This window comes from Streptomyces sp. NPDC031365 (genome assembly GCF_055569765.1).
Map to the genome: position 1 here is coordinate 1 of NZ_JBVIIM010000025.1, position 54,868 is coordinate 54,868.

The window sequence follows — 54,868 nt, forward strand, 5'->3', positions numbered from 1 at the left end:
CCATGACGTCGACGAGGTCAGCGGACCCGCTGAGTCACCGGTGCCGTTCTTGGAACGGTCGAACACGACACCACCCACGGTGACGGAGACGGTGCCGTCGTCGCCGGTCTCGGCACGCTGGTCGGTGCCTTGCGTATCACCGCCCAAGGTGTCGTCAGCACGGGCCACGTCCGGCGGAACCAGGAAGGACACGAGCACACCGAGGGTCGCAAGCGTTAGTGCGGAACGTGTCACGGCTGGCACTTGGCACTCCCACTTTGCGAGACGATCTTCTGGATGACCCAGACGCCCTTACTGTTCTTCTTCAGGGAGGTGTGATAGATCACGTAGCTCTTGGCCGTGACCTCGGTCTTCTTGACCTTGTTGGTTTCGAGGTACTTCACGTACGCCTTGCCCTGGTCTTCGCAGTAACTCAGCGACGCGGAGCCGTCCTTGCCGACAGCAACCTCGGGGGCGTAGAAGCGATAGGCCCCGGTGACACCGGCCTTGTTGTCCACGTACTTCTGAATGAACTTCTGTGTCCCTGCGGCCGCTTCTCCCTCGTAGTAATAGAGGTAAGCCTTGTCCAGCGCGTCCTGATTGCGGATCGCCATGTCCACCGCCTTGATGGACTGCTCACTGTCCGCCAGAACAGCGTCCTTCTCCTTGTCGCCGGTCTTCGGCCAGTCAAAGGTGTAGGAGAGGTCGGGCGGCAGCTCGATCTTCGGGCGTCCTTCGGCGGCAGGCGTCGACGCACTCGGCGACGCCGACTTCTCACCGGCCGTGTCGGCGCCGGCGATCTTGTCGCTGTCCTTGGCGGGCTCGTCGTCGCTTCCGCACGCGGACAGCGTCAACGCCGCGGTGGCGGTCAGCGCGAGCGCTGCAAGCAAGGAGGGGCGGCGGTTCACGGTCGACTCCCGGTGGGGCGAGGCTTCTCTCGAGCGAACCCACGCTATCCAGCGCACGACTCACGACACCAGAGTGAGGGGGTTCAACTCCTGCTACAACACGGTCACATAAGTGTCAGCGGACGGTCGCTGATCAGTGCGGTGAGGATCATTGGTGCGTCGCCGTCGGACTGGTTGAGGGAGACGGCGATCCAGCGGCGTGCCGGGCCGGGCAGCGGGCCCCAGACGGTCAGGTCGCCGTTGCAGTCCTTGGCGAGGAGGGTACGGAAGGGCTCCGCCGTCGGGCGTTGGAGCAGAGGTTCACCCATGGTCACCGCCCGGTGCGGCCCCCAGCGGGCGTCCAGTTCCGCGACCAGCGTGGCCAGTTTCGCCTCCGCCGCCTCCTCCGCGTCGTTCCATGCACGGCCGTACACCCCCGTGAGGGCCTCGCTCTCCCAGAGGGGGAACAGCAGGAAACCCTCGCCCCGGGTCGACGTCCATTCCCCGGTGACCGGCTCGCCCTCGTCGATCGTGGGGCCCGAGTCCGGGAGGGGAACGGACAGGGCGGACTCGATGTCCGACACCGCCCGGCCCGCGTCGAAGGGCTCGCCCGCGCGGGCGGTCACAGCGCCGGCCGGTTCATCGGGCGGGGCAACGGCTCCAGCGCGCCGGACTTCTTCAGGGACTGGTACGCCTCGACGACGGCCGCGGTGTCCCCGGGAGTGGCGAGGACGAGGAGCAGGCCCCTGGTGGGAAGTTCGACGCGGTCGGCCGTCAGGTCGGCGGGGACCCGGGCGGCCCGGCCCGCCGACAGGTAGCCGGCCCAGCCGACCGACGGCGTGCCGACCCTGAAGCCGGCCTCCCTCTTCAGGGCGGAGGTGACGGCCCGGTCGCTGACGTCTCCGTAGTCCGGATGCCACGCCTCCGCCACGACGGTGAGCAGCGCGGCGTCGGGAAAGGATGCCTCGTCGGGTGACGTGATCGTGGCGACCAGTGACTGGAGCAGGGAGCCCGGCGTGCCACCGGCCAGCACGGCGATCTCCACCTTCCAGCCGGGGGCGGGGTCCGCGGCGAGCAGTCGCAGCGACGTGCCGTTCGCGGCCGCCCAGGGGTCCGCCTTCCGTGCCGTATGCAGCGCGCCGAGCAGCGATGCCTCGTCGGGCCCGACCGTCTCGGCGGGCCCGGAGGCGGGGACCGTACGCCACTCCCATGCCGTACGGCCGCCCGCCGCCGCCTCCGGCAACAGCAGCGCGAACCGCTCCAGCGTCGTGCTCCACCGTGCGGCGAGTTCGTCCGCCGACTCCTGCCGGGGGCCCCAGAAGCCCCGCACCACGCGTCGCATGTCCCGTCTCTCTTCTCTCGCCTCTCGCCCACGTCCGCTGCCGCGACCACCTTAGGACGCGATCCGCCCGCCGCCCCGTCAGTCGAACGCCTCGGGACGCCTGTCGCCGGCGATCCGGTCGGGCTGGGTGTGGACGACTTCGATGTCCAGTCCCGCGTCGTCGAAGGCGTCCCGGGCCGCGTCGGCGACCTCCTCGTTGGAGAAGTGCCACTCGATGCCGTTGCCGTTCGCCGCGCTCACCTGGCGGCGTGCCTCGGTCAGCAGCCGTTCCCTGCCGGACGGGGTGAGTTCCGTGCGGTCGGAGGCCAGGAAGCTGTCGTAGCCGTTCTTGGCCTCCAGGAAGGTGTCACGGGAGGAGTCCCAGCCGTCGAACTCGACGTCCGGCACGTCCGGGTCGGGGTGCGGGACGACGTACTCGTGTCCGCGCTGGGTACCGGTGACCTGTTCCTGGTAGCGCAGCCACGACTCGTTGCGCCAGTTGGGAGCGGGGTTGCGGTCGCGGCTCGCCCAGAAGCCGTCGCCGCCGTCCGGGTCGCCGTAGGTGCGGCTGTCCAGGTCGTCGGCCCAGTCCGGCGGGTTGTAGTTGCGCGGGTCGCCCGTGTCGCCGTGCTCGGGGTCGGGGTACTGCTTCTTGTTCGCCAGCGCTTCCCGGGCACGGTCCGGTTCCTCGGCGCGCTTGCGTTCCAGGTAGGCCTGGCGCTCCGCGGCGCGGGCCTCCTCGGCCTGCTCCTTGGCCTCCTCGTCGCAGGTGCCCTCGGCCAGGAGGACGTACGGGCGCTTCGCGGCGGGGCCGGCGGCGAGCACGGTGGTGCCGGTGCCGGGTCCGCCGTTCAGACCGGGGTGCGGGTCCTGGCCGTACGGGACCCCGGGGCCCGGTGCGGCGATGGTGCAGCCGGTGCGGCGGGCCGCGTCCTCGGCCTCGTCGGCCGCCTCGTCGGCGCGGCGGACGGCGTCGTCCAGCGCGTCGAGGTCGCCCACGTCAGCCGCTCGCCGTGCGTCCCCGGCGGCATCGACGGCGTCGTCGACGACCCTGCTCAGCCTGCCGAGCGAGCCGACCTTCTCGGCGACCTTCGCTTCGCCGTAGCCGGGGATGAAGAGGGAGCCGACGTTCCAGAGGACGGTGGTGACGGCCCGGGTCTCGTTGCCGCTGTCCCACTGGTCCACGACGTCGTCGCCGATGAACGTGTCGAACAGGACGGTTCCGCCGGTGCCGAGGGACGCTCCGCCCCAGTCCAGGACCGCCCCGAAGTAGTCGCCGTCGTCCCACTTCTCGCGGGCGTCCGCGGTGTTGTCCGTCCACTCGTCGCCCAGGGAACCGGCGTAGTCGCTCAGGCCGTTCCAGGTTTCGACGGGGTTGGTCACCACGTCCCAGATGCCGGTGAGGTCGCCCCAGATGCCGTCGACGAACAGGCCACCGCCGACCTGCCCCAGCTGGTCCCCGGCACAGCCGAAGAAGGCGCCGAAACCGGAGAAGCAGCCCTCGTCGCCCTCGTCGCCCTCGTCGCCGTTCTCCTCCTCCGTGGTGGGGTCCTCGTACGGCGGCTCGTCGATCTCGTCCTCGGCCGCCACGGGGTCCACGACGGAGGGGTCGTCCGCGCTTCCGGCGGGTGGGTTGCCGGTATCCGTACCGCCCGGATCGTCCGCGTCGCCCCCAGGATTGCCCGTACCGCCACCGGTCGTCGCGCCCCCGGTGCCGCCATCGGTGCTGTCTCCGGTGCCGCCATCGGTACTGCCATCGGTGCCGCCGCCGGTGTCGCCCTCGCCTCCGTCACCGTCCTCCGCCGTGACCTGGCCGTCCCCGCCGTTCCCGGGCGCGGGACAGGCCGCCCCGGTGACGCGGCACACCTGTGCCTGGACCTCGGTGAGGATCTGGCCGCCCAGGCCGGTGACGACGAGCGCGCCGATGATCGCCGCGACGACCGCGATCAGGCCCGCGTACTCCACCGCCGTCTGGCCGCCGTCCCGGCGCCAGCGGATCATCCGGGGCAGGGAGAAGGCGCGGCGTTCGCGCCGGTCGGGTTCGGCGAGGCGGTACCAGTCGCGGCTCTCCGGGCGGGTCAGGAGGAACAGGATGAGGAGGGGGAGGAGCAGTTGGGTGAGGCCGCGGGCCGACCCGTCGGCGATGTTGGACATCGAGCCGAGGACCAGCCATGCCTGTACGACGATCAGCCCGAGCCAGACCCCGGCCCCACCCCGCCAGGTGCGGCGGGCCAGCCACCAGCCGAGCACGCCGGGAGCGGCGGCGTAGGCCACGTGGGCGAGCAGGGTTGCGTCCACCGCGTCGAGCGACGCCGCGGTGAGGAGCAGCCCCAGGCCGCCGAGCGCGGTGAGTGCGAACAGCACGTGCACGAGCAGCAGTGCACGGGACAAGGGCCGGGGCATGCCCTGCCGCCCGCCCCCGCCGCCCGGCAGCCCGGCTGCCCCGGACTCCGCCCCTCCCCCGGTCCAGGCCATGCCCGCCCCCTCCGCAACTCCCCTGATTCGAACCGTGTTTGATTCACGGCACGGGCCCGAGGGTAGGGAGGGGCGGGTGTCAGAGCATGGGTCCGTGGGCCCAAAGCAGCACCCAAGGTTCGGCGGGTTGGGTAGGCCGTGATTCACGGCGGAGGGGGTCGGTCGGGGATGAGGCGCTGGCGGGACGGGCGTGGGAAGTTGGCCGTGCGGGGGAAAGGTGACGAGGGGCCCGCCGTGTGCGTTCCTCTGGAGATCGCCACCTCCTACCGGGCCCGTACGAGGGGACTGCTGGGGCGCGACTCCCTCGACGGGGCGCTGCTCCTCTCCCCCGCCAACAGCGTGCACACCTTCCGTATGCGTATGCCCATCGACGTCGCCTATCTCGACCGACGGCTCCGGGTCATCGCCGTACGCACCATGCCGCCGGGGCGGCTCGGGCTGCCCCGGCTCCGGGCACGGCATGTGCTCGAGGCCGAGGCGGGGGCGATGGAGGGGTGGGGGCTGCGGGTGGGGGCCTGTCTGTCGATCGACTTGGAGGGTCCGTGAGTCCGGGAGCGGTGCACATGAACCCGCTCACGCCCACGTCCGAGGGCCGCGCCGCTGCCGCTGCCGCTGCCGCTGCCGCCGGGATCGTCGAGGGAATCGCTCACCGGCCCGGCACCGACGTCGTATAGGTGCGTGCGCCCTCCCTCTGCAGGACGGCCCACATGCGGGTGCCGCCACCCGGCTCCCGCGCGTCCCCGAAACCCCAGTCGCCGGAGCAGGCCTTGACGACGCATGCCAGCAGCCTGAGCGCGGCTCGGCGGCGGGCGTCGCAGGCCGTGGCCAGTCGCGGATGGGTGTGGCGGGGGTGGGCGTCGTAGAGGGTGACGCGGAGGGCGTCGTCGCGGTAGCGGAGTGAGACGTACAGCTCCGTGGTGGGGGTCAGGCGGTAGGCGATTGCGGTGAGTTCGCCGACCACCTGGACCGTCGCGTCCGTCATGTCCTCCAGTCCGTGGGCCCGCAGGATGGTCCGGGCCGCGGTACGGGCGATCGCGGGGCTTTGCGGGGCTGCGGGGAGGGTGAAGCTGTAGGAGAGGGTGTCGGGAGTCGGCGGTGCGGGAGGGAGGTCGGCGGGGGCGGCGATCGGGCAGAGGCCGGCGGATACGGACATGGCAACTCCAGTGCTCGGCAGGTGATGTGCGGCCCGTCCGGTGGCTCGTCTCCCTGACGCGAGCACGCCTCTCCCAGGGCAGGAGAGTGCGGGCAGGCTCGCGCGATGCCCTTCCGGTTCGGTGCGGGTCGTAATTGACCTGTCACTGACGGTAGAGCACCGATGTGGCAATGTGCCACTTGCTATTCGAAATTTCCACCCATGTGGGTGGACCGCGAGCGTGAACAAAGGGCAGACTTGCGCCGCGACAACTGGAGGTAGTGACACATGCCGCCGAGGGCAACGCCCACCGAACGCCAGAAGCGACTGGGCGCGGAACTGCGCAAGATGCGCCTCGCAGCACAGGTGTCCACGGAGTACGCCGCCGGTCTGCTGGGCATCGACCGGACGAAGATCTCCAACATCGAGGCCGGCATCCGGACCATCACACCCGACCGCCTCCGGACTCTCGCGTGCAATTACGACTGCCGAGACGAGGCGTACGTCAACGCGCTCGCCCACATGGCGGGAGACCGCACGCGCGGCTGGTGGGAGGCGTACCGCGGACAACTCCCCGCCGGGCTCCTGGACATCGCGGAGATGGAGTGGAACGCCCGCAAGGTGCGCGCCGGACTGGCCATACACGTGCCCGGACTACTCCAGACCGATGCGTATGCCCGCACGCTGTTCACCGCGGCGTTGCCGGTGCTCTCGCCAGCCGAAGTCGAGCTACGCGTGGCGCATCGTATGCAGCGCCAGCAAGTGCTTTACCGAGAGGACCCGATCACGTACGTCGGATACGTGCATGAGGCCGCTCTGCGGGTCGAATTCGGTGGCACCAAGATCATGCGGGGGCAGCTCGAACGCCTCTGTGATCTGTCCGAACGCAGGAACATCGACGTTCGTGTGATTCCCTTCAAGGCGGGCGCCTTCCCCGGCGCCGGGCAGGCCTTGACATATGCGGAGGCAGTCGTGCCCCAGCTGGACACCGCAGAGCTCGACTCAGCGCACGGCCCGGAGTTCCTCCACGGAGGATCGCAGTTGGACAAGTACCGCGCACACCTGGACTGGATGGCGACCGCGTCACTCTCTTCGACCGAATCGCGGGACTTCATGCGCGGTCTCGCCAGCGACCTTTGAGGAGTACCCGATGACAAACATCACGTGGGAAGAGCCGTTCTGCGCCGAGGGCGCCAACTGCTTCCGCATAGGCACCGACACCGACGGCAACGCCTACATCGCCGTCGCCGGCCAGGAAGACACCCCCCTCACCGACAGCAGGGAGGCCCTGCGCTCCCTGATCCTGGAGATCAAGGCGGGCAAGGCCGATCACCTGCTGTAATCAGCCCTCGGTACGCGGGAAGGAGATTTCCACCCTCCGGTTCTTCTTGCGGCCGGCCTCCGTGGAGTTGTCGGCGATCGGATACTGCTCGCCGTACCCCCGGACCTCGTACGTGACGCCCGAGTCGCTCAGCTCCTGGACGAGGACGCCGTGTACGGCGTTGGCGCGCTTGCGGGACAGGACGTCTCCGTGGGCGGACGATCCCAGGTTGTCCGTGAAGCCGAAGACGCGGATCTTCGTGGCGTTCTGGGTCTTGATCTCGTCCGCGATGGCAGCGATACGAGACTTCGCCTCTCCGCCGAGCTTGGCACTGTCCTTGCCGAACAGCACCTCGGCCTGGAGCGCGAACTTGACGTCGGAGTTGGTGTCCTCGCGGCGTTCGTCGCCGCTCTGGTCTTCGACGACCTGCTTGATGTCCAGGACCTTGGCCTCCGCGAGGGTGGCGCCGTCCGGCAGCTTGAGGTCCGGGTCGTTGGGGTCGAGTTCGACGGGGGCCGAGGCGGTGGCTTCAGTGCCTGGGGGGACGCTGGGGCTGTCGTCGGCGAGGGCCACACCTGGGCATACGGCCAGGACAGTGGCGACGGTTCCAATGAGGATCAGGCGTGTGTGAGTCATCCTCTGCCTCACCCAGAGATCTGGATGGTGCCGCTGGCGAACGTCGGCAGTTGGAAGGTGACTTGGGAGGCGTCCGCGGGCGGTGCAGGGAACTGTATGAAGACGGCCAATGATTCACCCGGCTTGAGCGATGAGAACCCGGTCGTTGTCAGCGGTCGCCCATCCGTGTCGCGCAGGACGTAGTAACGCTTCTTGTCTTTACTATCGACCAGAGTCGCACCCCCGAGAGACATCCCGTGTCGGAGGATCTCCGTTTCATTTCCACGTACCGCGGCCGGCACGGTGATCCTTTCAGCACCGTCATTCTTCAGATTCCCACTTACAGTGACGAACCCCCCTGCGTCACGCTGGGCCGAGGTGACCTGGAGCAGCAGGCCATCTGTGCCCCTCAGCTCTGCCAGAGGCTCATCTGCCTGCCCCTCTTGAGCGCTCGGATGGGAACCGCCGCCCTTCGAGGCAGAGGCCGACGTCTTCGGCTTCTTGTCGTCGTTGCTACCGCCGCCGCACCCGGCCACACCGACGGCCAGTGCGGCCGCAGCGGTCAGCACGACCATCCCCCTACGGGCCTTCGAAGTGAACCGCATGCTCATGCCTCTGCTTCCTTCATCACTCGTCGTTCGCTCATCATTCGGCCAAGTGGACGTCGAAGAGATCTTCCGGCTTCGGGAGCAGTTCCGCAGGACCCTCCGGGTCCAACTCCCATTTCTCGCCCTCACAAGTGAGCTGGGCCAGGACGTCCTCTGTCGGTAGCTCGAAATCGCAGCGAGGCTCGATCACGGCAGTGGCCTCTGCACGCGACCGCTTGTTCTCCGTGCCCGGGACAATGGATTCGCCGACCGTCCCGTTCGTCACGGCCTCGACCGTGAACGACAGTGGTCCGCTGGGCGTACAGAAAGCGGTCGCATCATTCTGGGCGGCGAGCTGATAAGCACGCCAGCACGACGGTCCTATACCCGGCACGTAGCCGGTGAAAATCTCTGCCCACGCGGTGGGATCGTTGATGCTCTTCGTCAGAGCATCGGCGAGCTTTTCCCGCCTGTCCTGGGCCGCAGCGAGGGCCGCCGCGTCAGCGGCTGTCTGCGCGTCATTCCGGTTCGCCGCCGCCTGACCAACTGCAAAGTACGCGAACGCGAGAAAGAGCAGGCCCCCCACCACCGTGATGTAGATGGGGAAAGCCTGCCCCGCGTCGCCGCAGCGAAGACGCCGAATCAGCCGATGACCTCGTTCACCTTGTCCGTGATCGCGGTGTAGATCGTGTTGCCGATGTCCGTCCCCGTGATCGCCAGCACAATCGCCACGACCACCGCGATGATGCCCAGGTACTCCACCGCGGTCTGGCCCCTGTCGTTGCGGGCTGCGCGGGAGTGGAGGTAACTGACGGTCGTGTTGATCCAGTTGTTCATGGTGGTCCCCTCCGGCTGACGCGGTCGCGGCCTCTTCCGCAGGGCCGCTTTCGACACCAGCACCGTACGGCCGGGTGCGTCGCCCGTCAGAGGGCCCCAGGGCCCAATGCGAGGCCCAATCGCGGGCCCAGCGCCTCTTCCCCCATGCCGCCACCGGAGGTCACCCCACCCCTCGACCCGAACCGGGTGCCGTACCGAGCCACTTTGCCGCGGCCTCGGAACGGCTCGTGCTGTGGAGCTTCGCGAAGATGCGGTTGATGTGGTTCTTGACCGTCTTCTCGCTGATGAAGCACGTGGCGGCGATCTGCTGGTTGTTCATGCCGGAAGCGATGAGGTCCATGATCTCTGCCTCCCTCGCGCTCAGTTGGTACCTGGACCTGTCGGGAGCGGCCGGGCGGCCACTTGTCCACCCAGACGACGACTGTGCCATATCCGGTTGCAGTTGCGAAAGGTTTTCCGCAGAAGTAGGTGGCGGTGGTACATGGGGGAAGCCGAGTCCGGTTTGCTCATCGTTGGTTGTGTGCGTGGCACCCAGCCCCTCTGGTAACGGCTGACCCGTCCCCAGCCCCTGTCGCAGTTGCGACAGCAACGCTCCCGCCGCTGTGGGCGTGAAGTGGGGCCGGCCCTGCTTGATGTCGTGAACGGCCGACACCAGTTGGTCCGCCGTGAACTCGCCGTGGACCAGGTAGCCCCCCGCCCCCCTGCGCAGCGCCTCCTGCACGATCTCCGATTCCCTGCTGTACGTCAGCATCACGACCGGGGCGATGCCGACCAGATACGGAAGGGCCGAGATGCCGTCCACACCCGGCATGCGGACGTCCAGGAGGACCACGTCGGGGCGGTGGGCCCGGGCCGCCTCGTAGGCTTCCCTGCCGTCCGCCGCCTCCGCCACGACCGTGATGTCCTCGCGGCCGGTGAGGAGGGCGGTCAGGCCCGCGCGGACCACCGGGTTGTCGTCCGCCACCACCACGCGGAGGGAGGCGGGTGGAGGGACGTTCTCGAAGGGGTTCGGCGGTGTGTTCATGGGGTGGCCTCCGTCGGAGTTGTCGGCGTCACCGCCGCGAGCGGGAGTTCCAGGCGGACCTCCGTGCCCTGGGCCAGGTTCCCCCTGCCTATGCGGATGCGGGCGCCGACCGACGCCGCCCGTTCCACCATGCCCACGAGGCCGAAGTGTCCCGCCCGGCGGAGGTGTTCGAGGCTTGTGCCGGGTGGGAGTCCGGCGCCGTCGTCGTAGACGCTGATGCGGAGCAGGTCTCCGTGCACGCCCGCGCGGACGTCGATCCGGGTCGGTTTCGCGTGGCGGTGGGCGTTCTCCAGTGCCTCCTGGGCGATGGTGAGGAGCTGGCGGGCCACCGCCGGGGGGACCGGGGGGACGGTGTCCTCGCCGGTCGGGCCGTAGGACGCCGTCAGGCCGGTGCGGTTGCTGAAGTCCCGGGTGCGGGCCGCCAGTTCCACCAGGACGTCCGTCCCCTGGCCGGGGTCCGACTCCCGCCGGAGGTCGGCCAGGAGCTCGCGTGATTCGGCGGCTGCCCTGCGGGCGGAGCGGGCCACCAGTTCCGCCTGTTGTTTCACCAGGTCCGGGTTCATGCGCGGTGCTCCGGCCGTGGCGGTCAGGCTGTCCGCCGCCAGGGCCACTCCGTGCAGGGTCTTGGCCACCGAATCGTGCATCTCCCGGGCCAGGCGTGCTCGTTCCGCGCTGACGGCTTCCGTGACCGCCAGGCGGGCCTGGATCGCCGTCAGCGCCTGGGTCGCCCGGCCGAGGCTGAGCATCAGTTTGCGCAGGCTCGAGCCGACGGCTCCGGCGATCACACAGAGGCCGGGGAGGAGGAGTGTCTGTGCCAGGTCCGTCTTCGGGTCCTCCAGGGTCGCGTAGACGAGCAGGAGGATCAGGCCCTGGAGGGACGCGAAGACGGCGGCGCCGCGCCAGCCGTAGACGAGGCCGGCGAGGAGGGGGGTGCAGACGCTGACGTAGGCGAGCGTCGTGTCCGGGCCGGCGGAGACCAGGAGCAGGGCACCGAAGAGGGTGTCCACGGCCAGGAGGGTGGGGTGGCGCAGGAGGAGGGGGCCGAAGCGTTCCCAGTCCCTGAAGAGGACGTAGGACGCCATGAAGGTGACGATCACTGCTGTGGCGACCAGGCGGGTGCCCCAGCCGGGGCCGGCGTTCAGCAGTGCCGCGGGGGCCGCCAGCGCGATCATCGCCAGCCTGAAGCCGAATGCCTGCCGGCACAGGGCTTGGAGGGCGTTGGCCTGGATTTGTACGTCGGGTGCGGGTGCGGGTGCGGGTGCGGGTACGGGTGCGGGTTGTGGGGGGTGCGTCCTGTTTTCGGTCGGATTCGGGTTCCCGCCCGCACCATCCGTGCGGCTCTCGTCGTCGAGTGCGGGTGGCCCCTGTGGGGGCTCGGCGCCATCGGCGGCCGCGGCTCCGTGCGGCAGCGGGTACGCGCCCGTCACCGGTTCCCACCCGGGCGGCAGCATCGGCGTCGCCGACGTCACCGGGATGTCCGGGGCGCCCGTCCTCGCGTAGGGCGGGAGAACCGTGCCCGCCGGGGGTGTGGTGATCTCCGACGGCTTGGCGGCCGGGCGGCGGAGCAGCCGCGTGCGTTCCCTGGTCGTCGTCATCGCGCCCTGCCCCGTCCTACTCGCCCGTGATGGAGCCGAAGTCGGTGCCCGAGCCGAGGATCAGGCCGGCGCCGAGGAGGATCATCGTGGCCGGGACCATGAACGTGGTGATCATCATGGTGGCCTTGGGGACCGCGCGGGCCGCCTTCCGGCGGGCGTTCTGCGCGTCCGTACGGCGCATGTCCTTGGCCAGCGACACCAGCGTGTCGACGATCGGCGCGCCCAGCTCCTCCCCCTGCTGCAACGCGGTCACGAACATCGCCACCTGCTCGGAGTCGTTGCGGCGGCGCAGTTCCGCGAAGGCCTGCCTGCGGCTCATGCCGAGGTCCATCTGGCGGAGTGTGATGCGCAGTTCGTCCGCCCACGGGCCCTCGTACTTCATCGACACCCGGTCCAGTGCCTGACGGAAGCCCAGGCCCGCGCTCACCACCACCGCCAGCACGTCCAGGAAGTCGGGCAGGGTGCGTTCGATGACGTCCTTGCGGATGCGGATCGCCGACCAGATGCCGACCTCCGTCCAGAACGCACCGAAGGCGAGCAGCAGCAGCGCCACGAAGAGCTGGCCGCGCAGGAGGAAGACCAGGAAGCCGATGCCGCCGAGGGCGCCGTACACCGCGCGGCGGGCGGCGTAGCGGTCGATGGTGAGGCCGCCGGGGTTGCCCGCCAGGTCGATTTTGCGGCGGTACTTGGCGACCTGCTTGGGGCCCATGGCGCGCAGCACGGCGGGGGCGTAGCGCATGCCCATGCGGTCGACGAGGGAGTCGACCGCGCCGGTGCGGGTGGAGCCGACCTCCAGGGCGAGCATCAGGTCGCCGGGGAGTTTCACCTCGGCCCGGTACATGCGGATGCCGGCGAAGACGCCCCAGACGCCGAGGGCCATCAGCAGGGCGAGCAGAAGTCCCATGTCAGTCAGCCTCCTCGCCGGTCAGACGTCGATGCGGGACAGTCGGCGGATGAGGACGAAGCCGACGGCGTACAGCCCGAAGGCGGTGATCACCGCGGCCTGGCCGGCCGGTGAGCCGGTCATGCGCTCCAGAGCGCCGTCCTTCACGCCGTTCATCAGGAACAACGAGCCGACACCGAGGACGGGAACGGCGTACGACGTCATGCTGACCTGGGAGAGCTGCGTACGGACCTCCCGCCGGGTCTCCTTCCGCTCCTCCAGCGTCTCCGTCAGGTTGCGCAGCGCGCTCACCACCTGCCCGCCCGCCCGGTTGGACAGCACCAGGGTGGTGACCAGGACGACCAGTTCGCGGGAGGGGAGGCGGTCGGCGAGTTCGCCGAGGGCGTCGTCCATGGAGGCACCCACCGCCAACTGGTTGGCGACGTTGGCCAGTTCCTCGCCCGCCGGGGCCTCCAGTTCCTCCGCCGCCATGCCGATGGCCGTACGGAGCGCCAGGCCGGCCTGGGTGGCGTTGGCCAGGATGCGGGCCAACTCCGGGAGCTGGTTGATGAACCGTTCGATGCGCTTCTGACGTTGCCAGTTGAGGAACTGCCAAGCCGCCCAGATGCCGAGGAGACCGGCGATCGGGCCGAAGAACGGCGCCAGGGTGGACTGGCCGATCAGCCAGAGTCCGGCGACGGTGGCGAGCATGGCGGCGAAGAACTCGCCGGGGGTCACGTCCAGGCCGGTGGCCAGCAGGCGCAGTTCCAGCTTGCGGCCGAGCCCGGTGCGGCGCAGGCGGCGGTCCAGGGTGGGGAAGTGGCGTCGGCGGCCGACGACCGGGATCTGGCCGGTGGCCGAGAGGCGGTCCACCAGCGCCTGCCGCTGCGCCCTGCCGGAGGCGTAGGAATGCACACCGACGACCGCGAGGACACAGGCCAGCAGTGTGACGCCGGTGGTCAGCGTGATCAGGTTCTGCAGATCCATGGGCGGTTCCTACCTGGCTTCTCTGGTGGCGAGCTGGTCGGCGGACTGGGCGATGCCGAACGCCTGCGGGATCGGCTGGCTCGCCATGTAGAGGCGGTCGGCGGTGCGGCGCGGGAGCGGGTAGTAGTCGAAGGCGCCGTGGACGCGGCCGTCGGCGGCCATGGGCCGCGCGTGGAAGCGGGCGGCCGTGGCCAGCCGGTACGGCTCTCCGCCGTGGCTCTCCAGCAGGGCGATCTCGGTGATGCGGCGGGCGCCGTCGGCGAAACGGGTGAGCTGGACGATCACGTCGACGGCGCTGTTGATCTGGTCGTGCAGGGCGACGAACGGGATCTCGACGTCGGACATGGAGGCGAGGGTCTGCAGGCGCATCAGCGCGTCCTCGGCGCTGTTGGCGTGGACGGTGGCGAGGGAGCCGTCGTGGCCGGTGGACATGGCCTGGAGCATGTCCAGCGACTCGCCGCCGCGGACCTCACCGACGACGATGCGGTCGGGGCGCATGCGCAGGGAGTTGCGGACCAGGTCGCGGATGGTGATCTTGCCCTTGCCCTCGACGTTCGGCGGGCGGGACTCCAGTCGGATGACGTGCGGCTGCTGGAGCTGGAGTTCGGCGGAGTCCTCGATGGTGATGATGCGTTCGCCCTCGGGGATCAGGCCCGAGAGGGCGTTGAGGAGGGTCGTCTTCCCGGTGCCGGTCGCGCCCGACACGATGACGTTGAAGCGTGCCTGCACCAGTCCGGCGAGCAGGTACAGCATGGGTTCGTCGAGCGAGCCGAGGCCGATGAGTTCCTGGAGGGTGAAGGAGCGCGGGAAGCGGCGGATGGTGAGGGTGGCGCCGGTCAGGGACAGCGGCGGGATGATGACGTTGACGCGCTCGCCGGAGGGGAGGCGGGCGTCGACCATGGGGTTGGACTCGTCGACGCGGCGGTTGACGGTGGAGACGATGCGTTCGATCGTCTGCATGAGCTGGTCGTTGGAGGCGAACCGCATGGGGAGCTGCTCCACCCGGCCACCGCGCTCCACGAAGATCGCGTCGGGGCCGTTCACCATGATCTCGGTGATCGACGCGTCCTCCAGCAGGGGCTCAAGGATGCCGAGGCCGAGGGCCTCGTCGACGACGCGGCGGATCAGCTGGGAGCGTTCGACGGTCGACAGGACCGGGCCCTCGCGGCTGATGATGTGGCCGAGGACGCGTTCCAGCCGGGCCCGGCGTTCGGCCGCGGCCAGCGAGCTCATCTCCGCGAGGTCGATCTCCTCCAGGAGCTTGGCACGGTAGGAGGCGACCATCTGGCCGTCCTCGCCCCGTCCGGCCTTCTCCTCGGGGGAGTTGATGCGTGCCCGCAGGCTCATGAGTCGCTTGCTCCTCGTCCTTGTTCCTGGTCGTCCTTGTTCCTGGTCCCTGTTCCTGCCCTTGTTCCTGCCCTTGTTCCTGGTCCCTGTTCCTGGTCCCTGTTCCCTGTTCCTCAACGCGTCAGTGGTCCACCGGCATCGTGGCGGTCTTGCGGGCGGGGCCGAAGTCCCAGCCCGGAACGATCGACGGGATCTCGACCGTGGCGATGACGGTGACCTCCTTGCCGAACTCCGCCGCCGCGCAGTCGGTGCCGTCGGCCAGCCAGGAGCTGACGGCGGCCGTGCAGGCCCCTCCGGCGCCCCGGTCCAGCGACGCGCTGCGCGCTCCCGCCCGCGCCGCGGTGCCCGCCTGCTGGGCGGTGTACGCGATCAGGCCCAGTTGCACGACGGCCATGCCGACGATGAGCAGAACGGGGAGAAAGCCCAGGTACTCGAGCGCCGCCTGGCCGCGGTCGCGGTCCCGCCGGTCCCGGAGGCGACGGCTCCGTCGAAACGGCATGTCAGTCCTCCTCCTCGACCGCGCCCGCATGGCCCTCCACGTCGAAGGGGAAGGACACGGTGCCCGGGAAGAGAATCGGGACGGTCAGCTTCACGTCGGCGGTGACGAAGCCGCCTGCCGTCGCACAGTTCACGGTCGCTCCCCCCGCCCACGCTTCCGACAGCTTGTCGAGACCGGCCTCCTGGCAGGCGCCCTGGCGTGCGCCCGGTGTCGCCGCCGTCGCCGCCCGTACCGCCTCGTCCGCAGCATTCCCCGCGAGAGTGAAGGTGTACCCCACGAGCACGAGCTGCCACAGCACCACCAGCGTGATGAGGATCGTCGGGGTCATGCCGAGGAACTCGATGGTCACCTGGCCCCGGTCGCGGCCCCGGTCATGGTCACAGTGCCGGTCGCGGCCCCGGTCACAGTGCCGGTCGCGGCCCCGGTCACAGTGCCGACGTAAGTCCGTCACGCTCATCGCCCTCAGCCCCTTCATCCCCTTATCCCCCGCCGTCCTTCTTCCGCCGGAAGCTCACCGACCCCCGGTCGCCGCGCAGCCGGCCGCCCTTGTGGGCGCCCTCGGTGGCCTTGACCAGGCCGAGTTCACCGGCCAGGCCCCACAGGGCCTGCTTCACCGTGCTCTTGCTCTCCAGTTCGTGGACACGGCCGGCGTCCACGACGCTCTGGAGTTCCTTGAAGTGGGCGGGGACGGTGGTGGCCGCCACCGTCGTGCCGGTGATCCTCTGGATGAGCGGGGGCTGGATCTCCGTGGTCCGGGTGTGCCGGTTGACGACGATCGTGGTCTCCTCCGCCTTGCGGATCTGCAGCCGGTCCCACATCCGCACCGCCCGCTTGGCGCCCCGGACGGCGACGACGTCGGGGGTGGTGACCAGCAGGGCCCGGTCGGCCATCTCCACCGCCGCCGCACCGGCGCCGCCGAGCTGGGCGCCGCAGTCGATGACGACGACCTCGTAGCGGGAGCGCAGGGCGCTGACGATCTGGCGGGTGGCGCGGTCGGTGACGTCCTCGCCGCGTTCGCCCTCGGCGGGGGCGAGCAGCAGGGTGACGCCCGTGTCGTGGCGGAAGACGGCGTCGGCGAGGACGCGCGGGGAGATGTCGTTCACGGCGGCGAGGTCGACGACGGAGCGGCGGAACTGGACATCCAGGTAGGAGGCGATGTCGCCGGTCTGGAGGTCCATGTCGACCAGGGCGGTGCCGCGGCCGGAGGCCTGGGCGGCGAGGGCGAGCTGGATGGCGGTCAGGGTCGTGCCCACGCCGCCCTTGGATCCGCTGACGGTGACGACGGTGCCGCCGACGCCGGTGAACACATCGACGGCCGCGCCCAGATGACGGCGTACGCCGACCGACCACTGGGCGACGGCCTGGACGCGGCTGGCGAGTTCCTCGTAGCTGAGCGGGAGGGCGACCAGTCCGCGGGCTCCGTAGTCCATGGCGGCCTGGAAGAGGCCGGGGCTCACGTCGGAGGTGACGAGGATGACGCCGACGGAGGGGAAGCGCAGGGCGACTTCGCGGATCAGCTCCAGTGCGGGGACCGGGCCGATCCGTTCGTGCACGACCACGACCTCGGGCAGCTCGTCGACGGACTCGGCGGCCAGACGCGCAAGGGTGTCGACGAGCTGGGTGGAGTCGACCACCGGGGCCACCGGCTCGGCGTCCGGGAGCTGGCTGAGCAGTGTGGTGATGGACCGGACCGCGTCCGCGTCGCCGACTGCCGGGAGGATCCTGGTGGGCATGCGGCTCTCACTTGTCCTTCGCGAGTTCGTACGTCCGGTCCTTCTCGGGGACGGTGGTGTCGCCTCCGGGAGCGACCAGCGCGAGCCGGACCCGCTGGGCGAACGACTCGGCGTAGGTGATGCGCTGGGCGTCGATGGCGGACAGCGCGAAGGTGATCGGCACGGCGTCGGTGGGCTGCCGGCCGCGGTCGTTCTCGTCGGGCTGGAGCGCGGTGAGCCGGCCCACGTCGAGGACCTTGGCGTTGGTCACGATGATCTTCGACTGGGCGGGGTCGCCCTCGCGCTCGCCCTCGAAGGTCGCGTAGACGTTGACCGACGAGCCCGGTGTGATCTTGCCGGCGACGCCGGTGGCCGCGTCGATCATGATGGCGACCTCCTGCTGTCCGGGCTGCAGCTCGGGCTGGTTCACGATCATGTCGCTCTGCAGCAGGGAACCCTCCTGCAGGGTGGTCACGGCGATCTTGCCGCGGATGTCGTCGAGGTCGGTGACGGCGTTCTCCGACAGCCACCGCTCGGGCATCTCGATCTTCTCGAACTGGCCCGTGCCGAGCGCGGTGTAGGGCGCGATGTCGGACTTCAGCCGGTACGCGGTGACCTCGGGGCCGACCTTGGACTTCACGTCGCTGATGACGGAGAGCACGCCGGCGAACGCACCGAGGGCGCACAGGACCGACAGGAGCAGGAGTATCACGCCTCGGCGCTGACGGGAGTTCATGAACCGTACAACCTCATCGGGGATATCGGTCGAGCGGAATCGGGCGGGCTGGTGCGGTGGACGGACGGGTCAGGTGCGGTGGGTGAGGGCGGGTGTGCCCTCGGGGGCGGGCGGTACGGCGGAACAGAACACGCACCGGTCGCCGATGACGTCGATGCCGCACCAGTGGCAGGTGCCGCGCCGCACGGAGGTGACCAGCTGGTACAGGACGGAGAGGTCGGGCAGATAGGTGCAGAACTCGATGACCTTGCCGGTCCCCCACCAGCCCGGGGACTCGGCGGGCAGCGGCGCCTCGCGCAGGCCCTGCACCTTCCAGGCCGGTGCCAGGGTCGCGGAGACCCAGTCGGACTGCAGCTGACCCTTCGCGACCAGCATCCAGGTGCCGAACTCCGGACCGTCCAGGGAGGCTTCGGGGGCAAGTCGGACGAGCTGGGGCTGTGGGTGGGCGAGTACGGCGAACTGACTCCCGGGCATCCACGACTTGGCGTGCTGCTTCAGGTTCACGGGGACGCGGTCGAGCCGGGCGACGGAGCCGAGCAGCGCCCCGGAGTGGATGTAGTGGATCAGCAGGCGGCCGGCCGAGGCGAGGACGCCGGGGCTGAGGTCGCAGGAGGCGAGCTGACGCAACTGGCGGGCCAGGACCGCCAGTCCCAGCGGGGGCAGATCGGGACGGAAGAGCGCTATCCGGTCGCTCTCCAGGAGCGAGCGCAGGGTGTGCAGCCTCCGCTGGACGGCGGTGGGGGCGGTCCGGGAACAGACGACGATGACATGCCCGTGCTGCTCGATGAGCATCTGCATCTCGGCCAGCGCCTGTTCCAGCGGGCGGGTGTCGATGTCCCGCAGCACGACGGCGGGCAGGGTTCGCTCGTCCTGGGCCGGTAACGCCATGTCGGCGCCGGTCACGGCGATGGCAGTTGACACGCGCGGCTCCCCGTTCTCCCCATCCCGGCAGCCCGCCGGGGTGTTACTCCGATGCACTCCGGCGACTTCACTGCGTGACTACGTGAGCACTGTAACCGCGGGTCCGTGGCCGGAGAACAGCGATGGTGTAGCCGAACAGCAACTCCTGGTGTACAAGACGCGTCAAATCGGGACAGGCCGAGCATCTCACGGTCTCGATCGGGACCCGATGGTGCGGGTCCTGTGGACCGACTTGACGCCGGAGCCCGCCCGGACCCCTCGGCCCCACGCTTCCCTTCCGGCGACGGGCCTACTCCCGCCCGGCCCGGCGAAGGGCTTCTCCCCGCCCCCGCACCGGCGATTCCGGTCTGGACCTATTGACAAGGGGATTGGTCTGGACCACCTTGTTCCTCCAACGGTGGCCACCGTCGCTTCTCCCTCCCAACTTCCCCCACCGGAGGCCCCAGTGGACCGCGTACCAGGAACGCCCGGCCGCAGCAGACGCGTCTGGGCCGGAGCTCTCGTCTCCGCCCTCGCCCTCGCCCTTCCCCTCGCCGGAGCGGGACAGGCATCCGCGGCGGACGTCAACAACGCCAAGAACGCCGGCTTCGAGGCGGGCCTGAGCAACTGGACCTGTTCGGCGAACAGCGGAAGCACCGTCTCCTCCCCGGTGCACGGCGGCACGGCCGCGCTCAGGGCCACCCCGGCCGGTCAGGACAACGCCCGCTGCTCCCAGAGCGTCGCGGTGAAGCCCAACTCCACGTACCAGCTGAGCGGCTGGGTGCAGGGCGGGTACGCCTACCTGGGCGTCACCGGCACCGGCACGACGGACGTGTCCACCTGGACCCCGGACTCCGGCAACTGGAAGCAACTGTCGACGAGCTTCACCACCGGCTCCTCCACCACCTCGGTGACCGTCTACACCCACGGCTGGTACGGCCAGGCGGCGTACCACCTGGACGACCTGTCGGTGTTCGGCCCCGCCGGGGGCGGCGGAGGCGACCCGGAGCCCACGGTCCCGGGCACCCCGGGCGGCCTCGGCGTCTCCGGTACGACGTCCTCCTCGGTGTCACTGGCCTGGAACGCGGTGTCGGGGGCGACGGGCTACACCATCTACCGCGACGGAACGAAGGTGACGGCGGTCTCGGGCACCTCGGCGACGGTGACCGGGCTCGCGGCCTCGACGTCGTACTCCTTCCAGGTCGCGGCGGCCAACGCGGCGGGCGAGTCGCCCAAGTCGACGGCGGTGTCCGCGCGGACGAAGGAGAGCGGCGGGGGCGGTGGCGGCGACCTGCCCAGGCACGCGGTGACCGGCTACTGGCAGAACTTCAACAACGGCGCGGCGGTCCAGAAGATCTCCGATGTCTCCTCCCAGTACGACATCATCGCGGTCGCCTTCGCCGACGCGACCGGCACCCCGGGCGCCGTCACCTTCAACCTGGACTCGGCGGGCCTGAACGGCTACACCGTCGAGCAGTTCAAGTCGGACATCCGCGCCAAGCAGGCGGCCGGCAAGAAGGTCATTATCTCGGTCGGCGGCGAGAAGGGCACCGTCTCGGTGAACGACTCGGCCTCCGCGGCGAACTTCGCCGACTCGGTGTACGCCGTGATGCAGGAGTACGGCTTCGACGGCGTCGACATCGACCTGGAGAACGGTCTCAACGCCACCTACATGACGCAGGCGCTGCGCTCGCTGTCGGCGAAGGCCGGCCCGTCCATGATCCTCACCATGGCCCCGCAGACCATCGACATGCAGTCGACGTCCGGCTCGTACTTCCGTACCGCGCTGAACGTGAAGGACATCCTCACGGTCGTCAACATGCAGTACTACAACAGCGGTTCGATGCTGGGCTGTGACGGCAAGGTCTACAGCCAGGGCACGGTGGACTTCCTGACCGCGCTCGCCTGCATCCAGCTGGAGGGCGGCCTCGACCCGTCCCAGGTGGGTCTGGGTCTGCCGGCCTCGACCCGGGGCGCGGGCAGCGGCTACGTCTCCCCGTCCGTGGTGAACAACGCCCTGGACTGCCTGACCAAGGGCACCAACTGCGGCACCTTCAAGCCGTCGAAGACCTACCCGTCCCTGCGCGGCGCGATGACCTGGTCCACCAACTGGGACGCCACGGCGAACAACGCCTGGTCGAACGCGGTGGGCCCGCACGTCCACGCCCTGCCCTAACCACGGCCGGCCCCAAGCCCTCGGCCCCGTCCACAGCACTGTGGGCGGGGCCGCTCCGTTTCGCGGGGCCCAGGGCGGCCAGGACGCCACCCGCGACGCCCCGGCGCCGGCCGTCGGACAGCTGAAGGAGATCGCGCTCAGCCCCGCGCGGGAGGAGCTGCGGTAGCGCGGCCGGCCGCCGTCAGAAGAACTCCGCCCACGGCTGGTCCCAGACCTGCTTCACGCACAGGACGAGGAACAGCAGGCCCGCGACGGCCAGCATGCCGTTGCTGAGCGGGCCGTTGCGCCACTCGCGGGGTGTGCGGGAGGAGTTGAGGAGCCACATCAGGGTGAGGGCGAGGAACGGCATGAAGGCGGCGCCCAGGACGCCGTAGATGATGATCAGGCGGAAGGGTTCGTCCTGGAAGAGCAGGATCATGGGCGGGAACGTGAGCCAGAGCAGGTAGGCGCGGAAGGCCCAGGATCGTTCCCGGCGCCCGGAGGCCAGCACGTCGCCCCGCGCCTCCCGTTCGCCGCGCTGCCGGGCCAGGAAGTCGGCGAACATCAGGCTCACTCCGTGCCAGACGCCGATGAGGGAGGTGAAGGAGGTGGCGAAGAAGCCGATCAGGAAGAGCTTGCCGGTCGCCGTGCCGTACTGGTCCTCCAGGATGCCGCCGAGCTGCATCAGGCCCTTGTCACCGCTCGCGATCGCGATGTTCGCCGAGTGCAGCAGCTCGGCGCCGACGAGCAGCATCGCGACGACGAAGATGCCGGTGGTGGCGTAGGCGACCCGGTTGTCCAGGCGCATGATCTTCATCCAGCCGCTGTTCGTCCAGCCCTTGGCGTTGACCCAGTAGCCGTAGGCGGCCAGGGTGATGGTGCCGCCGACGCCGCCGATCAGGCCGAGGGTGTTGAGGACCGAGTCCTTCTCGTCGGGGAGGACGGGGAGAAGGCCGGCGAAGGCGTCGCCGAGGTTCGGTGTCACCCGGATCGCCAGGTAGACGGTCACCACGAACATGACGCCCACCAGGACGGTCATGACCTTCTCGAAGACGTTGTACTTGTTGAACCAGACGAAGAGCAGGCCGACCAGACCGCAGGCGATGCCCCACCATTCGAGGTCCATCACGTCCGGGAACAGTGCCTGCAGCGGCAGGGCGCTGGACGACATCGCCGCCGCGCCGTAGACGAAGCCCCAGATCACCGCGTAGACGGCGAAGAACCACGTCGTCCAGCGGCCGATGCTCGCCCAGCCGTCGAAGAGCGTGCGGCCGGTGGACAGATGCCACCGGCCGCACGCCTCCGCGAGGGAGATCTTCACGAGGCAGCCGAGGACCGCGGCCCACAGCAGTGTGTAGCCGAAGTTGCTGCCGGCGATGAGGGTGGCCACGAGGTCGCCGGCGCCCACTCCGGTCGCGGCGACGACGATGCCCGGGCCGATGTGGCGCCAGCTGGATGTGCGCGGGTGGGGGCCGGGCGCGGTCGCCGCACCGGTGTCCTGGGTGTCTCCCGTGGTGTCCGCCATGGGGTCAAGAAAGCGGATGGGCGCCGGTCGGACAAGGGGGCGTGCGGGGATCTTCACCGGATACGTCCGGCCGGACCGCCGACCGGATTCCCTATCTTGACCTGAGCACGTCACCCACTGACGATGGCCGCACCGCACCACGCACGTCGCCATGGACAACCCCCACCTCCCACAAGGAGATTTCATGCGACACCGCCCACGCGGCAGACGCTCCGCCGCGCTCGCCACCCTTCTCGCCCTCGCCCTCGCGGCCCCCCTGGCGCTGACGGCCGGCCAGGCCGGCGCCGACAGCGCCGACCGGCCGGTGCCCTCGGCCGACGACATCCGCCAGTACGAGATCCACCGGCACACCACCGCACTGACCCGTACGGCGATCCAGCGGTCCGGGGTCACCGTGGACGAGGCCGACGAGGAGACCGTGGTCGTCTCCGGACGCGCGGACCAGATCCGCACACTGCGCCGACAGGGTTACGAGGTCACGCCGTTGGGCGCGGCACCGGACCGCTCGTCCGCCGCCGACGGGGTGCGCCTGTACGACTTCCCCTCGGCCGACTCCCGCTACCACAACTACGCCGAGATGAACGCGGAGATCGACCAGCGGCTGGCGGCGTACCCGTCCCTCATGAGCAAGCGGGTGATCGGCAAGTCCTACCAGGGCCGGGACATCGTCGCCATCAAGATCAGCGACAACGTGGCCACCGACGAGAACGAGCCCGAGGTCCTCTTCACCCACCACCAGCACGCCCGCGAACACCTCACCGTGGAGATGGCCCTGTACCTGCTGCGCGAACTCGGCGCGGGATACGGCAGCGACTCCCGGATCACGAACATGGTGAACGGGCGGGAGATCTGGATCGTCCCGGACCTCAACCCGGACGGCGGCGAGTACGACATCGCCTCCGGCTCCTACCGCTCCTGGCGCAAGAACCGCCAGCCCAACTCCGGTTCGTCGTACGTCGGGACCGACCTGAACCGCAACTGGGACTACCGCTGGGGCTGCTGCGGCGGCTCCTCGGGCTCCAAGTCCTCCGACACCTACCGGGGTTCGGCCCCGGAGTCGGCGCCCGAGGTGAAGGTCGTCGCCGACTTCGTGCGCAGCCGGGTCGTGGGCGGGGTCCAGCAGATCGCGGCCGGCATCGACTTCCACACCTACAGCGAGCTGGTGCTGTGGCCGTTCGGCTACACCTACTCCGACACCACGACCGGCATGACGGCCGACGACCACGCCGCGTTCAAGGCCGTCGGCCAGAAGATGGCCGCGAGCAACGGCTACACGCCCCAGCAGTCCAGCGACCTGTACATCACGGACGGATCGATCGACGACTACCTCTGGGGCGCGCACAAGATCTTCGGCTACACCTTCGAGATGTATCCGACGTCCTCCTGGAACGGCGGTTTCTACCCGCCCGACGAGGTCATCGAGCGGGAGACGTCCCGTAACCGGGACGCCGTGCTCCAGCTCCTGGAGAACGCCGACTGCATGTACCGCTCCATCGGCAAGGAGGGGCAGTACTGCGGCTAGCCGCTGCCGTTCAGGACGACGACTCCTTGGACTTCTTGGAATCCTTGGAATCCTCTGACTCCTTGGAATCCTCGGAGTCGTCCGCGGCCTTGTCCGCGTCCTCCGCCGCCCTGTCCGCGTCCTCGTCGAAGTACTCGTCCAGGACCGCGTCCAGTCCGGCGTCCCACTCGGCGAAGCGGCTCCTGGAGTCGGCCTCGATCTCGAGGAAGTACCAGCGGCGGTCGGGGGTGTGGACGGTGACCGTGTACCGCTTGCCGAAGCGGGCGGTCTCCGTCTCCACCGCGCCGATCTCGTCCCAGCGGAACTCGCACTCCTGGTCGTCCAGGCGCAGGCGGACGCCGCTGTGGTCGGCGACGACCCGGGCACGGCGGTCGGACGCCTCGAAGACGGGACCGTCGGGGGCGGGTTCCGGGTCCTCCTCGGCTCCTTCGCGGACTTCGGCGGCTTCGGGGTCCGCGGGATCATCCGTGGACCCACCCGTGGACCCATCGGCGGATTCCGAAGCGCCGGAGTCCCCGGCGGCCTCCGCCTCGGGTGCCGTGTCGTCCTCCGGATCGTCCGTCTTCGCCTTGGCGACCTCCTCCCGGCCGGACGCGGGCGAGGTGAGCCCGGGGATGAATGCCGGGTCGAACCCGGCGCCTTCCAGGGGCTGGCTGCTCGAACCTATACGCTGCTCCACACCGCAGGAGTATGGTCGACAAACCCGTGCCGGGCACAGCCAGCCCCAACTTCGTTATCGGACGCCTACACGGGCACCACGGTTCACACGGCCAGGCTGAGCGCCGCGGCGACCACGAACCCGGCCACGGACAGCACGCTCTCCAGCACCGTCCACGTCTTGAGCGTGTCCCGCTCGCTGATGCCGAAGTACTTGGCGACCATCCAGAAGCCGCCGTCGTTGACGTGCGAGGCGAAGATCGAGCCCGCCGAGATGGCCATGATGACGAGCGCCACGAACGCCTGCGAGTGGTCCCCCTCGGCCAGCAGCGGGGCCACGATGCCCGCCGTCGTCACGATCGCCACGGTCGCCGAGCCCTGCGCGACCCGCAGCACCACGGAGATCAGGTACGAGAGGACGATCACCGGGAGGCCGACGTCGTTGAAGGTGTCGGACAGCGCCTGGGCGACCCCGCTGCCCTTGAGGACCGCGCCGAAGACACCGCCCGCGCCGACCACCAGCAGGATGTTGCCGACCGGCTTCAGCGAGGACGTGGAGACGGTCTCCAGGGACTTGCGGGACCAGCCGCGCCGGATGCCCAGCAGGTAGTACGCCAGGAACAGGGCGAGCGTGAGCGCCACGAACGGGTGGCCGAAGAACTCGACGACCGAGCGCAGGGTCGAGGGGTCCAGGGCGATGGAGGAGAAGGTCGCCGCGAGGATCAGCAGCAGCGGCGTACCGATGATGCCGAGGACCGTGCCGAGCGGCACCGGCGTCTCGCGCGGTTCCACGCCGGAGGCGCGCTGCTCGGCGACGACGGCGTCCTTGGCCTCCTGCGCGGCCTCGACCATGTCCTGCGGTACGGCGACGAAGATCCGCTTGCCGATCCACGCGGAGTAGACCCAGGCGGCGACGACGGCCGGCAGCCCGCAGACGACGCCCATCAGGATGACCCAGCCCAGGTCGACCTGGAGCAGTCCGGCGGCGGCCACCGGTCCCGGGTGCGGGGGCAGGAACGCGTGGGTGACCGAGAGACCGGCGAGCAGGGGAAGGCAGTAGAGCAGGATCGACTTGCCGGAGCGCTTGGCGGCGGCGTACACGATCGGCGCGAGGACGAAGATGCCGACGTCGAAGAAGACCGGGACACCGAAGATCAGACCGGTGAGGCCCATGGCGAGCGGCGCGCGCTTCTCGCCGAACAGGCCAAGCAAGCGGCCCGCCAGCACCTCGGCGCCGCCGCTGACCTCGAGGATCGCGCCGAGCATCGTGCCCAGGCCGATGATGATCGCGACATGGCCGAGGATGCCGCCCATGCCGGACTCGATGGTGGACACCGCGTCCGAGCGCTGGACCGTGCCGAAGAGTTCGGTGACCGACAGACCGGCCATCAGACCGACGGCTATGGAGACGCCGAGCAGCGCGACGAAGGGCTGGAGCCGGACCTTGATGATCAGGAAGAGCAGGAGCGCGATACCGATGGCGGCGACGGTCAGCAGACCCGCGGTGCCGTCGATGAGGAGGAGCAGTCCTCCGGTGTGCGGTGGTGTCTCCGCGGCGGAGGCGGCGAGCGGGAGGGACGGATGGGGCATTCGGGGGTCCTCTGGCTAAGTGCATGGGGCTTTCGGGCAGGAGGGATCGCGGCACGGCGTCCCAGGGGTGCGGACACCGTGCCGTGACGACGTACGGCGGTGAGGGGGAGGTGGCGCGTCAGCCGAGGACGGCGAGCGCGTCGATCTCGATGAGGAGGCCGGCGGGCAGACCGACGTACACGGTCGTGCGGGCGGCGGGCGGCTGGGTGAGGCCCTGCTCCTCGAAGTAGGCGTTGTAGATCTCGTTCATCTCCGCGAAGTGGTCCACGTCGGTGAGGTAGACGCGGATCATCATCACGTCGTCCCAGCTCGCGCCGCCCTCCTCGAGGATCGCCTCGACGTTGGCGAAGGTCTGGAGGGTCTGCTCGCGCAGGCCCGGCCCGGCGGGGGTGGGGGCCCAGCCCTCCTCGTGGGGGAGGAAGCCGACCTGCCCGGCGACCTGGAGGATGTTGCCCTTGCGGACGCCGTGGGAGAACTTCGCGGGCGGGGTGGTGTGGGTCGGGGGAGTGAGCGCGATCTTCTCGGTCATGCGGAGCTGTCCTTCACTGGGGTTCTGCCGGAGTACTCGCCGCTGATCGCGTCCGCCGTACGGCGCACCAGCGGGAGCAGGGTGAGGAGTTCGTCGGCGGTGACGACGACGTTCGGCGCGGACACCGACATCGCGGCGACCACCCGGCCGTCGGCGCCGCGGATCGGTGCGGCGACGCAGTTGATGGACTCCTCGTGGCCGCCGAGGTCGGTGGCCCAGCCCTGTTCGCGCACTGTGGCCAGTTCCTGGAGGAACGCGGTGGCGTGGGGTGTCGAACGGGGCGTGTACATGGGGTAGTCGAGCTTCTCCGCGAGGGTGCGGCGCTCGTGCTCGGGCAGGTCGGCGAGGAGGAGCTTGGCGACGGCCGCGACGGTGATCGCGACGGGCTTGCCGATCCGTGAGTACATGCGGACCGGGTAGCGGCTCTCCACCTTGTCGATGTAGAGGACCTCGTTCTCCTCGTACACGGCGAGGTGGACGGTGTGTCCGCAGGTCTCGTTGAGGCGTACGAGGTGGGCGTGGGCGATTTCGCGGACGTCGAGGTTCTCCATCGCCTCCTGGGCGAGGGCGAAGAGGCGGGCGCCGAGACGGTAGCGCTGGTCGGACTGCCGGTAGACCATGCCGTGTTCGTGGAGGGTGCGCAGGAGGCGCAGGGCGGTGGACTTGTGCACGCCGAGGCGGTCGGCGACCTGGCCGAGGTCGGCGGGGCCTTCCGCGAGCAGCGGGAGGATGCTCAGGGCGCGGTCTACGGTCTGGCTCATGGGGTGCGTGCCTCCTTCTCGGGCCCTGGGTGCTCTTCGGCTTGTGTCCAGCCGGGGCCGAGTCGCAGTCTCCCCCACGCGGTGTCGTCGAGGGCGGCGAGGCGGTCGGCGAGGGCGCGGGTGGGGGGTGTCGCCAGGTCGCCGGGGGCGGTGAGGGTGGCTGCCGCCATGAGGTGGCCGTGCCTCATTCGGTCCCGTAGCGGGAGGTTGCGGAGGGTTGCCGAGAGGAAGCCCGCGGCGAAGGCGTCACCGGCGCCGGTTGTCGCGACCACGTCGACTTTGAGGGCCGGCGCGGTGGTGGCTGGGCGGGTGGATGCCGCGCAGCCCGGCGCTTGCGGGGTGCCTCGCCCAGAGGGGGTATCCCCGGCGCCCGCCCTCTCCCCATCTCGGCTTCTCCCCCACTCTCGGCTTCTCCGCCACTCTCGGCTTCGCTCGAGCGGGGGGACCCCCATGAGCGGGGGGACCCCCATGAGCGGGGGGACCCCCATGAGCGGGGGGACCCCCATGAGCGGGGGGACCCCCATGAGCGGGGGGATCCCCATCGCCCCAGCGGCTCGACTGTCCCCGGGGAGGAGGCGGGCCCGGCTGCCCGCGGGCTCGTGGAAGGCGACGGCCCCCCGTGCCCCTTGCTTGACCACCAGCGTCTCCGGCTCGGGCAGAGCCGCACGGATGCGGTTGGGGCCGCCTGTCATGCCCCAGGCTTCCTCCGCCTCGTCCTCTCCCACGAAGACGACGTCCGCCCCTCGCGCCAGTTCCAGCAGGACCTCCGGGCCGTGGCCGTCGTTCCACAGGCCCGGGCGGTGGTTGACGTCGAAGGAGATCAGGGGGCGGGCGGGATGGGGGGCGATCAGCTCGCGGATCAGGGCCAGGCAGCCGGCCGAGAGCGCCGGCGTGATGCCCGACAGGTGCAGGACGCGTCCGGCGCGTACCGCGTCCAGGTCCACGCCGGCCGGCGACAGCGCCGAGGCCGCCGAGCCCACGCGGTAGTAGGCCACCTCATGGGCGTCGGTCGAGCGGTCGCCCGCCGTGCGGAAGTAGACGCCGGTCGGGCGGTCCGGGTCGCGGCGGACGTGGGACACGTCGACCCCGTATCCGCCGATCGCCTCGACGAGGTGGTCGCCGAAGCCGTCGGCGCCCACCCTGCTGACCCACCGGGTGGTGTGCCCCGCCGCCGCGAGCACGCACGCCACGTTGGACTCCGCGCCACCGATCCCCCGGTCGAAGGACGGGACGTCGGCGAGGCGGCCGGGCCGGGAGGGCAGGAACGTCACCATGGACTCGCCGAGCGCGACGACGTCCACGACGTCGGGGGCGTTGCGGGGTCCGGTGACGGTCACGATGGCGGGGCTCCTCGTCTGCTGCGGGGTGACGCGGTGTCCGTTGACCCCGCGTGGCCGAGATGTTAGACAGCGGTAAGCGATATACGCAATGAGCGTTGCACATAATGCAACGCTACGGAACAGGGAGGCTCTGATGGTCCTCGACGCTCTCACCCATCTCACCGAGGAACGGGTCGACCACCGCTTCAAGGGCCTCCCGCCGGACGCCGAGGGCCTGACCGTCGGCGAGCTGGCCGCCCAGCGCCGCAACCTCTTCACCGACGGCTTCACCACCCCCGTGCTCGCGCTCTCCGCCGAGCGCCTGGAGCACAACCTGAAGCTGATGGAGACGTACACCGCCCGGCACGGGCTCGCCTTCGCCCCGCACGGCAAGACGTCCATGGCCCCCCAGCTCTTCCACCGGCAGATGGAGCACGGTGCCTGGGGCATCACGCTCGCCGTTCCGCACCAGGTGCGGGTGGCACGGGCGTTCGGCATCCAGCGCGTCTTCCTCGCCAACGAGCTGGTGGACGCGGCGGCCCTGCGGTGGATCGCACGGGAGCTGGACACCGACCCCGGTTTCCGCTTCGTCTGCTGCGTCGACTCCGTGCGCGGAGTGGAGCTGATGGGCGCGGCGCTCGGCGGGGTCTCCCGGCCCGTCGACGTGGTCGTCGAGCTCGCCGCCGGAGAGGGCGCGCGCACCGGTGTCCGGGCGGAGGCGGAGTGTGCCGCCGTCGCCGATGCCGTGGCGGGCGCGCGGGGGCTGCGGCTGGTCGGGGTGGCCGGGTACGAGGGCGAGGTGCCGCAGGCGGATCCGGAGCGGGTGCACGCGTGGCTGCGGCGGCTGGTGTCGCTCGCCGTGGACTTCGACAAGGCGGGGCGCTTCGCGGGCCTCGACGAGATCGTGGTGAGTGCGGGCGGCAGCGCCTGGTTCGATGCGGTGGCGGACGTCCTCGCCGGGATCCCGACGCTCTCCGCGCCCGTTCTGAAGCTGCTGCGCTCGGGCGCGTACGTCTCGCACGATGACGGCCACTACCGCACGCTGACCCCCTTCAACCGGGTCCCGGAGGAGGGCGCGCTGGAACCGGCGTTCCGGCTGTGGACGCAGGTGGTCTCGCGCCCCTCCCCCGAGCAGGCGTTCACCAACGCGGGCAAGCGGGACGCCGCCTACGACCTCGATCTGCCGTTCGCCCAGGTGGTCCGCCGCCGCGGCCGCGAGCGCCCGGCCGAGGGGATCTCGGTGACCGGGCTGTCCGACCAGCACGCGTGGCTGCGTACCACCGGGGAGGCCGATCTGGAAGTGGGAGACTGGGTGGGACTCGGGTTGTCCCACCCGTGCACGTCGTTCGACAAGTGGGTGCTCATCCCCGTGGCGGAGGCCGACGGCACGGTGGTCGACTACATCCGTACGTTCTTCTAGGAGGCCGGCGCATGGAAGAGCTCGTCATCCGGGACGCGGACGTCGTGGACGGCTCCGGCGACTACGCGTACCGCGCGGACGTGGTCGTGGACGGCGGCCGCATCGTCACCATCGTGAAGGAGGCGGCGGACGCGGGCTGTCAGCGCCCGAAGGCCCGCCGTGAACTGGACGCCGAGGGTCTGGTGCTGGCGCCCGGCTTCATCGACATGCACGCCCACAGCGATCTGGCACTGCTGCGCGACCCCGGCCACAGCGCCAAGGCCGCGCAGGGCGTCACCCTCGAAGTGCTCGGCCAGGACGGGCTGTCGTACGCCCCCGTCGACGACCGGACACTCGGCGAGGTCCGCCGGGCGATCGCCGGGTGGAACGGCTCCGGCGACGACATCGACTTCGACTGGCGGTCGGTGGGCGAGTACCTGGACCGGCTGGACCGGGGCATCGCGGTCAACGCCGCGTACCTGATCCCGCAGGGCACGGTCCGCGCGCTCGCCGTGGGCTGGGAGGACCGCGAGGCGACGCCCGAAGAGCTGGACCGGATGCGGCAGTTGGTCGCCGAGGGCATGGAACAGGGCGCGGTCGGCATGTCCTCGGGGCTGACCTACACGCCCGGCATGTACGCCAAGGGTGCCGAACTGACCGAACTGTGCCGGGTGGTGGCGTCGTACGGCGGCTACTACTGCCCGCACCACCGCTCCTACGGTGCCGGGGCGCTGGAGGCGTACGCGGAGATGGTGGCGCTGACGCGGGACGCGGACTGCCCGCTGCACCTGGCGCACGCCACGATGAACTTCGGCGTGAACAAGGGCCGCGCGCCCGAGTTGCTGACCCTCCTGGACGAGGCCCTGGACGCCGGCGCCGACATCAGCCTCGACACCTACCCCTACACCCCCGGCTGCACCACCCTCGTGGCGCTGCTGCCGAGCTGGGCGAGCGAGGGCGGCCCGGAGGAGATCCTGCGGCGGCTCGCGGACGACGGGACCGCCGAGCGCGTCCGGCACCATCTCGAGGTCACCGGCTCGGACGGCTGCCACGGTGTGCCCGTGGAGTGGGAGACCATCGAGATCTCGGGCGTCGGCGATCCCGCGCTGGGCGAGTACGTGGGCCGTACGGTCCTGGAGTCGGCGCGCGAGCGCGGCGAGTCCCCCTGGGCGGTCGCGCGGGAGCTGCTGCTGAAGGACCGGCTCGCCCCGACGATCCTCCAGCACGTCGGCCATGAGGAGAACGTCCGGGCGATCATGCGGCACCGGGCGCACACCGGCGGCTCGGACGGCATCCTCCAGGGCGCCAAGCCGCATCCGCGCGCGTACGGAACGTTCCCGCACTACCTCGGGCACTACGTGCGGGAGCTGGGGGTGCTGTCGCTGGAGGAGTGCGTGGCGCACCTGACCGCGCGTCCGGCGGCGCGGCTGCGGCTGCCGGACCGGGGGCTGGTCCGCGAGGGGTACAAGGCGGACCTGGTGCTCTTCGACCCGGGGACGGTGGCCGCGGGCTCCACCTTCACCGAACCCCGGACACTTCCGACGGGCATCCCGTACGTCATGGTCGACGGGCAGTTCGTGATCGAGGACGGGCGGCGCACGGACGTGCTGGCGGGGCGGGCGGTCCGCGGAACTCCCCGCTGACCGACCGCCGCGACGGACTCGAACCTGTCCGCGCACGCCGGTCCGCCACCCTGCGGCTCAGCCGGCCACACACGAACCGCCCCTCCGCTGCGCCTACTTGGGCCGCTTGTCGTTCCCCTGCCCCCGTCCAGGACGGTCGCCGGAGTTGCCGGGACCAGCGTCTCCCGGCCCGGCGGATGCGGTGGCGCCCGAGGTGGGGAGGGTCGGTGAGGGGCTGGTGGAGGCACCCGACGACTCCTCCCCCGCCGCCCCGCCCCCGTCGGTGGCGCTCGCACCCGCGGCGCCGGAGGACGCCTCGTCCGTCGGCACGCTCTCCCCGGAACCGGGCCGCGTGTCCGCGGAACCGGACGGCCCCGCGTCCACGGAGGGCTCCGAGTCGCCCGACGACGTACCGGGACGGCCGTCCCCGTCCCGCGTGTCACCCGACGGCGAACCGGAGAACGCCAGCCCCCCGATCAGCGCCACGACCGACGCGGCACCCAGCGCACCGGCCGCCAGGGCGACCCGGCCACGCGGGAGAACGGGGCCGCGGGGGCGGCGCCGGGCACCCCGGCCCGAGGCATGCCGACGGCCCCCGACACCGGGGCCATCGGGGACGCGCCCCTCGCCCGCTCCCACGGAGGACGGCGCACCCTCCCCGGCCGGGTCGGCCGGGGGCACTCCGCCGCCGTCCACCGGAGGCGGTCCGTCGGTCCGTACCGGCGGCAGCTCACGTGTCTCGTCGTACGCGTTCTGCCAGCCGTGGGCGGACGCCGGGTCGGTGTAGGCGTCATACGCCGGGGGCGGGGCGGTCTGCGGGAGGTACACGTTCGGGGGAACCTGCGGATCCCGGACGTCGTACCCCCCTTCGGCGTACGGCGGAGGGCTGGACATGGCCGCGCATTGTAGAGATGCAAGGGGTCGCAGGGACAGCGAGCGGACATACCCACGCGAACCGACGCGTCTCACGTGTCGAAAAACACGGCCCGAAGGGCCATACCGGGCCGTAAGCTCCGAACATGCAGGTGATCCAGTCGACCAAGCTCGCCAACGTCTGTTACGAGATCCGGGGACCGGTGCTCGAGGAGGCGATGCGGCTGGAAGCGGCCGGTCACCGCATCCTCAAGCTGAACACCGGCAACCCGGCGGCGTTCGGCTTCGAGTGCCCGCCCGAGATCCTGGAGGACATCCTCCGCAACATGTCGTCGGCGCACGGCTACGGCGACGCGAAGGGTCTGCTGGCAGCACGCCGGGCCGTCGTCATGCACAACCAGACGGTCGGCATCGAGACCGACGTCGAGCACGTCTTCATCGGCAACGGCGTGTCCGAGCTGATCGTGATGGCGATGCAGGGCCTGCTGGACGACGGCGACGAGGTGCTCGTCCCGGCGCCCGACTACCCGCTGTGGACGGCGGCCGTCTCGCTCTCCGGCGGCACGGCGGTGCACTACCGCTGCGACGAGCAGGCCGACTGGATGCCGGATCTCGCCGACGTGGAGCGCAAGGTCACCGACCGCACCAAGGCGATCGTCATCATCAACCCGAACAACCCGACCGGCGCGGTCTACGACGAGGCGGTCATCAAGGGCCTGACCGACATCGCCCGCCGCCACAACCTGCTGGTCTGTTCGGACGAGATCTACGACAAGATCCTCTACGACGACGCCGAGCACATCCCGACCGCCTCCGTCGCCCCCGATCTCCTCACCCTCACCTTCAACGGCATGTCGAAGGCGTACCGGGTGGCCGGCTACCGGGTGGGTTGGATGTCCATCTCGGGCCCGCGCGCCCACGCCGACTCCTACATCGAGGGCCTGACGGTCCTGGCGAACATGCGCCTGTGCGCGAACATGCCGGGCCAGCACGGCGTGGTGGCCGCGCTCAGCGGACGCCAGACGATCAACGAGCTCGTCCTGCCGGGTGGGCGGCTGCGCGAGCAGCGGGACGCGGCGTACGAACTGCTGACCCAGATCCCGGGCGTGAGCTGCGTGAAGCCGAAGGGGGCGCTGTACCTCTTCCCACGCCTCGACCCCGACGTCTTCAAGGTCAAGGACGACCGGCGGATGGTCCTGGACCTGCTGCGCCGCGAGAAGATCATGGTCGTCCAGGGCACCGGCTTCAACTGGCCGGAGCCGGACCACTTCCGGATCGTCACCCTGCCGTCGGTGACGGATCTGCGGGACGCGATGGGCCGTATCGGCCGCTTCCTGGACGGTTACAGCCAGCCCTGACAAACGACACCGAGCGTCCGATCTTGGCGACGACTCAACTTTAGACAGAATCTAAGCTAGGATGGCTTCCTGCCAGCATCCAGGAGGCCATCCATGTACGAACCGATACGCGACAAGTCGGTACACAACACGATGGCCGGCACCTCCCACGACTTCCCCCGCCGTTCCCGCGAGGAAGAGCTGGACATCCAGCTCGCCGGCCATCTCGCCGCCCTGCTCGCCGTCACCGACGAGCTGCGCGCGGCAGCGCCCTCGGCCGATCTGGACACCGCGGCTGAGCGGCTCACCGAGCAGGTCACCCGCCTGCGGGGAGGACGTCCGCCGGCCCGCGCGTCGGCGACCACGACGGGCCGCGAGCCGAACGCGACGGCCCTGCACCGGCGCGCCCACGCCCTCGCGGGCCGCGCACTGGTCGTCGCCGCCTCCCGCGCCGACACGGCGGTGGCGATCCTCGCCGCCGAACGGATGGACGCCCACGCCGCGGCCCTGCACCCGCGCGCCCTCGCGTCCCGCTGAGCCCTTCCGGGCTCCCCTCCACGGCCCCGGTCCGCGCGCCGCAGCGACGTGCGGACCGGGCGCCATTCCACCCCTGATCAGCGCGCGTACACCGACGCACCCGCCGTGCGGCGGATCTCCGGGAGCGCCGAGTGGAGCGCGGCGCCCGGGCACAGGGTGGCGTAGCCGTCGCGGTGGCCGGAGACCGTGTTCAGCGTGGCCTGCTCGCCGGTGTCGTAGACCCCCGTGTCGCCGGCGGCGGTCAGCGTCACCTTCGCCTCCGGGTCGACGCCGTGCAGGCCGAGCTTCCAGGCGGAAATATCGGCGATGGCCCGCTTGGCCGCGGCGGTCGGCGTACCGCCGTTCTCGTAGTCGCCAAGCAGCGAGACACCCGCCGAGTAGCCGTTGAAGCCGTAGGTGTGGGCGCCGCGGACCGGCTTGTCGACACCGCCCGCCCGGCCCTCGAAGACCGTGCCGCACTTGTCGACGAAGAAGTTGTAGCCGATGTCGTTCCAGCCGTTGCTCTCCACGTGGTACGTGAGGATGCCCCGGATGATGGCCGGCGAGTCGGCGCAGTCGTAGACGTTCGTGCCCGCCGTGTGGTGGACGAAGACCGCGTCGACCTTGTCCAGGTAGGAGGGCGGGTCGGCGACGAGCGACTCGTCCGCGCCCCAGCCGGCGCGGCTGACGATCACCGGGGCGGCGGGGGCGGCCGGTGAGGTGGACCCGCTCGGCTCCGGCTCATGGAGTCCCAGAATATGGACGACACCGGCGCGATGAAGTCCACTACGTACACCTTCGACCCGCTGGACCGCACCGCGTCGAAGACTGCGGACGGCAAGACCACCGACTTCGAGTACCTCGGCATCTCCGGCGAGGTACTGAACGAGGAGGTCGCCGGCGAGCTGACGAAGTCGTACCAGTACAGCCCCTGGGGCGAGCGCCTGTCGCAGATCAAGCACAACACCGACGGCACGACGGAGGACGGCTACTACGGTTACAACAGCCACACCGACGTCGACACCCTGACGGACGACAACGGCAACACCACGGCCACCTACGGCTACACCGCGTACGGATCCAACGACGAGTCCGAGTTCACCGGCATCGACAAGCCCGACGCGACCAACCCCACCAAGGAGGACTACAACCCCTACCGTTACAACGCCAAGCGTTGGGACGCCCAGGCCGGCACCTACGACATGGGCTTCCGCGACTACGACCCGGGCCTGAACCGCTTCACCACCCGGGACATGTACAACGGCGCCCTCGCCGACATGGGGCTCGGTGTCGATCCTTACACCGGTAACCGGTACGCGTTCGCCGGTGGCAACCCCTCCACGTTCATCGAAATCGACGGGCATTTTTCGTGGGATGACGTCTTCAGCACGTCCAAGGAGATTCTGAAGGGCGGCACTCGGGTGGCCGCCAAGCGGAACCCCGTCGGGAGCGCCATCGAAATCGGAAGCTGGATCTTCGGCTACGAGAATCCGATCGACAAGGGGCTCGACCATCTGCTGGGCACGGAGGCGGAAGGGCATTGGAACGCCCCGGAAAGCTTCGTCAACAAGGTGCGCTGCGAGCAGGATTCGAAGGAAGCAAGATTCCAGTACATGCCGTTGGACGGTGAAGGCCGTGCACAGGGGGCGACCGCGCTGATCTGCCCGAGCGACCTCAAACCCCCGCTGGCGGACCGGGACACGGGTTCCGTGGACGTGTACGGGTTCCCGGACCCTGAGCAGAACACCCCCAGGTCGGGTAAGGGGAACATCTTTGACCGCGTACACATCGTGGGCGACAAGATGAGCGGCGACTGGATCAATGAGAACCTGTTCACCGGATTCAAGCGGATGAACAGGAGCGGTATGCGGCGTTGCGAGTTCAAGATGGAGAAGCAGCTCGCCGCCCAGAAATGGGTCATGTACACCGGAAAGGTCAACTACAGCCACACGACGGGAATAGCCGACAGCATCACCATGTCGGCATATACCGCTGACGGACCACTGTTCGAGAACATTGTGGTCAAGAACAACACGGATTGGCAGACGACATGCTGAGGATCGAAGAGCTGGAGGCCGCGCTACCGTCGATGACGCGATGGCGTGTTCACGGGGGGCGCGGCGTGAACTGGGCTGTCCTTGAGACGGAGCTCGGGTCGGCACTGCCCTCGGACTTCCGCTCGCTGGCGGAGGCGTATCCGGTCCTGGTCATTGGCGGGTTCCTGACCGTCTCCATTCCCCGGCCCGGCGCTGAGGCCTTGTGGGCGTCCGAGTCCAGGGAAGACGAGATCCTTCACGACCTGTACGAGATGGGCGACACCCAGGGCTACGTCCCCTTCCCACAACCGGGAGGCCTGCTCTCCTGGGCAGAGTCAAACTCAGGGGACTCCTTCTACTGGAGGACGAGTCCCGCGGACCCGGACGCATGGCCGGTGGTCGTGCGCGGAGACAACGGAGACTGGTCGGAGTTCCCCGTCGGCGCTGTCGAATTTCTGACCGGCGTGTACCGGCGAACCATCCACGTACCCGGTATGCCCGGTGACTTTCCGAGTGACTCCCCAGAGGTGCTGGGTCTGAGCGACCGCATCGACTGAGCTGAGCGGTGAGGTCCGGAGCCCTGGGGGTCATTATTCGCTCAGATCCCCTGGGCTCGCCCATTCGGCCCATCAACGATAAATCGCAGACACCAGAGATGAACACTTCGGACAGCGAATTCGTGCGGCACAGGCTGGGAGCATGTCCCGGAGGCCCGTCCCTTCGTGGCCAAGCTCGAAGAGGAGGAGGGGGAACTCATGAACGATGAGTACTCCGATCCGGTTTCCCAAGCCTTGGGACCGATTCGCGGGCTACGCGGACCCTCACACGAAGTTCGAGGCGGATCTACGGCGCGAGTACCACCGCTGACACTGACGCCCGTGCAGGGCTTCGGCGTAGTCGACGGGCGCCCGTTTTGTGATTATGCGAGGCCGAGGAGTGCGAGGGGTCGGCGGACGTCGCGTGCGTTTGCGACGGAGGCCGGCGGCGATGTTCTTGAGGCCGCTCAGCCGGAGGGCGCCGACGGCGAGGTTGCGCCAGGTCGCCGTCGCGCGGGGTGCGTTGCCGGTCCGCAGTTGGGAGGCGTCCTCGGCGAAGGTGGCGTCGCGGACGTGGTGCAGGGCCTCGATCTTCCAGTGGTCGCGGATCGGTCTCGCGAGTTGGACGGGGATGGCCTGCTCGGCGGTCAGGCTGGTGACCGCGTAGACGGTCGTGATGGTGGTCTTGCCGGTCTTGCCGGTCTTGCGGTCGGTGCGGCGGCGCTTGATCTGGACGGCCTGGCAGGCGCCGGGGAAGAGCAAGTTGTTCACGGTGGCGACCTTGATCCGGCGGATCTCCGCGCGGCCGTGGCCGGTGCCCCGGGTGCGGCCCTGGAACGGGATGTCCTTCCAGGGAAGGGACTTCAGCTGCTTGCGGAGCTTCTTCTGGTTGCCCTTGACGATCGCGATGTAATGGGCCCCGCGGCCCAGGAGGTAGGCGTCGTGCTCGCGTTGCGTATGGAGCGCGTCGCTGGTGACCACGGTTGCGGCCAGGTCGGCGGGCCCGACGTCGGACTGCTCGCGGAGCCGGTCAAGGGCAGGCGGAATCAGGAATGATGCGTCGGCAGGCACGGTCTTCCAGCAGGTCACGGGGCGTCGAGCACTCCATGATCACGGGAACCTTCCCTGCATCGTCCCCGGGTCACAGCAACGCCGCAGCCTCGCCTGCCACCCAGGTCTGCCAGACACGACGGGTGTTCGGCAGGTCAGGGCGGTCAAGGAGCCAGAGCACATACCCGGCATGGCACCGGGCCCACGGACTGTCCGAATCGGCTGCCCGATCGAGCCTGCCCCGTAGATCAGCGCTGTCGACAGCCCGGGCAACCCGCACGTATTCGCGATCCTTGCAGCGATACGCCCGGTGGACGACGATCTCGACCAGGTCGGTGAGCTTCGCCTTGATCGCCTCCTCCTGGCAAGCACGGGCCACCTCCCGGAGCAGGCTCTGCTTCGTACCCCACGCCTTCGCATGCTGCGTCCACTCCAGCGGGTACCTCGCCTCCCACTCCAAGAAGAGCAACACGTAGGGCAGCCCCGGCCACGCCGCCAGATCCCCGTTCACAGGACCACCCCACACCCCATCAGGGAGCGAACGCCTCCGGGCTTGCTGATGCCTCCGACGCGCCTGCAGAAAGGCTGGCTCCCGGTACTGCTCGTCCGCTCCCAGGGGCCGTGTCAGCAGCCACATCTCGTTGGACCGGGCGAGTGCGTCCGTGACCTTCCTCTGGGCCTCCGCCAGATGAACGAGCGCTGCACCTCTTGCAGCCGGATCCTCCGCTATAAGCCCGAACGCCCAACCCAGTCGCTCAGCCCATGCACAAGCGTCGTCCGCATCTGCACTTGCCTCTTCAGCCACGCACGGGATCATCTCCTGGCGCAGTCGGCTCGCTCCACCCGACGGTGCGGGGGAGACGCAAGGGCTCCGGGGCGCAACGGACATGAGCAGGAACCGCCCGCTCTCCCTCTCGTCATCTCAAGTGATCACGAAACGGACGCCCGCCGACTACGCCGAAGCCCTGCACGCTCACCGGATACGCTCAGGTGGTCTACGGGGAGGAAATGCCCTGGTTCCACCTCAGTACCGACAACTAGAAACCAGGAAGAGAACCTCATGGAATGGGTGAGTGAACTCATCTCCCTTACCGGTTGGCAGTCCGAGCGGCAGGAGGTTGATTGGGCGGACTTCGAGCGCGAGCTCGGAACACCCCTCCCGGGTGACTTCAAGGAGATCTGCGAAGTGTTCGGCCATGGTACCTTCAGCGGCTTTCTGGAACTGCTGCCGGTGGACAGTGCCAAACCGCACAGTCTGCTGGGGAGGTGGAATTCACTGAAGAATCAGTGGGACAATCCGCAGGTGCAGGCCCTTTTCGACCCTTATTCGGTCTTCGAGGGCAGCGGACTCATTCTTTGGGGACAGTCGATGACGGAAGCCTCGTACTACTGGCTGGCCGATACGTCGAAGGATCCCGAAGAATGGCCCATCGTCGCCCGGACCTCCCCCCTGGAGGACTGGCACCGATTCGACGGTGTTTCCACCTCGAAGTTCATCCACCGGGCTCTCACGGATCGGGAATTCCGTCCGTTCTCCATCGCGAGGAAAATGGAGCGTCCGTTCTTCGACGCTTATCGCTGACCCGGACGCATCCGGGTAGGACCTGATCCGCCTCACAGCACGAAGGGCCCGTGCCACCACCCGTTCGAGGGTGGTGGCACGGGTCTCGCGCAGGTGAAGGCCACACGATCGCCGCACCCGCTCCATCCAGCGCTTACGGTGATCGCCTGAACGCAGGTGCCGAGCCCGCAGAGCTGCGTCGCGAGTACTACCGAAACGGTTCCAGTAATGGCGGCTGACGCCTCCCTGCACAACGAGATCCCGTGAGATCATCGAGGCCACAGCCGGGCGTGGAATGGGGGATCCATGAGTCCGAGTACGAACACCGCATATAACGCGACGAGTTGACTGGTCGGCTGGATGGTGTTCCTTTCGTCCGGTTTCGCGGGGTCCGTCCTTCTCAACAGTGCGTGGGTCGACTGCGACATCGGGGTCAACGCGTCGGCCAACCTCGGAAGTCTCGTGGTGGCATCGACGGTCATGGCCGCCGTGTCGACGTCCGTGTGGGCTCTGACGCGTCGGGCCACCGGTCGGCGTCGGCTGCTGACGCCGTTCCCCCTGACCGCCGCGACGGGCGTCCTGCTCCTCTGGCCTTTCATGGCGGTCTGGCACGCGCCCGACGGCTACCCCGTCTCCACCTGCCCGCCGGACAACGTCCCCCCGTGGTGGCCAACGTGGCTTCCGCTGCGAGGCGGCCCCGACGAGGCCAGGTACTTTTCCGCTCCGTGGGCTCGCTGACCGCAGCCGTCCTCACCACCCTGTGCTGGGGACTCACCGCGCTGCTGTCCGAGAACTTCGGGAGCGACTGCCTCTTCCACTTCGGTGACACCGGCCCACGGGCCGAACACTGTTACCTGGTCAACGACCGGGCGGAGGCCTGGCTCCCCCGGTTGGTGTCCGCCGCCGGGATCAGCGCGGTACTGGTTCTCTGCCTGCCGCGCCGGTTTCTTCGGACGCGGCGCACCGCCGCCGGTGTCGCCGTCGCCTGCCTGGTCGTCGCCGTAGTGCTCGGGAAGCGCGCCCTGGCCGCTTCCAGCGCGCCCTACTGAGTCACCCGGCCGAGGATCCGAGCGTGAGCATCGCCTCGGTGATCTCGCCGACCGCCGCTTCCGGGATCGCGGTGGCGGTCTCCTCCAGAATGAGCAGCCGTGCTCCGGGGATCTCGCGTGCGATCGCCTCGCCGTTGCCGACGGGGAAGAACCGGTCGCGGCGGCCGTGGACGACGAGCGTGGGGACCTTGATCTCGGGCAGGCGCTCACGCCAGCGAGGTGTGCAGTCCAGCCTGGAGAACACCATGCCCAGTTGGTTGGCCATCTGGATCGCCGGCGCGGTGCTGGGCGTGCGGTCCCAGACGCGCGCGGCGACTGCTCGCGCGGCGATGGGGTCATCGCCGAGGATCTCCGCGCCGGCGGCGGCGAAGTCCGCGACCGCCTCGCGGTCGCTCCAGTCGGGCATCGCGTGCGCGAACAACCGGCCCATCGTCGCCCGGTCGTGGTCGGGGAGGTCGTCGTCGGGCGGCCCCGGCGCGACCGCGCGGGTGCCGACCAGGGTGAGCGCCGAGAACGCGCCCGGATGATCGAGCGCGGCCACCTGGGCGACCATCCCGCCGACGCCGACCCCCGCGAGGTGCGCGGGCCCGCCGACGCCGAGCACTGCTGCGAGGGCCGCCGCGTCGGCGGCGAGGTCACGCAGGGTGTAAGCGGGTGCCTCCGGGTCCGCCGTCGTCGACTCCCCGCTGTCGCGCAGGTCGTAGCGCACCACACGACGCCCGCCGGCGGCGAGGCGCTCGCAGAGCGCGTCGGGCCAGGAGAGCATCGTCGTCCCGCCCACGAGCAGGACGAGCGGCGCGTCGACGTCACCGAACGACTCGACGCCCAGGGCGATCTCATTGGCTTTGACAGTGGTCATGATTCGAGTCATGCCACGGCAGACTCCATCCACGGCCCGAACTCATCGCCCACGCGCCTCCCCGTGTCAGCGTCCGCCCTTATGATCACGCCGGAACCGGCCAGGGGGGCGGCCGTGGGTGGGAGTACATCACCGCGGCACCGGCCGGCCGACACCGGTCCGGTTCGCGGAACTCCTCGACCACGACCGCACGGCCGACCGGCTCCCGCCCGACCCCGAGAAGACCCTGCTGGACGAGTGCCGTATGCGGTGGACGGGTGTGTACGTCCTCCTCCACGCCGACGACCGGCCCGAGCCGACCCACCTGGGCATCTTCGGGTACTCGGGCGACTGAGCCGTGGAGCTGCCCGGAGAGCTCCCGCTCACACCCGGGAGACGTCCGGCTCCAGGAAGACCGCGACGAGCCGGTCGCTGAACGAGCCGGCGGCGCTGTCGCCTGTCGTCCCGGCGCGGTACGAACGGATCGCCGGGTCGGTGAGGGTGAGGGTCAGCACCGGGCAGTCCGCGGCGTCGTTGGTGCGCTCGGGGAAGCACTGGTTGATGTCGAGCAGGCTGTGGCCCGGACACACGGCCCCGGCAGGCAACTCCACCTCCAGGAGCAGTTCCTCGCCCGGATCGACACGGAAACGGCCGGACGCCGGGATGTCCACGGGCTTGCCTGGGAAGCCGCTGTCGACGACGGTCGCGGTGAGACCGCGGGCGGACGCGCGCACGCCCTCACCATGAGGGCCGTAGAGATCGAGCGTGACCCGGCCTTCACCCACTGGCGCGTCGAGTACCAGCGGGCGGTCGCCCGTCCGGATGGCCGCGTGGACGGTGAAGCGCGCCTCGCCCGGCATCTTCGGCCCCGGGTCGTGGTAGCCCCAGCTGGTCAGCACCAGCTGCGGCCCCTTGCTCCCCTTGCCCTCCCCTTTTCCCCGGGGTTCCGGGCGCGGCCATTCGTCCACCCCGCATTTCGAGAGCCGGGCCGTGCCGCCGGAGGGGAGCGGACCGTCCCGCAACGGCTCGGCAGGGGACCACCGATCCGCGGACACGCGCGACTCGGGCGTCGTGGCGGAATACGTCAGCACCAGCAGACCCACGACGGGCACGGCGAGGATCAGCCAGGAGCGCGGGGAAACGCGGAACACTCAGCCACGTCCTCGTGCTCGGCCGACCGCCCCGGCATGCCTGGTCTCCAGGCCTCGCTCGTCGGCCCGGGTGAACCCTTCCATGACGCTCATGACTGTCTCAGCGCGCCCGACGGCGGGAACGTCACTGCCCCCGAGCCTTCCTCCGAGTCGCTGACCACTTGTGTCGCGGCGCGGTCCGGTGACACCGTGCAGCGCGACAGGAGAGGCATGCGATCACCGGATGTACCGCGCGGCGGCCGGGGTGCGGGCGAGCACGACGAGTTCGACGCCTTCTACGCCGAGAGCGTCGGCAGGCTCATCGGCCAGCTGTACGCGATGACGGGCGACCTCGCCGAGGCGCAGGACGTGGTCCAGGAGGCCTTCGCCCGGGCCTGGGAACGCCGGGCCGAACTGGACCTGAACGGCGCCCCCGAGGCGTGGGTGCGCACCGTGGCCTGGCGGCTGGCGGTCAGCCGGTGGCGGCGGGTGCGCACCGCGCTCGCCTTCGCCCGACGGCAGGGTCCGCCGGCCCCGGCTCCGCCCCCGGAACCGCACCATGTGCTGCTGGTCCAGGCGCTGCGGCAGATTCCGGAGGCGCACCGGCGGGCCGTGGTGCTGCATCATCTGTGTGACCTGACGGTGGAGCAGGTGGCTGCGGAGGCAGGCTGCCCGGTCGGTACGGTCAAGGTGCACCTGAGCCGGGGCCGGGCGGCGCTGGCACGGCTACTGGCCGACACCGAGCTGGACCCGCGGACGAGCCGCCTGTCGGAGGGACGTCATGGCTGACGAAACCAGGCTGGGGGAACACCTGGCCGACCTCGCCGAGTCGGGCCGACAGCACACGGACCCGCTCGCAGCGGAGCGGATCCGGGCACGCGGTGAGCAGCGTATACGCCGCAAGCGGGCCGCTCTGGCGTCCGGCGGCGCGCTGCTGGCCGCGGCCGTGGCCCTGGGCGGTGTGTCGCTGATCCAGGCCACCCGGGGGCCCGGGCCGCCCGCCTCCGTCCCGGCGCCGACCGCTTCGCGGTTCGTGCCGCCGACGCCCGCTCCGGGCGAGGAGTACGTCAGCGAGCTGGGCTATGTGTACGGGGCGGTGGCGAAGGGGGACACGGTGCGGGTCACCGTCGAGCGGCTGCGTGGCGGGCGGGGAACCGCGGCACCTGGTGGCGGGGCGCACACGCTGACCCTGCCGCGCAGGACGCTGGTCGAAGCACGGCGGCTGGCCGGCGGGGACCCCGCGGACGTGGAACTGGGCGAACTCGTGGACCAACTGGCCGCCGGCCCCCGGTGGGTGTTCGCGATCGACTATGACAGCGAGGGCCGCGTGCAGTCGCTGCGGGAGGCGTACTGGCTCGCCGAGTGAGCCCGCAGGGGGCTCGGAGCGGGTGGCATCAAATCAATCGCCCCGAGGTGTAACCGAAACGGTGGGGTGGCGCGTAGAGACTGCGAAACCAGAACACACGCGATCTCTTGGGGGACCTGACCATGCGCCTCGCACACCACCGGCCCGCCCTGCGCTGCCTCACCGCTCTCGCCTTCGGCCTCGTGGCCCTGACCGGATGCAGCGATGAGGGCGACGGGCAGGCGGCCACCACCACCGCACCCGTGACATCGGCGCCCCCTTCCGCGTCAGCCGAGGGGACGGCTCCGACCACCGCGCCGGACGGCACCGCCGACCCGGACGGTACGGCGTCGTCGTCGGCGACCGGTGCGGCTTCGTGGGCCGGTACCAAGCAGTTGGTGCAGATCGACGGCGCCCGGACCGGCGACGGGCGGACGTACCTGTCGGTGCGGCCCGCCCAGAAGAAGCTCCACCCCAAGTTCGAGGCATGGGTGATCACCCCGGGCGAGGGGCCCTACACGGAGGTACCCGTGGCCGAGGACGCCCAGGTGCTGCTGTCGGTCCCGATCGGCGACGAGACGCGTGCCGCGTCGTACTCCCAGGCCGAATTCGTCAGCCGGCTGACGGCGCAGTCGTCCCCGGCCCGCTCGGCCGTCGGGTACGACCTGAGCTTCGACGGCCAGGGTCAGGTCACCAGGGTGCAGTCACTGCCCATGCCCTGATGCGGCCACCTACTTGAGGGACGTGACGAACGACGTCCAGGCCGGGGCCGTGACGGTGAGGACCGGGCCGTGGGGGACCTTGGAGTCGCGGACGGGGACGATGGGGGTGTGGGCGTCGCAGACTTCGAGGCAGTTGCCGCCGTCGCCGTTGCTGTAGGTGCTCTTGCGCCAGCGGGCGGCGGCGGGGACGGCGTCGGCTACCTCGACGCAGTTGCCACCAGTGCCGTTGCTGTAGCTGCTCTTGCGCCAGAGTGCGTGGCTCAAGTCAACTTTGATGCATGCCATTTCTGCCATCCTCAGCCGCTTGCTCAATCAGGGCGAGGGACGCCTCCGGGGGCAGCGCGGCGGCCCTGAGCAGATCGTACGACCTGCGGTACTCCTCAACGAGGGCTGGATCATCGATGGTGTCCCCGCTGTGCTGCGACTCCAAGTAGACCAGCGGTGGGGCATCGGGGAAAGCCATAATTGTGGCCGCGCCCATCATGAGCGGATGCGGTCCACAGTTCCACGGAAGAACCTGTGGAATGATCCGGCGAGCCCGCGCCATCCCAGCGATGTGCTCCCACTGCTCGGCCGACTGTTCCGGCGGCAGCACCGGCTGCAGCAGCAGAACCTCGGGCAGGATCGCCCAGTACATCGGCGTCTTGTGGTTGTCCTCGAAGAGGCGAGCCCGAGCCAGTCGCGCACTGACCTTCTCCTCCACATCCTCGCCCCGAGCCAGCGGCATGGCTGCCTGCACGAGCGCCCGAGCATAGGCGTCAGTCTGGAGCAGACCAGGGATCAGAGTCGGACACCACTCCTCAACAGACTTGGCGTGCTTCTCCGCTTCCAGCACCCGCTCGAAGTACCGTGCGTGCCCCCGTCGTTTCGCCCTCCGCACGTCCTCGCAGCGCCGCCGGAAGAACCCGTCCGTGCCGAGCACCTTGTCCACGTGTTCCGCCAGTTCCGCCGGCATCCTCCGCGTCCCCCGCTCGATCTCGCTGAGGTGACTCTGGCCGTAGAAGCTGCCCTCGACCAACTGCTGGAGCGTCAGCCCCGCTTCCTCCCGCTTCCAGCGCAGCTCGCTGCCGTAGAAGGTCGGGACGCCCGTCGAGCCGTCGATGTCCTTGCGCTGTCCCATCGTTCACCGTCCTTGGAGTGCCGTTACCGCCCGCTACCCACCCCCGCACCGCATCCGTGCAGTTCAGGGCCGGGATGCGGAAGGGCTGTCACGTTACGCCGACCGGCGGCACAGTGTGAGCGGTTCGTCACACAGCGCACTGGAAGGTGTGAATCCCCCATGCACAGCCCCACCGAAGCCGACGCCTGCGCCGAGGAGTTGCGGGCGGCGCTCGCCGCGCACGGCATCACCCTGCCGTCCCTCGGCGTCGACCTCCCGGCCTTCGCCTCCCGCTGCCCCACCCGGCCGCTGATCTCGCTCGGCAACTGCAACCTCCTCACCGCCCACGCCCTCACCGCCGCCCTCCGCAAGGGGGCCGCGTGATGCGACGACCGGTCACCACCCTGGAACTGCTCGCGACACCGGCCGGGGTGTCCGCCGTACGCCGTGCCCTGCGCGACTACGGCACCGACGTCCAGCTCTGTGCGAGCGAACTCGTCACCAACGTGATCCAGCACCTCGGCGAGGGAGTTCCCGTCACCGTCCGGGTGTCGCGCGACGACGGCGGGCGTACGCGGCTGGAGGTCACCGATCCCGACCCGCGGGTGCTGCCCGTCCTGCGCGCGGCCGTGGACGTCGACGCGGAGTCGGGACGGGGGCTCGCGCTGCTGGACGCGCTGACGTCGAGGTGGGGTGTGACGCACGGGGCCGGCGACAAGACCGTGTGGTGCGAGCTGGGAGCGGGACCGGGAGAGGGACGGGCTCTCCCGGACCGAGAGGGCGCGGTGTCCGTGGCGCCCGTGACATCCGCCGGAGGGCGTCGCCGTACGGCTACCGCGGGCCGCGACCCGCGGTAGCCGTCTCTCATGCGGCGTTACGGGGACTCAGCCGCCCAGGACCGAGCCGAACTCGGCGTTCGGGTGGGTGAGGCCGAGGTCCGGTGCGTTGAAGGAGGTCGCGCCGGTCGTCGTCAGGCCGGTCGTCGAGCCGCGCAGCACCCAGTCGGCGCCGTCGCGCACCGACCCGGTGAGGACGTCCTCGCCCTTCGCCGCGATGGTGAGGTCCGCCGCGCCGTCGCCGTCGAGGTCGGCGATGTCCACGGCGGAGCCGAACCAGTCGTCCGCCTCCGCGGTGCCGGGCACGCCGTCGGCGGCCTGGTGGATTACCTGGGCGCCGGTGTCGGTCAGGCCGGTGGCCGTGCCCCGGAGCAGCACGGTCGCGCCGGTCGCCGACACGCCCCGGACCGTCGCGCCCGGTGACCCGACGGCCACGTCCGCGTAGCCGTCGCCCGTGACGTCGCCGACCGCGACGGACGCGCCGAAGTTGTCGCTGGACCGGCTCCCGCCCGGGGCGTCGAGGGTGGCGGTGCGGTGGGCGCCGAGGCCGTCCGCGCTGCCGTGGCGGACGTGGACGAAGCCCGCGGCGTCCGGGTACTCACCCGTGGTCGTCGCCGACGCGGGGACGTGGCCGGTGACGAGGTCGGCGTAGCCGTCGCCGTCGATGTCCCCGGCGGCGACGGCGACGGTGGGCGCCTCGTTCGTACCGGAGGCGTCGCCGCCCGGGTCCGGGACCGGCGCCTCCTGCAGGCCGCTGTCGCTCCAGGTGAAGACCTTGGTGGACTGGCAGCCACCCGGCGTCCCGCCGCAGTTCTCCGGTCCGGTGACGACGAGCTGGGCGCGTCCGGCGCCGGTGAAGTCACCGGCGGTGAGGGTGCGGGGCTGTATGTACGAGCCGTGGTCGTAGAACCGCGCCGCGTCGGTGGGGGCCGTGCGGCCCGCCAGGTCGTCGTAGGCCCACAGGTTGGTGCGGCTGAGCGTGGCGATCTGCGGGACGCCGTCGCCGTCCAGGTCGGCGACGACGGCCTTCTTGCCGTAGTCCTTCTCGGCGGACCATTCGCTGGTGGCGTACGGGCTGGCCATCGACATGCCGTCGCCGGTCAGGCCGCTCGGGCCGCCCCACAGCACGGTGAGCGTGCCGTAGCTGCTGCTGTACGGGACCGCTTCGCCCGGTGCGCCGATGACGAGGTCGGTGTAGCCGTCCGCGTCCAGGTCGCCGGCGGCGTGCGTGGCGCCGAACAGGTGGTGGGAGCGGACGTCGCCGGGGACGCCGGTGGAGTTCTGGGTGAAGGTGGTCGAGCGGGCGGGCGAGACGCCGTCGGCGGACCCGTACAGGACGGTGACCGAGCCGGCGTCGAGGTGGCCGTCGGCGGGGGCGTTGGGGGTGGCCACGACGAGGTCGGTGACGCCGTCGCCGTTGAAGTCGTCGGGTGCGGAGGCGGCCGCGCTCGCTGTGGGGGCGAGGGCCAGGGACAGGCCCGCGGCTGCCGTGGCGACGGCCAGGGCGGCGGCCAGGGTGCGTGTGCGCAAGGTTGCTCCAGTCTCAAGGACAGAGGTGAGGCGTGGGGGGCCGCAAGCATGACGATCAAGGTGTGGTGGGGGTTGTCCCGGTGAGGGGAAGGAACACAGGCTCTCGACAATCAACCCCGGCTCATTCACCTGCGGTTCACATCTGTCGCCCCGGGAGGTCAGGAGCGGGCGGTGCCGGTGTGGCGGCGGAGGACCGGAGCCAGACAGGAGACGTGCGGGCCGCCGGTCGGGACGGGGCCTGGAACGGGACGCCCACGCTGCCGTTGTGACGCCCCGGGTGACCTGCCAGGGGGTGAGGCCATCGGCGGAGGTGTCGACGCCGGTCTCCGTCGGCCAGGTCAGGGGCGGAGGAACGTGTGGTTCAGGTGGGCCGTGGCCAGCAGGTGGCCGTGTTCGCGGGCGTCCGCCAGGAGGGCGTGGCGTGTGCGGCGGGCCGTTGCCCGGTCGTCCTCCAGGCGGTAGGCGACGTCCGGTGCGGCCAGTTGGACGGCGTGGACGAGGACGTCGCCGGTGATCATGATGCTGTGGCGACCGCCCTCGACCAGTACGGACTGGTGTCCGGGTGTGTGGCCGGGCGTCGGTACAGCGGTCACCGCGGCGCGGCCCGGGCGGCTCTGCACCTTCGCCCGGCCGTCGATCGGGTGCAGCAGTCCGGCCCGGCGCAGGGGCTCGACCACGTAGGACAGGGCGCTGTCGTCGGCGTCCAGTGCCGCGATCTCCGCGCGCTGCACGACGTGGCGGGCATCGGGGAACATCGGGGTGCCCGTCGGGTCGACCGTCCAGCCGAAGTGGTCCTCGTGGAGGTGGGTGAGGACGACGGTGTCGACGTCCTCGCGCTCGATGCCGGCGTGCCGGAGGACGGACGGGAGGTGGCCCGGGACCGGGGCCCAGTCCGACGCGGGGCTGCCGGCCGGGCCGATGCCGGTGTCGACGAGGGTGACGCGGCCGCCGGGGCGGCGTACGGCGTAGCAGCGGAAGTCGAGTTCCCAGGTGTCGTCCGGGCCGAAGGCCGCCGGGTCGAGCTGCCTGGCGCGTGCCCAGTCCGCGTCGGTCGCGTCGGGGAACACGCCCTGCCGCGTGCCGGGGAAGGTGCCGTGGGCGTCCAGGAGTGCCATCACCTCGTAGGGGCCCGTGTGCCGGGAGATGACGTGTGCGGTGCCGGTGCGGTGGTGGGACGCGGTGGCGGCCCGTGTGCCGCCGGCCCAGGCGGCGAGCGTGCCGGTGCCCACGGCGGTGGCGCCGCGCAGCACCCGGCGGCGGGTGGGGGACGGGGCGTCGGACGGGGTGGTGCGGTGGGTCATGGTCTCCCCTTGGGGTGGTGTCGGGTCGCGGTGAGTGAAGTGACGGCCATCGTGCGGGGGGCCGGCGCGGCGGCGCTTGTACGTTCGTGTCCGGTTCGCGGGGGCCCGGGCAAGGGGCGCGACTCCTACGATGGCCGTGTGGCCGGGGACCGACGGGTGTACCTGTGCGAGGACGACGTCCTTCTCGCCGACGTGCGCTGCGCCGGCGCCGCGCGCGGCTGGTCGCCGCCCCGGCCCGCTCCGGTGTTCGGTCTGGTACTGCTCCGGGACGGGGTGCTGCGGGCCCGGGTCGACGGGGTGGAGCAGATGCTGGACGCGGGCAGCGTGTACGTCGAACGTCTTGGCGCGGAGCAGCAGTTCGCGCATCCGCTGGGGCCCGACGCGTACACCGAGATCGTGCTGTCCGAGCCCCGGGTCGCGGAGTTGCTCGGTGGCGATCCCACCGTCCCGGAGGGGCTCGTGATGGTGACGCCGGAGATGTCCCTCGCGCACCGCATGCTGCTCTCCCTCGCCCGCGGCGGCGGTGACTCCTTCGAGCTCGGTGAGCGCACGGTCCGCCTGGCGGCCGGGGTCTTCGCGCGCCTCGCTCCCGCACGCGTCGACTCCGGCCGCCCCGCCTCCGCCGCGGCGCGCCGGCGCCTGACCGACGACGCGCGCGCCGCGCTGGCGGCCGATCCGACGATCGGGCTGGAGGCACTGGGCCGGGCGGTGGGCGCGTCACCGCACCATCTGAGCCGGACCTTCACGGCCGTCACCGGCAGCACACTGTCCGCGCACCGCGACCGGCTGCGCCTGGCGCGGGCGCTGGACCGCCTCAGCGAGGGCGAGCGCGATCTGGCGGGTCTGGCGCGCGAGCTCGGTTACACCGACCAGTCCCACATGACCCGAGCGGTCCGTCGTGCGGCGGGCCTCCCTCCCGGACGTCTGCGCGCCCTGCTGGCGTAACTTCGGGGGGAACGGCCGTCTCGGCGAGCCCTTCGGGGCGTCACAGACGAGGAGCGGGACATGGACGACACGGGGGGCGTGGACGACGCACGGGGCGTGGACGACACGGAGGGCGTGGACGACACGGAGGGCGTGGACGACGCGCGGGACACGGCCCGGCGGCTGCGCGCGGTCTGCGACGAGCTGTCGGAGCGCTTCTACGAGCGGGCCGATGTCGTACGGACGCTGGTGGTGACGTTGCTGGCCGGGCAGCACTCGCTGGTGCTGGGGCCGCCCGGAACGGCGAAGTCCGAGCTGGCGCGCGAGCTGACGGGCCGGATCGAGGGGGCTTCCTACTGGGAGATCCTGCTGTCGAAGTTCACCGCCCCGACGCGGATGTTCGGTCCGATCGACGTCGCCGCGCTGGCCCGGGGCAAGTACCGGCAGGTCTACGACGGACGGGCCACGACCGCGCACATCGCCTTCATCGACGAGATCTTCAAGTGCTCGACGGCCGCGCTGAACGAGACCCTCGGCTATCTCAACGAGCGGATCTACCACCCCGAGAACGGCGGCGAGCCCGTCCGCTGTCCCCTCATCGGGGCCATCACCGCGAGCAACGAACTGCCCGCCGGGGAGGACACCGCCGCGATCTACGACCGGCTGCTGGTGCGGATCGAGGTCGGGTATCTGGAGGATCCGTCGAACTTCGCCGCGCTGGTCCGTTCCGCCGTGAGCCGCCCCGGGGCACCGGCCCGGACGACGGTCGAGCTGACCGCCCTGCGGCACGCCGTGACGGAGGCCGTCCCGGCCGTGGAGGTCCCGGAGGTGATCGTGGACGCGGTGGTGACGCTGCGGGCCGCCCTGCGCCGCAAGGAACTCGTCGCCTCCGACCGCCGCTGGCGGCAGGCGGTGGGGCTGCTCCAGGCGTCCGCGTACCTCGACGGGCGTACGGCGGTCGAGGCGACGGACCTGTCGGTGCTGACGCATGTGCTGTGGGACTCCCCCGCCCAACGCCCGATCGTCGAGCGGGAGGTGCTGCACCTGGTCAATCCCGATGCCAAGGAGGCGCTCGATCTCGCCGACGTGATCGAGGAGTTGGAGGCGCAGCTCGACGCCATGGCCGGGCAGTCCCGGGAGGCGCTGAGCGAGTGGGTCATCAAGAACGCACACGGCAAGCTCGCCATGGCGGGGAAGCGGCTGGAGAAGCTGCGTGCGGAGGCGGCGAGCGCGGGACGTTCCACCGCCGCGATCGACCGGGTCACCGGCCGCCGGCGCGCCGTCCGCGCCCGCGTCCTCACCGAGGCCCTCGGTATGGACGCGAGCATGGTGCAGGCCGAGCTGTGAGGCGGCGCGATGGGTGAGACGCACGGCGGACCGGACGAACTGGCGAGCCGGTCCGGAAAGTGGCTGGCGCTGTCCGCCGGGGCGGCGCAGCGGCACACCGCGGCCGTGACGGCGGGCCCGTTCGACCGGGTCGCGTGGCGGGATGTGTACGAGCAGTCGGCCGGACTGCGCGAGCTGGCGGCGGAGCTGAACACCCGCCACGCCCACACCACCGACCTCCTGTGCGACGTGTTCCTGTCCGCCTACCAGGCCGCCCCGCGCCTGCGCGACCGCGCCGGGATGGCTGCCTCGCACCGGGTCAACCACCAGGTCGTCGCCTCGCTGATGGCCTCACCCGAGTTCTCCGGACTGCACCGGGAGACGGCCGGCGACGCCTACGCCGCGGCCATGGCCGTACTGGCCCAGGCCCCCGGGCTGCGCCAACTCCTGGAAGGCTCCCGCGACGCCCGGAACCGGGCCGAGCAGGCGGACAGGACCCAGGAGGCTGCGGTGGCCGCCGCGACCGCCGTGAGCGAGGCGCTCCGGCGGGCCACCGAGGCCACCGAGGCCACCGAGGCCACCGAGGCCACCGAGGCCACCGAGGAGGGCGGTACCGTTCCCGCCCCGGCCGCCGACGCCGTACGACAGGCGATCGAGAACGCCGAAGCCGCCGAGGCCGCTGCCCGGAAGGACGCCCGTGCCGCCGCCCAGGCTTTGGCGGTGGCGCTTCCCGGCATCCGTGCCGCCGCCCGGAACGCGACGGCGTCCGCCGCGGAGGCCGTCCGGCAGGAAGCCGCGCTGATGCGCGCGTGGGGCGTCGGTTCCGGCGAGACGGCGCGGATGCCGTTCGACGAACGCGCCCGGCTCGCCGAGCGGCTGCGCGGCGGACGGCTCGCCCGCTGGGCCGAACTGATCGGCCGCTTCCGGCTGATGGCCGACGGCGAGCGCGCCCGCAAGGTGGAGAACGCCACGGGCGAACTGGTCGGCGTCACCCTCGGCGACGACCTCTCCCGGGTCGTCCCCTCCGAGCTGGCGGCCCTCGGCGTACCCGAACTGCGTGCCGTGTTCGCCGCGCGCTACGCCGCCGGGGAGCTGATGCTGTACGACACCCGGGGCGAGCGGTCCACCGGTCGGGGCGCCGTCATCGCCTGCGTGGACACCTCGCACTCCATGTACGCGGAGGGGCCCGGCGGAATCACCCGGGAGGCCTGGTCCAAGGCCTGCGCCCTGGCCCTCCTCGACCAGGCCCGCCAGGCCGGACGGGACTTCGTCGGCATCCTCTTCTCCGCCGCCGACAAGCTCCAGGTCTTCCGCTTCCCCGGCGGCCGGCCGGCCGACGTCACCGAGGTCCTCGGCTTCGCGGAGACCTTCCTCGGCGGCGGCACCGACTTCCAGCGGCCGCTGGGCACGGCCGTCGAGCTGCTGGAGGAGGAATTCGACGACACGGCCCGCGGACGCGGCGACATCGTGATGATCACCGACGATGCCTGCGAGGTCACGCAGCAGTGGATGCGCGGCTGGAACGACGCCAAACACCGCCTGGGGTTCCGCCTCTTCGGCGTGGCCATCGTCACCCCGGAGGCCACCGGGGGCCGTTCGGTCCTGGAGTCCCTCTGCGACAACCTCCGCACCATCGACGACCTGACCGACGTCCACGCCGCCGCCGACCTGTTCCGGGTGATCTGACCAGGCCCGACGGCGGACAGCCGGTGCCGGTGGGAGGGCCGCACGGCCGGTCAGTCCGCGGTCCGCCGGGTCCGCCCGTGCAAGGTCAGGTAGAAGGTGCGCAGCGACTCCCGTGAGCTGCCCGCCTCGAAACAGTTGCGGACCTTGCCCAGGGGGTTCCACACCCGCCCGTCCGGCATCCGCACGCCGGCCGGCTGCCCGAAGTAGGCCCGCTGGTCGGCGTCGAAGACGACCCAGGACGCGCCCGCCCGGCGGACCAGTACCTCTCCCACGTACGCACCGAGCCCCGACAGCACACCGCTCACCCGTGCCTCGTCCGCTCCGTCCCTGCGCAGCCCGTCGATCAGGAAGTCGACGAGGCGGAGGCTGGCCTCGGAGTAGTCCAGGGGGAGCCGGTTGCGGGCGGTGGCCCTTCCGACGAAGGCCGCGGCGCGCGCCCGCATCTCCTCCGCATCCGTCAGGCGTTCGTCCACATCGCTCATGGGACCGCTCCCCTCCGCCGGGATTCAGGGAGAAGGTTCGCCCGTTCCCCACGTCGTCCAGCGGATCCGCTTCCTCAAGCGTCACGGCTCACGGACGTGCGCAATGCCACAGGGGCACATGTGGGGACGGGCACAACCTTTGCGCCCACCGTGCGTCTCCGGGGCTCCGCCCGGCCCGTCCGGTGCGGCGGCCCCCGCCGGTACCGGAGCCATGGCACCGGCGGGCCGTGGCGGAGTGACCTGTTCCTGTTGCGTACCGGTATCGGGCGGACACCGGCCGTTCACCGGGGCCACCGGGGAACGTTGGATTCCGGCGGGATGATCCGTGCGTGAGACGGATCATGGGAATCTTCCTCGCGGTACTGCTCATCGGTGGCGTGGCGGCCGCCGTCGTCGCGGGCCGGGACAACGGGGAGACGGGCACGGCAACGAAGACCGTGCGCATGGTGACCGGATCGGAGAAGGCGGAGTTCTTCGCCGATCCGGACGTGGTGGAGGCCCTCGCCGCCAAGGGCTACACCGTCGAGGCCGAGACCTCCGGGTCCTGGGCCATGGAGGGCCTGGACCTCAAGGGGTACGACCTCGCCTTCCCGTCCAGCCGGGCGCCCGCCGCGGAACTGGCCGAGAAGTACAAAGTGCGGGGGATGCTGCCGCGGCCGTTCTACTCGCCCCTCGTCGTCGTGTCCCGCCGGTCGGCCGCCGAGGTGCTGGCCCGCAACGGGCTGGCCGCTCTGGGGAAGGAGAAGCCCGGCACGCTGAAGATGGACGCCTACCT

Annotated in this window: 58 protein-coding genes and 2 pseudogenes (1 of these 60 cut by a window edge); 23 read left to right on the forward strand and 37 right to left on the reverse strand. The window is 70.5% G+C overall.

The genetic code is table 11. From position 1 onward, the window contains the following. The 5 genes and pseudogenes from ACZ5C2_RS29070 to ACZ5C2_RS29090 form a co-directional block, all read right to left on the reverse strand. Positions 1–198: pseudogene (locus tag ACZ5C2_RS29070) on the reverse strand (hypothetical protein); the annotation flags it as partial. A 32-nt stretch (positions 199–230) separates the two neighbouring features. Beyond that, on the reverse strand, positions 231–887 hold the full coding sequence (locus ACZ5C2_RS29075; protein WP_468797792.1) for a hypothetical protein: 657 nt from the start codon (positions 885–887) through the stop codon (positions 231–233). Positions 888–991: 104 nt separating this feature from the next. Then, positions 992–1,492, reverse strand: a complete 501-nt coding sequence (locus ACZ5C2_RS29080) for a hypothetical protein (RefSeq protein WP_468797795.1) — start codon at positions 1,490–1,492, stop codon at positions 992–994. After that, positions 1,489–2,208 carry a serine/threonine-protein kinase gene (locus tag ACZ5C2_RS29085; RefSeq protein ID WP_468797798.1) on the reverse strand — a complete coding sequence of 240 codons (720 nt, stop codon included), beginning with the start codon at positions 2,206–2,208 and terminating at the stop codon, positions 1,489–1,491. Before ACZ5C2_RS29085 ends, ACZ5C2_RS29080 begins: the two co-directional genes overlap by 4 nt. 78 nt (positions 2,209–2,286) lie before the next feature. After that, positions 2,287–4,662: a Tox-REase-5 domain-containing protein gene (locus ACZ5C2_RS29090; protein ID WP_468797802.1), complete on the reverse strand. Its 2,376-nt coding sequence runs from the start codon at positions 4,660–4,662 to the stop codon at positions 2,287–2,289. A 168-nt stretch (positions 4,663–4,830) separates the two neighbouring features. On the opposite strand from ACZ5C2_RS29090, the gene ACZ5C2_RS29095 reads away from it, so the two are divergent. Beyond that, entirely contained in the window at positions 4,831–5,208 is a 378-nt protein-coding gene (locus ACZ5C2_RS29095; protein WP_468797806.1) for a DUF192 domain-containing protein, read from the forward strand. A 100-nt stretch (positions 5,209–5,308) separates the two neighbouring features. Here ACZ5C2_RS29095 and ACZ5C2_RS29100 read toward each other — a convergent pair whose 3' ends face one another. Beyond that, positions 5,309–5,815, reverse strand: coding sequence for an ATP-binding protein (locus tag ACZ5C2_RS29100; protein ID WP_468797809.1), 507 nt, complete (start codon positions 5,813–5,815; stop codon positions 5,309–5,311). Between the two features lie 267 nt (positions 5,816–6,082). Between ACZ5C2_RS29100 and ACZ5C2_RS29105 the strand changes: the two genes are divergently transcribed. Further along, on the forward strand, positions 6,083–6,934 hold the full coding sequence (locus tag ACZ5C2_RS29105) for a helix-turn-helix domain-containing protein (protein WP_468797812.1): 852 nt from the start codon (positions 6,083–6,085) through the stop codon (positions 6,932–6,934). Between the two features lie 10 nt (positions 6,935–6,944). Further along, on the forward strand, positions 6,945–7,136 hold the full coding sequence (locus ACZ5C2_RS29110) for a hypothetical protein (RefSeq protein WP_468797815.1): 192 nt from the start codon (positions 6,945–6,947) through the stop codon (positions 7,134–7,136). Here ACZ5C2_RS29110 and ACZ5C2_RS29115 read toward each other — a convergent pair whose 3' ends face one another. The 14 genes from ACZ5C2_RS29115 to ACZ5C2_RS29180 form a co-directional block, all read right to left on the reverse strand. After that, positions 7,137–7,751, reverse strand: a complete 615-nt coding sequence (locus tag ACZ5C2_RS29115) for an OmpA family protein (protein ID WP_468797818.1) — start codon at positions 7,749–7,751, stop codon at positions 7,137–7,139. Between the two features lie 8 nt (positions 7,752–7,759). Next, positions 7,760–8,341, reverse strand: a complete 582-nt coding sequence (locus ACZ5C2_RS29120) for a hypothetical protein (protein ID WP_468797821.1) — start codon at positions 8,339–8,341, stop codon at positions 7,760–7,762. 34 nt (positions 8,342–8,375) lie between these two features. After that, a complete protein-coding gene (locus ACZ5C2_RS29125) occupies positions 8,376–8,963 on the reverse strand; it encodes a pilus assembly protein TadG-related protein (protein WP_468798102.1) in 588 nt (195 codons plus the stop codon). Beyond that, positions 8,960–9,154 (reverse strand): Flp family type IVb pilin, encoded by a 195-nt coding sequence (locus ACZ5C2_RS29130; RefSeq protein WP_468797824.1) that lies wholly within the window; start codon positions 9,152–9,154, stop codon positions 8,960–8,962. The genes ACZ5C2_RS29125 and ACZ5C2_RS29130 overlap by 4 nt, the downstream gene beginning before the upstream one ends. Positions 9,155–9,314: 160 nt before the next feature. Next, a complete protein-coding gene (locus ACZ5C2_RS29135; RefSeq protein ID WP_468797827.1) occupies positions 9,315–10,178 on the reverse strand; it encodes a response regulator in 864 nt (287 codons plus the stop codon). Beyond that, positions 10,175–11,773, reverse strand: a complete 1,599-nt coding sequence (locus ACZ5C2_RS29140; RefSeq protein ID WP_468797830.1) for a sensor histidine kinase — start codon at positions 11,771–11,773, stop codon at positions 10,175–10,177. Before ACZ5C2_RS29140 ends, ACZ5C2_RS29135 begins: the two co-directional genes overlap by 4 nt. 16 nt (positions 11,774–11,789) lie before the next feature. Further along, positions 11,790–12,677, reverse strand: a complete 888-nt coding sequence (locus tag ACZ5C2_RS29145) for a DUF5936 domain-containing protein (protein WP_468797833.1) — start codon at positions 12,675–12,677, stop codon at positions 11,790–11,792. A 21-nt stretch (positions 12,678–12,698) separates the two neighbouring features. After that, entirely contained in the window at positions 12,699–13,643 is a 945-nt protein-coding gene (locus ACZ5C2_RS29150; protein WP_468797836.1) for a type II secretion system F family protein, read from the reverse strand. Positions 13,644–13,652: 9 nt separating this feature from the next. Further along, positions 13,653–14,990 (reverse strand): CpaF family protein, encoded by a 1,338-nt coding sequence (locus ACZ5C2_RS29155; protein WP_468797839.1) that lies wholly within the window; start codon positions 14,988–14,990, stop codon positions 13,653–13,655. Between the two features lie 121 nt (positions 14,991–15,111). Further along, complete coding sequence (locus ACZ5C2_RS29160) at positions 15,112–15,489, reverse strand: TadE/TadG family type IV pilus assembly protein (protein WP_468797842.1); 378 nt, start codon at positions 15,487–15,489, stop codon at positions 15,112–15,114. Between the two features lies 1 nt (position 15,490). Then, positions 15,491–15,817, reverse strand: a complete 327-nt coding sequence (locus ACZ5C2_RS29165; protein WP_468798105.1) for a pilus assembly protein — start codon at positions 15,815–15,817, stop codon at positions 15,491–15,493. 151 nt (positions 15,818–15,968) lie between these two features. Beyond that, the gene (locus ACZ5C2_RS29170; RefSeq protein ID WP_468797845.1) at positions 15,969–17,222 is read right to left on the reverse strand and encodes an AAA family ATPase; all 1,254 of its coding nucleotides are present in this window, start codon (positions 17,220–17,222) and stop codon (positions 15,969–15,971) included. Between the two features lie 7 nt (positions 17,223–17,229). Further along, on the reverse strand, positions 17,230–17,937 hold the full coding sequence (gene cpaB, locus ACZ5C2_RS29175) for a Flp pilus assembly protein CpaB (protein WP_468797848.1): 708 nt from the start codon (positions 17,935–17,937) through the stop codon (positions 17,230–17,232). A 69-nt stretch (positions 17,938–18,006) separates the two neighbouring features. Beyond that, positions 18,007–18,840 (reverse strand): hypothetical protein, encoded by an 834-nt coding sequence (locus ACZ5C2_RS29180; protein ID WP_468798108.1) that lies wholly within the window; start codon positions 18,838–18,840, stop codon positions 18,007–18,009. A gap of 463 nt (positions 18,841–19,303) precedes the next feature. Between ACZ5C2_RS29180 and ACZ5C2_RS29185 the strand changes: the two genes are divergently transcribed. Continuing rightward, entirely contained in the window at positions 19,304–21,013 is a 1,710-nt protein-coding gene (locus ACZ5C2_RS29185; protein WP_468797851.1) for a chitinase, read from the forward strand. A gap of 181 nt (positions 21,014–21,194) precedes the next feature. On the opposite strand, the gene ACZ5C2_RS29190 is transcribed toward ACZ5C2_RS29185, so the two are convergent. Then, positions 21,195–22,517, reverse strand: coding sequence for an Nramp family divalent metal transporter (locus tag ACZ5C2_RS29190; protein ID WP_468797854.1), 1,323 nt, complete (start codon positions 22,515–22,517; stop codon positions 21,195–21,197). A gap of 184 nt (positions 22,518–22,701) precedes the next feature. Between ACZ5C2_RS29190 and ACZ5C2_RS29195 the strand changes: the two genes are divergently transcribed. Then, positions 22,702–24,039, forward strand: a complete 1,338-nt coding sequence (locus tag ACZ5C2_RS29195; RefSeq protein WP_468797857.1) for a M14 family metallopeptidase — start codon at positions 22,702–22,704, stop codon at positions 24,037–24,039. A gap of 10 nt (positions 24,040–24,049) precedes the next feature. Here ACZ5C2_RS29195 and ACZ5C2_RS29200 read toward each other — a convergent pair whose 3' ends face one another. From ACZ5C2_RS29200 to ACZ5C2_RS29220, 5 genes are all read right to left on the reverse strand, one after another. Further along, complete coding sequence (locus ACZ5C2_RS29200) at positions 24,050–24,718, reverse strand: hypothetical protein (RefSeq protein ID WP_468797860.1); 669 nt, start codon at positions 24,716–24,718, stop codon at positions 24,050–24,052. An 83-nt stretch (positions 24,719–24,801) separates the two neighbouring features. Then, positions 24,802–26,286, reverse strand: coding sequence for a GntP family permease (locus tag ACZ5C2_RS29205; RefSeq protein WP_468797863.1), 1,485 nt, complete (start codon positions 26,284–26,286; stop codon positions 24,802–24,804). Between the two features lie 118 nt (positions 26,287–26,404). Further along, positions 26,405–26,815, reverse strand: coding sequence for a RidA family protein (locus ACZ5C2_RS29210; protein WP_468797866.1), 411 nt, complete (start codon positions 26,813–26,815; stop codon positions 26,405–26,407). Next, positions 26,812–27,576, reverse strand: a complete 765-nt coding sequence (locus ACZ5C2_RS29215; protein WP_468797869.1) for an IclR family transcriptional regulator — start codon at positions 27,574–27,576, stop codon at positions 26,812–26,814. The genes ACZ5C2_RS29210 and ACZ5C2_RS29215 overlap by 4 nt, the downstream gene beginning before the upstream one ends. Beyond that, positions 27,573–28,913: a sugar kinase gene (locus ACZ5C2_RS29220; protein WP_468797872.1), complete on the reverse strand. Its 1,341-nt coding sequence runs from the start codon at positions 28,911–28,913 to the stop codon at positions 27,573–27,575. Before ACZ5C2_RS29220 ends, ACZ5C2_RS29215 begins: the two co-directional genes overlap by 4 nt. Positions 28,914–29,049: 136 nt before the next feature. On the opposite strand from ACZ5C2_RS29220, the gene ACZ5C2_RS29225 reads away from it, so the two are divergent. After that, the gene (locus ACZ5C2_RS29225; protein ID WP_468797875.1) at positions 29,050–30,315 is read left to right on the forward strand and encodes an amino acid deaminase; all 1,266 of its coding nucleotides are present in this window, start codon (positions 29,050–29,052) and stop codon (positions 30,313–30,315) included. Between the two features lie 11 nt (positions 30,316–30,326). Further along, complete coding sequence (locus ACZ5C2_RS29230; RefSeq protein ID WP_468797878.1) at positions 30,327–31,937, forward strand: N-acyl-D-amino-acid deacylase family protein; 1,611 nt, start codon at positions 30,327–30,329, stop codon at positions 31,935–31,937. 93 nt (positions 31,938–32,030) lie between these two features. Here ACZ5C2_RS29230 and ACZ5C2_RS29235 read toward each other — a convergent pair whose 3' ends face one another. Then, positions 32,031–32,810: a hypothetical protein gene (locus ACZ5C2_RS29235; protein WP_468797881.1), complete on the reverse strand. Its 780-nt coding sequence runs from the start codon at positions 32,808–32,810 to the stop codon at positions 32,031–32,033. Between the two features lie 125 nt (positions 32,811–32,935). On the opposite strand from ACZ5C2_RS29235, the gene ACZ5C2_RS29240 reads away from it, so the two are divergent. Together ACZ5C2_RS29240 and ACZ5C2_RS29245 are read left to right on the forward strand one after the other, a co-directional pair. Continuing rightward, on the forward strand, positions 32,936–34,147 hold the full coding sequence (locus ACZ5C2_RS29240) for a pyridoxal phosphate-dependent aminotransferase (RefSeq protein WP_468797884.1): 1,212 nt from the start codon (positions 32,936–32,938) through the stop codon (positions 34,145–34,147). A gap of 93 nt (positions 34,148–34,240) precedes the next feature. Then, complete coding sequence (locus ACZ5C2_RS29245) at positions 34,241–34,663, forward strand: SCO4983 family protein (RefSeq protein WP_468797887.1); 423 nt, start codon at positions 34,241–34,243, stop codon at positions 34,661–34,663. A gap of 77 nt (positions 34,664–34,740) precedes the next feature. Here ACZ5C2_RS29245 and ACZ5C2_RS29250 read toward each other — a convergent pair whose 3' ends face one another. Continuing rightward, a complete protein-coding gene (locus tag ACZ5C2_RS29250; protein ID WP_468797890.1) occupies positions 34,741–35,337 on the reverse strand; it encodes a peptidoglycan recognition protein family protein in 597 nt (198 codons plus the stop codon). A gap of 48 nt (positions 35,338–35,385) precedes the next feature. Between ACZ5C2_RS29250 and ACZ5C2_RS29255 the strand changes: the two genes are divergently transcribed. Both ACZ5C2_RS29255 and ACZ5C2_RS29260 read left to right on the forward strand, forming a co-directional pair. Next, entirely contained in the window at positions 35,386–36,699 is a 1,314-nt protein-coding gene (locus ACZ5C2_RS29255) for an RHS repeat domain-containing protein (RefSeq protein WP_468797893.1), read from the forward strand. Then, positions 36,693–37,235, forward strand: a complete 543-nt coding sequence (locus tag ACZ5C2_RS29260; protein ID WP_468797896.1) for an SMI1/KNR4 family protein — start codon at positions 36,693–36,695, stop codon at positions 37,233–37,235. The genes ACZ5C2_RS29255 and ACZ5C2_RS29260 overlap by 7 nt, the downstream gene beginning before the upstream one ends. A 522-nt stretch (positions 37,236–37,757) precedes the next feature. Here the strand turns inward: ACZ5C2_RS29260 and ACZ5C2_RS29265 are convergent. After that, positions 37,758–38,303 (reverse strand): annotated as a pseudogene (locus ACZ5C2_RS29265) (ISAs1 family transposase); the annotation flags it as partial. Positions 38,304–38,355: 52 nt separating this feature from the next. Beyond that, positions 38,356–38,775 carry a hypothetical protein gene (locus ACZ5C2_RS29270; RefSeq protein WP_468797899.1) on the reverse strand — a complete coding sequence of 140 codons (420 nt, stop codon included), beginning with the start codon at positions 38,773–38,775 and terminating at the stop codon, positions 38,356–38,358. A gap of 558 nt (positions 38,776–39,333) precedes the next feature. Between ACZ5C2_RS29270 and ACZ5C2_RS29275 the strand changes: the two genes are divergently transcribed. Next, positions 39,334–39,846, forward strand: a complete 513-nt coding sequence (locus ACZ5C2_RS29275) for a hypothetical protein (RefSeq protein ID WP_468797902.1) — start codon at positions 39,334–39,336, stop codon at positions 39,844–39,846. A 704-nt stretch (positions 39,847–40,550) separates the two neighbouring features. Then, complete coding sequence (locus ACZ5C2_RS29280; protein WP_468797905.1) at positions 40,551–40,874, forward strand: hypothetical protein; 324 nt, start codon at positions 40,551–40,553, stop codon at positions 40,872–40,874. 1 nt (position 40,875) lies between these two features. Here ACZ5C2_RS29280 and ACZ5C2_RS29285 read toward each other — a convergent pair whose 3' ends face one another. Next, positions 40,876–41,733 (reverse strand): alpha/beta fold hydrolase, encoded by an 858-nt coding sequence (locus ACZ5C2_RS29285; RefSeq protein WP_468797908.1) that lies wholly within the window; start codon positions 41,731–41,733, stop codon positions 40,876–40,878. Positions 41,734–41,851: 118 nt separating this feature from the next. On the opposite strand from ACZ5C2_RS29285, the gene ACZ5C2_RS29290 reads away from it, so the two are divergent. Next, complete coding sequence (locus ACZ5C2_RS29290; protein WP_468797911.1) at positions 41,852–42,067, forward strand: hypothetical protein; 216 nt, start codon at positions 41,852–41,854, stop codon at positions 42,065–42,067. Between the two features lie 28 nt (positions 42,068–42,095). On the opposite strand, the gene ACZ5C2_RS29295 is transcribed toward ACZ5C2_RS29290, so the two are convergent. Continuing rightward, positions 42,096–42,863 carry a hypothetical protein gene (locus tag ACZ5C2_RS29295; protein ID WP_468797914.1) on the reverse strand — a complete coding sequence of 256 codons (768 nt, stop codon included), beginning with the start codon at positions 42,861–42,863 and terminating at the stop codon, positions 42,096–42,098. A 210-nt stretch (positions 42,864–43,073) separates the two neighbouring features. Between ACZ5C2_RS29295 and ACZ5C2_RS29300 the strand changes: the two genes are divergently transcribed. The 3 genes from ACZ5C2_RS29300 to ACZ5C2_RS29310 all read left to right on the forward strand — a co-directional run bounded on the left by ACZ5C2_RS29300 (position 43,074) and on the right by ACZ5C2_RS29310 (position 44,909). Next, complete coding sequence (locus ACZ5C2_RS29300; protein ID WP_468797917.1) at positions 43,074–43,631, forward strand: SigE family RNA polymerase sigma factor; 558 nt, start codon at positions 43,074–43,076, stop codon at positions 43,629–43,631. Further along, on the forward strand, positions 43,624–44,208 hold the full coding sequence (locus ACZ5C2_RS29305; protein ID WP_468797920.1) for a hypothetical protein: 585 nt from the start codon (positions 43,624–43,626) through the stop codon (positions 44,206–44,208). Before ACZ5C2_RS29300 ends, ACZ5C2_RS29305 begins: the two co-directional genes overlap by 8 nt. Positions 44,209–44,330: 122 nt before the next feature. Continuing rightward, the gene (locus tag ACZ5C2_RS29310; RefSeq protein WP_468797923.1) at positions 44,331–44,909 is read left to right on the forward strand and encodes a hypothetical protein; all 579 of its coding nucleotides are present in this window, start codon (positions 44,331–44,333) and stop codon (positions 44,907–44,909) included. A gap of 9 nt (positions 44,910–44,918) precedes the next feature. Here the strand turns inward: ACZ5C2_RS29310 and ACZ5C2_RS29315 are convergent, their stop codons facing one another. Further along, positions 44,919–45,203: a DUF397 domain-containing protein gene (locus ACZ5C2_RS29315; protein ID WP_468797926.1), complete on the reverse strand. Its 285-nt coding sequence runs from the start codon at positions 45,201–45,203 to the stop codon at positions 44,919–44,921. Continuing rightward, complete coding sequence (locus ACZ5C2_RS29320; protein WP_468797929.1) at positions 45,175–46,029, reverse strand: helix-turn-helix domain-containing protein; 855 nt, start codon at positions 46,027–46,029, stop codon at positions 45,175–45,177. The genes ACZ5C2_RS29315 and ACZ5C2_RS29320 overlap by 29 nt, the downstream gene beginning before the upstream one ends. Before the next feature lie 159 nt (positions 46,030–46,188). On the opposite strand from ACZ5C2_RS29320, the gene ACZ5C2_RS29325 reads away from it, so the two are divergent. After that, on the forward strand, positions 46,189–46,392 hold the full coding sequence (locus tag ACZ5C2_RS29325; RefSeq protein WP_228967830.1) for a hypothetical protein: 204 nt from the start codon (positions 46,189–46,191) through the stop codon (positions 46,390–46,392). Continuing rightward, a complete protein-coding gene (locus tag ACZ5C2_RS29330; protein ID WP_468797933.1) occupies positions 46,392–46,865 on the forward strand; it encodes an ATP-binding protein in 474 nt (157 codons plus the stop codon). Before ACZ5C2_RS29325 ends, ACZ5C2_RS29330 begins: the two co-directional genes overlap by 1 nt. Positions 46,866–46,892: 27 nt before the next feature. On the opposite strand, the gene ACZ5C2_RS29335 is transcribed toward ACZ5C2_RS29330, so the two are convergent. Further along, entirely contained in the window at positions 46,893–48,374 is a 1,482-nt protein-coding gene (locus ACZ5C2_RS29335; protein WP_468797936.1) for an FG-GAP and VCBS repeat-containing protein, read from the reverse strand. A gap of 338 nt (positions 48,375–48,712) precedes the next feature. After that, positions 48,713–49,675, reverse strand: a complete 963-nt coding sequence (locus ACZ5C2_RS29340; protein ID WP_468797939.1) for an MBL fold metallo-hydrolase — start codon at positions 49,673–49,675, stop codon at positions 48,713–48,715. 138 nt (positions 49,676–49,813) lie between these two features. Between ACZ5C2_RS29340 and ACZ5C2_RS29345 the strand changes: the two genes are divergently transcribed. From ACZ5C2_RS29345 to ACZ5C2_RS29355, 3 genes are read left to right on the forward strand one after another with little or no spacing between them, the layout of a single operon-like run. Next, a complete protein-coding gene (locus ACZ5C2_RS29345; protein WP_468797942.1) occupies positions 49,814–50,620 on the forward strand; it encodes a helix-turn-helix domain-containing protein in 807 nt (268 codons plus the stop codon). 60 nt (positions 50,621–50,680) lie between these two features. Next, positions 50,681–51,946, forward strand: coding sequence for an AAA family ATPase (locus ACZ5C2_RS29350; RefSeq protein ID WP_468797945.1), 1,266 nt, complete (start codon positions 50,681–50,683; stop codon positions 51,944–51,946). A gap of 9 nt (positions 51,947–51,955) precedes the next feature. Next, the gene (locus tag ACZ5C2_RS29355; protein ID WP_468797948.1) at positions 51,956–53,611 is read left to right on the forward strand and encodes a VWA domain-containing protein; all 1,656 of its coding nucleotides are present in this window, start codon (positions 51,956–51,958) and stop codon (positions 53,609–53,611) included. A gap of 50 nt (positions 53,612–53,661) precedes the next feature. Here the strand turns inward: ACZ5C2_RS29355 and ACZ5C2_RS29360 are convergent, their stop codons facing one another. Then, positions 53,662–54,093, reverse strand: coding sequence for a hypothetical protein (locus ACZ5C2_RS29360; protein WP_468797951.1), 432 nt, complete (start codon positions 54,091–54,093; stop codon positions 53,662–53,664). Positions 54,094–54,422: 329 nt separating this feature from the next. Between ACZ5C2_RS29360 and ACZ5C2_RS29365 the strand changes: the two genes are divergently transcribed. Then, positions 54,423–54,868, forward strand: partial view of a hypothetical protein gene (locus tag ACZ5C2_RS29365; protein ID WP_468797954.1) — the 5' end (the start) only. It continues 631 nt past the right edge of the window; only the first 446 of its 1,077 coding nucleotides appear in the window; its start codon is at positions 54,423–54,425; the stop codon falls past the right edge of the window.

Bases quoted from the DNA above. Each gene is read 5' to 3' on its own strand.
- ACZ5C2_RS29085 (WP_468797798.1), bottom strand. From the start codon at position 2,208: ATGCGACGCGTGGTGCGGGGCTTCTGGGGCCCCCGGCAGGAGTCGGCG.
- ACZ5C2_RS29090 (WP_468797802.1), bottom strand. From the start codon at position 4,662: ATGGCCTGGACCGGGGGAGGGGCGGAGTCCGGGGCAGCCGGGCTGCCG.
- ACZ5C2_RS29095 (WP_468797806.1), top strand. From the start codon at position 4,831: ATGAGGCGCTGGCGGGACGGGCGTGGGAAGTTGGCCGTGCGGGGGAAA.
- ACZ5C2_RS29100 (WP_468797809.1), bottom strand. From the start codon at position 5,815: ATGTCCGTATCCGCCGGCCTCTGCCCGATCGCCGCCCCCGCCGACCTC.
- ACZ5C2_RS29105 (WP_468797812.1), top strand. From the start codon at position 6,083: ATGCCGCCGAGGGCAACGCCCACCGAACGCCAGAAGCGACTGGGCGCG.
- ACZ5C2_RS29110 (WP_468797815.1), top strand. From the start codon at position 6,945: ATGACAAACATCACGTGGGAAGAGCCGTTCTGCGCCGAGGGCGCCAAC.
- ACZ5C2_RS29115 (WP_468797818.1), bottom strand. From the start codon at position 7,751: ATGACTCACACACGCCTGATCCTCATTGGAACCGTCGCCACTGTCCTG.
- ACZ5C2_RS29120 (WP_468797821.1), bottom strand. From the start codon at position 8,341: ATGAGCATGCGGTTCACTTCGAAGGCCCGTAGGGGGATGGTCGTGCTG.
- ACZ5C2_RS29130 (WP_468797824.1), bottom strand. From the start codon at position 9,154: ATGAACAACTGGATCAACACGACCGTCAGTTACCTCCACTCCCGCGCA.
- ACZ5C2_RS29135 (WP_468797827.1), bottom strand. From the start codon at position 10,178: ATGAACACACCGCCGAACCCCTTCGAGAACGTCCCTCCACCCGCCTCC.
- ACZ5C2_RS29140 (WP_468797830.1), bottom strand. From the start codon at position 11,773: ATGACGACGACCAGGGAACGCACGCGGCTGCTCCGCCGCCCGGCCGCC.
- ACZ5C2_RS29145 (WP_468797833.1), bottom strand. From the start codon at position 12,677: ATGGGACTTCTGCTCGCCCTGCTGATGGCCCTCGGCGTCTGGGGCGTC.
- ACZ5C2_RS29150 (WP_468797836.1), bottom strand. From the start codon at position 13,643: ATGGATCTGCAGAACCTGATCACGCTGACCACCGGCGTCACACTGCTG.
- ACZ5C2_RS29155 (WP_468797839.1), bottom strand. From the start codon at position 14,990: ATGAGCCTGCGGGCACGCATCAACTCCCCCGAGGAGAAGGCCGGACGG.
- ACZ5C2_RS29160 (WP_468797842.1), bottom strand. From the start codon at position 15,489: ATGCCGTTTCGACGGAGCCGTCGCCTCCGGGACCGGCGGGACCGCGAC.
- ACZ5C2_RS29165 (WP_468798105.1), bottom strand. From the start codon at position 15,817: ATGACCCCGACGATCCTCATCACGCTGGTGGTGCTGTGGCAGCTCGTG.
- ACZ5C2_RS29170 (WP_468797845.1), bottom strand. From the start codon at position 17,222: ATGCCCACCAGGATCCTCCCGGCAGTCGGCGACGCGGACGCGGTCCGG.
- cpaB (WP_468797848.1), bottom strand. From the start codon at position 17,937: ATGAACTCCCGTCAGCGCCGAGGCGTGATACTCCTGCTCCTGTCGGTC.
- ACZ5C2_RS29190 (WP_468797854.1), bottom strand. From the start codon at position 22,517: ATGGCGGACACCACGGGAGACACCCAGGACACCGGTGCGGCGACCGCG.
- ACZ5C2_RS29195 (WP_468797857.1), top strand. From the start codon at position 22,702: ATGCGACACCGCCCACGCGGCAGACGCTCCGCCGCGCTCGCCACCCTT.
- ACZ5C2_RS29205 (WP_468797863.1), bottom strand. From the start codon at position 26,286: ATGCCCCATCCGTCCCTCCCGCTCGCCGCCTCCGCCGCGGAGACACCA.
- ACZ5C2_RS29210 (WP_468797866.1), bottom strand. From the start codon at position 26,815: ATGACCGAGAAGATCGCGCTCACTCCCCCGACCCACACCACCCCGCCC.
- ACZ5C2_RS29215 (WP_468797869.1), bottom strand. From the start codon at position 27,576: ATGAGCCAGACCGTAGACCGCGCCCTGAGCATCCTCCCGCTGCTCGCG.
- ACZ5C2_RS29225 (WP_468797875.1), top strand. From the start codon at position 29,050: ATGGTCCTCGACGCTCTCACCCATCTCACCGAGGAACGGGTCGACCAC.
- ACZ5C2_RS29230 (WP_468797878.1), top strand. From the start codon at position 30,327: ATGGAAGAGCTCGTCATCCGGGACGCGGACGTCGTGGACGGCTCCGGC.
- ACZ5C2_RS29235 (WP_468797881.1), bottom strand. From the start codon at position 32,810: ATGTCCAGCCCTCCGCCGTACGCCGAAGGGGGGTACGACGTCCGGGAT.
- ACZ5C2_RS29240 (WP_468797884.1), top strand. From the start codon at position 32,936: ATGCAGGTGATCCAGTCGACCAAGCTCGCCAACGTCTGTTACGAGATC.
- ACZ5C2_RS29245 (WP_468797887.1), top strand. From the start codon at position 34,241: ATGTACGAACCGATACGCGACAAGTCGGTACACAACACGATGGCCGGC.
- ACZ5C2_RS29255 (WP_468797893.1), top strand. From the start codon at position 35,386: ATGGAGTCCCAGAATATGGACGACACCGGCGCGATGAAGTCCACTACG.
- ACZ5C2_RS29260 (WP_468797896.1), top strand. From the start codon at position 36,693: ATGCTGAGGATCGAAGAGCTGGAGGCCGCGCTACCGTCGATGACGCGA.
- ACZ5C2_RS29285 (WP_468797908.1), bottom strand. From the start codon at position 41,733: ATGACCACTGTCAAAGCCAATGAGATCGCCCTGGGCGTCGAGTCGTTC.
- ACZ5C2_RS29300 (WP_468797917.1), top strand. From the start codon at position 43,074: ATGCGATCACCGGATGTACCGCGCGGCGGCCGGGGTGCGGGCGAGCAC.
- ACZ5C2_RS29305 (WP_468797920.1), top strand. From the start codon at position 43,624: ATGGCTGACGAAACCAGGCTGGGGGAACACCTGGCCGACCTCGCCGAG.
- ACZ5C2_RS29310 (WP_468797923.1), top strand. From the start codon at position 44,331: ATGCGCCTCGCACACCACCGGCCCGCCCTGCGCTGCCTCACCGCTCTC.
- ACZ5C2_RS29315 (WP_468797926.1), bottom strand. From the start codon at position 45,203: ATGGCAGAAATGGCATGCATCAAAGTTGACTTGAGCCACGCACTCTGG.
- ACZ5C2_RS29320 (WP_468797929.1), bottom strand. From the start codon at position 46,029: ATGGGACAGCGCAAGGACATCGACGGCTCGACGGGCGTCCCGACCTTC.
- ACZ5C2_RS29325 (WP_228967830.1), top strand. From the start codon at position 46,189: ATGCACAGCCCCACCGAAGCCGACGCCTGCGCCGAGGAGTTGCGGGCG.
- ACZ5C2_RS29330 (WP_468797933.1), top strand. From the start codon at position 46,392: ATGCGACGACCGGTCACCACCCTGGAACTGCTCGCGACACCGGCCGGG.
- ACZ5C2_RS29340 (WP_468797939.1), bottom strand. From the start codon at position 49,675: ATGACCCACCGCACCACCCCGTCCGACGCCCCGTCCCCCACCCGCCGC.
- ACZ5C2_RS29350 (WP_468797945.1), top strand. From the start codon at position 50,681: ATGGACGACACGGGGGGCGTGGACGACGCACGGGGCGTGGACGACACG.
- ACZ5C2_RS29355 (WP_468797948.1), top strand. From the start codon at position 51,956: ATGGGTGAGACGCACGGCGGACCGGACGAACTGGCGAGCCGGTCCGGA.
- ACZ5C2_RS29360 (WP_468797951.1), bottom strand. From the start codon at position 54,093: ATGAGCGATGTGGACGAACGCCTGACGGATGCGGAGGAGATGCGGGCG.